Below are 46,599 nucleotides of genomic sequence, written 5' to 3' on the forward strand. Positions count from 1 at the left end.
CAATTTTGGTTATAAAATTTCTAAAATTTCTAAACTAAATCAAACAGAAATTGAAAAGTTTGTAGTTAAAATCCAAACAGAAAAAACGGTTAACAATCATGTTCTAAGTAGTTTTAAAATGGCAATGTTAAATTTTGACCAGCCACTTTTTGTAAAAACGTATAACGAATTACTTAGTCAGAAAACTTTTAGTGCTGTATTTTTTGAAACATTTATACCTCTATTAGAGGAAATAGGTGTTTTATGGACAACAAACACGATTACTCCAGCACACGAACATTTTATTTCTCATTTAATTAAACAAAAAATATTAATTGAAATTGAGAAATATCAAATTAAACAAAATAGCGTTTCAGATCAAACCTATATTTTATACTTACCATTTAATGAAATTCACGATTTAGGTCTTTTGTTTCTCCATCACGAAATCGTTACAAAAGGACATCATTCTGTATACTTAGGAAGAAGTTTACCAATTGAGAACTTATTGGAATTAAATAACCACTTTAAAAAAATAACGTACATCACCTACTTAACGGTAGAACCAAGCGAAGATGAAATTGAAAATTATATTCAAACTTTTAAGAATACGATATTAAAAAACAATGCTAATGACTTGTTAATATTAGGAAGAAAAGCTCAGACTTTAGACAATTCTAAACTACCTGAAAACATTAGGTCTATAGATAACTTAAAAGATTTCTTGTATACTCTTTAATATTACATTAAAATACTAATTACACATATATGCCAAAAACAATACATATTATAGGATCTGGATTTTCATCATTAGCTGCAGCTTGTTATCTAGCCAAAGAAGGTAATAATGTATCTGTATTTGAAAAAAACACCGGCTTAGGAGGTCGTGCACAACAATTTACTGCTAACGGATTTACATTTGACATGGGTCCATCATGGTATTGGATGCCCGATGTTTTTGAAAGTTTTTTTGCAGATTTCAATAAGAAACCTTCAGATTATTATAGTTTAGAAAAATTAAATCCAGGTTATAGAGTATTTTTTGAAAACGACACGCATTTTGACGTATCTGAGGATTTAAATACCATTATATCCGATTTTGAAAAAATAGAAAAAGGAAGCGGTAAAAAATTAAGCGAATTTATTGACAACGCTAAAAAAAATTACCAAATTGCTATCAAGGATTTAGTATACAGACCTGGCGAAAGCATTTTAGAATTAATTACACCACAAACTGCACTTAAAATCGACCAATTTTTTTCAAACATCAAAAGAGATGTTCGTAAAAAAATTAAAAACAAAAACTTACAACAAATTTTAGAATTTCCTGTATTGTTTTTAGGAGCAAAACCTTCAGACACACCATCATTTTATAGTTTTATGAATTATGCCGATTTTGGTTTAGGAACGTGGCAACCAAAAAATGGTTTTTTCGATGTCGTTCAGGCTATGGTTCAATTAGGAAAAGAATTGGGCGTAACGTATCACACTAATGCAGCTATTTCTAAAATTATTGTAGAAAACAATACTGCTACAGGTATTGAAATAAATAATAAAATTTTAAAAGCAGATGTAGTGCTTTCAGGAGCAGACTACCATCATACTGAAACGTTATTACCAATTAATAATAGACAATATTCTGAAGCCTATTGGGATAAAAAAACATTTGCGCCTTCTTCCCTATTATTTTATGTTGGTTTTGATAAGAAATTAGAAAATGTGTGTCATCATAATTTATTTTTTGATTCGGATTTTGAGAAACATGCTGTTGAAATTTACGACAATCCAGAATGGCCTTCAGAACCCTTATTTTATGCTAATTTTACTTCATTAACAAATAAGGAAACCGCTCCAGAGGGCTGCGAAAATGGTTTTTTTCTAATACCAATTGCACCAGACTTAGAAGATACTGAAGAAGTAAGAGAAATCTATTTTGAAAAAATAATAAGTCGATTTGAACACATTACGAAACAAAATGTTAGAAAAAACATTATCTTTAAAAAATCTTTTTGCGTAAACGACTTTAAATCAGAGTATAACTCCTACAAAGGGAATGCATACGGGATGGCTAATACATTATTACAAACCGCTGTTTTACGTCCGAAATTGAAAAGTAAAAAAGTTAAAAATTTATATTTTACGGGACAATTAACCGTACCTGGACCTGGTGTTCCACCAGCGTTAATATCAGGAAAGTTAGTTGCCCAATTAATAAAAAAATACCAATAATATGAAGGCATTATTTGATACCGTTTCTTTCGCATGTAGCGTTAAAGTTACCAAAGCATACAGTACTTCTTTTTCATCTGCAGTGAAAATGCTTGCACCATCAATTAGACAAGATATTTATAACATTTATGGTTTTGTTCGTTTTGCCGATGAAATAGTGGATAGTTTTCATGACTATAACAAAGAAGTTTTGTTTGAAAAATTTGAAAACGAATTAGAAGATGCTATTCAGAATAAAATTAGTTTAAATCCTATTTTAAACTCGTTTCAACATACTGTAAATAAACACAATATTAGTCAAGATTTGATTGATGCGTTTATGAAAAGTATGAAACTTGATTTAGTAAAACAAGAATACAAAACCACTGAAGAATATCACGAATATATTTATGGAAGTGCCGATGTAGTTGGATTAATGTGTTTAATGGTTTTTGTAAATGGTGATGAAAAAAAATACGAAGAACTAAAAGCATCAGCCATGAAATTAGGTTCTGCTTTTCAGAAAGTAAATTTCTTGAGAGATTTAAAAGCTGATTTCGAAGGTTTAAATCGTACTTATTTTCCAAATACCGATTTAAATAAGCTAACAGAAACTTCAAAAAAAGAAATTATTGAAGACATTGAAGCTGATTTTAAAATGGCATACGAAGGAATTTTACGTTTACCTATTGAAGCTAAATTTGGTGTATACACCGCGTACAGATATTACAAACGATTATTGAAAAGATTGAAAACGACACCTTCAACAGAAATAAAAAACACACGGATTAGAGTTCCTGATTATGAAAAAGCCGAACTTTTAGCGCGTTGTTACGTAAAATATCGATTAAATTTACTTTAATCATTAAAAATTTAAATACATTTTTAAACATTAAAACTTTAAATTAAAAAATTATGTGGTTGTATATAGTAGTGTTTCTTATAACATTTTTTATGATGGAATTTATGGCGTGGTTTACTCATAAATTTATTATGCATGGATTCCTTTGGAGTTTACATGCCGACCATCACAAAAAAGACCACGATTCGTGGTTTGAAAGAAATGATGCTTTTTTTATCTTTTATGCTGTGGTAAGTATGACATTTTTCTTCTTATGGCAAAATGGAATATTAGAAATCGGATTAGCGATAGGACTTGGGATTTTTGCCTACGGCTTAACGTATTTCCTAGTTCATGATATTTTTATTCACCAACGATTTAAATTATTCAGAAACGCAAATAACAAATATGCTCGTGCACTAAGACGTGCACACAAAATGCACCATAAACATATTGGAAAACACCAAGGAGAATGTTTTGGAATGTTATTATTTCCGTTTAAACATTATAAAAACGCATAAAAAAAGCTCCTTTTGGAGCTTTTTTTTATATAAATAATATATCTCTATTTTTCAATTTCTTTTAAGCTTTCCATTTTCTTGTAGGCCAAGAATCCTTTGATATCTTCAAAATGTTCTTTAACACGTTTATTTCCAAATTCGAACACTTTTGTTGCCAAACCATCTAAAAAGTCACGGTCGTGTGATACTAAAATTAATGTACCATCAAAATCGCGTAAAGCATCTTTAATAATATCTTTAGTTTTCATATCCAAATGATTGGTTGGCTCATCGAGAATTAAAACATTCACAGGTTCTAATAATAATTTTATCATCGCCAAACGTGTTTTTTCTCCACCAGAAAGCACTTTTACTTTCTTTTGAATATCATCACCTTTAAACATAAAAGCACCTAATAAATCTTTAATTTTCGTACGAACATCACCAATTGCAATTTGGTCTATTGTTTCAAAAATTGTCATTTCACCATCTAATAATGAGGCTTGATTTTGCGCAAAATAACCAATCTGAGAATTATGTCCTACTTCTAACTTACCTTCAAACTCAATTTCCTTCATAATGGCTTTTATCATGGTAGATTTCCCTTCTCCATTTTTTCCAACAAAAGCTACTTTCTGTCCTCTTTCAATAACCATATTGGCATCTTTAAACACAACATGGTCACCATATTTTTTTGATAATTCTTCTACAACAACCGGATATTGCCCAGAACGTGGCGATGGTGGGAATTTCAATTTCAATGCCGAGGTATCCACCTCATCCACTTCAATGGGTACAATTTTTTCTAACATTCTAACACGAGATTGAACTGCGTCTGTTTTAGAAAATGTACCACGAAAACGATCTATAAACGCTTGATTGTCAGCAATGAATTTTTGTTGTTCATCAAAGGCTTTTTGTTGGTGAATTCTTCTGTCTTTTCGCAATTCTAAATATTCAGAATATACGGCTTTGTAATCGTAAATTTTACCCATTGTAACTTCAATAGTACGATTAGTAATATTGTCTACAAATGTTTTATCGTGAGAAATTACCATTACAGCTTTTGCCGAATTAATTAAAAAATCTTCCAACCACTGTATACTTTCGATATCCATATGATTGGTTGGCTCATCTAACAAAATTAAATCTGGTTTTTTTAATAAAATTTTAGCTAATTCAATTCGCATTCTCCAACCTCCTGAAAATTCTTTAGTTAATCGAGTAAAATCTTCTCTTTCAAAACCTAATCCTTTTAGTACTTTCTCTACCTCTGCTTCATAATTGACTTCTTCAATAGCATAAAATTTTTCTGAAAGTTCAGAAACACGCTCAATTAATTTCATATACGCATCACTTTCATAATCCGTTCTAACTGTTAATTGCTCATTTATATCGTCAATTTCTTTTTTCATATTTAGTACCTCAGCAAAAGCTTTAGAAGCTTCTTCCATTACCGTACAATTGTCTGAAGTTAATAAATGCTGAGGCAAATAAGCTATTACAGCATCACTTGGAGCAGAAATACTTCCACGTGTGGCTTTGCTTTCGCCTGCAACTATTTTCAAAAGGGTTGATTTTCCTGCGCCATTTTTACCCATAAGGGCAATTTTATCATTTTCATTAATGGCAAAAGTTACTTCGCTAAAAAGAGTGGTTCCGCCAAATTCTACGGCGATATCATTAACTGTAATCATTTTATTTTAAGGTAAAAGGTTTTGGGTAATGTGTTAAAGGATTTGTAAATTATATCAAACTTTTCACTATTTACTAATCACTACAATTACATATTCATTTTAAAATCTTCAATTACATCTCTCACTTTCATAAAATCATTTTCTTCTATAAACAATTCAATTATTGCTACATCTCCTGAATTTTGTTTGTTTTCTCGTTGTGTCACTTTTACATTTTCGGCTTCAACTGCAGCTTGTAATTTTATAGCAATTGATTCTTTTCCAGAAAAAATTTTAATAAGTCCCATGTTTATGTATTTGGATTTTTGAGGTGCAAATATAGTCTATTTCAATAATTTTAGGCAAAATTGAAAGATTAATAAATTATTGTGTTACAATTTATTATAAATTATAAGTAAAACCAGATTTGAATAGGTTGAACTTCAATAAAAGAAGTTATATTTACAAAACAAATAATGCGAAGTAATTAGAAATTTCAAAAAATTATGGCTAAAAGTCAAGACGCAAAAAAAGGACAAAAAAAAGAACCTTTAAAAACTCAAAAAGAGAAAAAAGAAGAAAAACGAGATAAAAAAAACAATCCTAAAAGAGATTAATGAAATAAGTCCTGAATTAGTAATAATTGAGGATTTTTTTATTCGTAACTTTTAGTACTTTTACAAAAAAAATGCATGAGCTATTCTGAACAAATAAATGCTATATACGACCACCTAAAAACCAGTTTATCTAATGGGACTTTTGCAAAGTTAACCTTAGGAAAAACCATTGGAAAAACGGAATTAACAAATGTATATTTTCGTACGATTGTAGATAATGATACTTTAAAATTCAATGTAACTTTTAGATATTTATCCGAAGAAATTATAGAAATAAAACCTATTGAAGATGTAATACTGCTTTTAAATCAATACCTAAACAATCCGTTTTTAACCGTAATTTTATTTACAACAGAAAAAGATATTTTAATAAAACTTAACAAAAAACGAAATGCCACCATTACTGAAATGGACAATACGTTTAAAAACGCAGATCCTGTTTTGTTAGAATACTTGAAAAAATAAACTTTTACAACTCATCAGGGAAAATTTTCCCAGGATTTAATATATTATTTGGATCAAAAACAGCTTTTATTCTTTCCATTAGTTCTAAATGACCTTTATTAAAAGCAATATCCATATAGTTTTTTTGTACCAAACCAATACCGTGTTCTCCAGATAAAGTTCCTTTTAGAGAAACTGTTAATTCAAAAATTTCACGAATTCCTTTTGGTACTTCTATTTTCCAATTGGTGTCAGACATAGTGCCTTTGATAATGTTTACGTGTAAATTTCCATCACCAGCGTGTCCATAACACACCGATTGAAATCCGTATTTTGAACCAATTTCCTTAATACCTTTAAGTAATTTTGGTAGTTCATATCTTGGAACAACCGTGTCTTCTTCTTTATAAATAGAATTTGCTTTTACGGCTTCAGCTACACCTCTTCGCATTTTCCAAAGGGCATTTTTCTGATCTTCTGTGTCTGCAAATAACACTTCATCGATTTCAAATTGTTCTACCACTTCCAATATTTTTTCCGCTTCTTGCATTAAAATTTCTGGGTAATTACCATCTACTTCAATTAATAAATGGGCTTGATGTTCTAGTTTAACCTCTACAGAAATGCCGTCTAAATGGGTAACTGACCAATCTATGGCATCTCGTTCCATAAATTCTAATGCACTCGGAACTATTCCGGCTCTGAATATTGCAGAAACCGCTTCACAAGCTTGTTCAGCCTTATAAAATGGAACCAACAGCAATACATTATGTGTGTTTTTCGGAATTAGTTTTAAAACAATTTTGGTTACAATCCCTAAAGTACCTTCGCTTCCTACCATCAATTGGGTTAGGTTGTAACCTGTAGAATTTTTTAACGTATTGGCACCTGTCCAAATAATAGCACCCGTAGGCAAAACCACTTCTAAATTCAATACATAATCTTTAGTTACCCCGTATTTTACAGCACGTGCTCCACCAGCATTTTCGGCAACATTACCTCCTATCCAACAACTACCCATACTACTTGGATCAACAGGGTAAAACAATCCTTTTTCAGCTACTGCTTCACGTAATACTTGAGTAATTACAGCTGGTTCAGTAGTGACTTGCAAATTATTTTCGTCTATTTCAATAATTTTATTTAATCGCTCTAACGACAAACCAATGCCCCCAAAAATAGATAAGGCACCACCACTTAATCCGGTTCTTGCACCTATTGGCGTAGTTGGAATTTTATATTGATTGGCTATTTTTAAAATTTCGGAAATTTCTTGTGCATTGGCTGGTTTAAGAACTACTTGCGGTGGAAAAGATAAATCTTCCGTTTCGTCATGACCAAAATGCGATAATGTTTCAGCATCTGTAAAAATATAATTTTCGCCTACAATAGTGGTTAATTTTTGAAAAGCTTCAGTATTGAAATTCATAATTTTATATTTTATTACTACAAAATTTCGAAAGTATCGAAAAGTAAATAGTTTTTTGTTTTTGCGATTAATTTGGCTTCTTTTGAAAACGAATGCCTTAGCCCTGATAGGAGCGGTATCCTTTTTATTTAAGTTTCCTGAGGCACTCGAAGGAAACTTAAATAAAAAGATTTAGCGGATAGCAGGAATGGCTTCATTTAAAAAAAATTATTACTTTTACACAAAGCAATTTTAATTGAGTAAAAATAATAAAATATCTGCACTTTCCGAAAAAGACGGAATAATTAAACCTGAAATAGTAAGTTCTCAGGTAGCAAAGCACATTCAAGCGTTTAGAAAGCAAGAAGTTAGTGCGGCTGAGTTGATTGAAAAAATTATTTTAGGGGATAAAGTAGCTTTAAGTAGAGCTATTACCTTAATTGAAAGCACCAACCCACTCCATTTTGAAAAAGCCAATGAAGTCATAAATGGTTGTTTGCCTTATGCTAATAAATCGGTTCGAATTGGAATAACAGGTGTACCTGGTGTAGGAAAAAGTACATTTATAGAAGCATTTGGAAAACACCTAACCGGCATTGGAAAAAAAGTAGCAGTTTTAGCTATTGATCCAAGTAGCACGTTGAGTCACGGAAGTATTTTGGGAGATAAAACCCGAATGGAAGAATTGGTAAAAGATGAATATGCTTTTATTCGACCAAGTGCATCTGGTGAAAGTTTAGGCGGTGTCGCCAGAAAAACTAGAGAAGCAATTATTTTATGTGAAGCCTGTGGTTTTGATACTATTATTATTGAAACCGTTGGTGTTGGACAAAGTGAAACCGTAGTACACAGTATGGTAGATTTCTTTTTGCTATTAAAAATATCGGGCGCCGGCGATGAGCTACAAGGTATTAAGCGAGGTATTATGGAAATGGCCGATGCAGTAGTAATAAACAAAGCTGATGGCGACAACATACAAAAGGCAAAAATGGCGCAAATAGAATTCAATAGAGCGTTGCATTTGTTTCCAATGAAAGATTCAGGATGGCAACCTAATGTAACCACTTGCAGTTCGCTGACTTCGGATGGTATTACAGAAGTGTATGCGATTATTCTAGCTTATATTTCTCAAACCACTGATTCTGGTTATTTTAATGCTAACCGAGAAGCGCAAAACCAATATTGGATGATGGAAACTATAAATGAACAACTGAAAAACAGCTTTTATCAGCATCCAGAAATAATAAAACAATTAGTATCCGTAAAAAAACAAGTAGTACAACACGAAATATCTCCTTTTGTAGGCGCCAAATATTTATTAGAGCTTTTCAAGAAATAATAGTATAAATTTTTATACCTTATTCATTAATTCACAAAACAAACTTTAACATTTTTATATGCAAAATATTGAAACCGTATTACAATTAGAAGACGAAATAGCTATTATTGAAGCCGTTGGGACTCATATTTGGGATAAAAAACAAAAAACAGATTTAAACCACGCCGAAAAAACATTCGTTCTAATAGATATTTTTGAAGCTGCAATGAATGAAGGCGGTTTGCAGTATTTCTTCAATAATGAAAGTGGCGATTTTGCTAAAGAAATTATCCAAGCATATAAAGAAATTGAAGCGCCTAAAACAGCTACATTACTGACAAAAGCTTTTCAATTATTTACAGTTAAATATACCGAAAATACAGCAAAAAGACAAGAAGTTATAGCCAAACTTGATGAAAAAATTATCTCAGGTTGGGAAGACTTAGATGAAATTTTCTTTACAGAAGAAGAGGAAGATGTTGTAGCATTAATTGTTGCTTTTATTCGTAAAAATAAATCGAAATTTCTTAATGAATTCGTGTAACACGATACCGTTTCTGTCGTCTTACATATAAATTAAATATGTAAACCTATTGGAAACTATATTAAAAATTAGCAATCTTCATAAAAAATACGGCAAAGTTCACGCGGTAAACAACGTTTCTATTGAAATAAAAAAAGGAAATGTATATGGAATTTTAGGACCTAATGGATCTGGAAAATCAACTACTTTGGGCATTGTTTTAAACGTAGTAAATAAAACATCCGGTGAATTTCAATGGTTTGATGGAGCACACTCTACACACGAAGCCCTAAAAAAAGTGGGTGCCATTATTGAACGTCCCAATTTTTACCCCTATATGTCAGCGGAAGACAATTTGAAATTAGTCTGCAAAATAAAAAACATTACTTTTACAAAAGTCTCCGAAAAATTAGAATTAGTAGGTCTTTTAGAAAGAAAAGACAGCAAATTTAAAACGTTTTCATTAGGAATGAAGCAACGTTTGGCTATTGCCTCTGCCCTATTAAACGATCCTGAAATTTTAATTTTAGATGAACCTACAAATGGTTTAGATCCACAAGGAATTAGACAAATTAGAGATTTAATCCGAATTATTGCCAATCAAGGCACAACAATTCTTTTAGCGTCTCACTTATTAGACGAAGTTGAAAAAGTATGCTCACACGTAATTGTAATAAGAAATGGCGTTACTTTATACCAAGGATCAGTTGACGGAATTACAGCAAATGAAGGATTTTTTGAGTTAGAATCAGATAATTTAGCACAATTAAAAACGGCGATACAATCGTTTCCACAAATTGAAAAAATAGAAGAAGAGGATTCGAAAGTATTGGTGTATTTAAATGCTAATTTAGATGCAGCAGAATTAAATTCGCACTTATTTAAACAAAATATTACGCTTTCACATTTAGTGAAACGCAAAAACAGTTTAGAAGAGCAATTTTTAGAATTAACGAAACATTAATTTTGTTGCCTGAGGTTCTCGAAGGCAACAAAATTAATTCAACAATTGCCTTCGAGAGCCTCAGGCAACTTTCAAACTAAATAAACTAAAAAAATGAAAAGACTACTCTCTATAGAATTACAAAAAATTTGGCAAAACAAAGCCAGCAGAATACTAACCATAGTTTATTTTTTATCGCTTTCGTTATTAGCTACGGTAGCCTTAATTGAATTCGATTTTGGTGTGTTTAAATTTGAAGCTGCAAAAAGTGGCTTTTTCAATTTTCCATATATTTGGCATTTTACCACGTTTATTGCTTCTTGGTTAAAAATATTTTTGGCTGTAATTATTGTTTCAATGATTGCTAATGAATATAGTTACGGCACATTAAAACAAAACTTAATTGATGGAATGTCTAAAAAAGAGTTCTTACTGTCAAAAGTGTATACCATATTAGTATTCTCATTAGTTTCTACCACTTTAGTTTTTGTAATTAGTTTAATTTTAGGTTTAAAATATTCTTCTTTTACAGAGATAGGCATCATTTTTTCGGATTTAGAATATTTGTTTGCTTACTTTTTAAAACACGTTGCGTTTTTCTCTTTCTGTTTATTTCTTGCCTTGTTAATTAAACGATCTGCTTTTACATTAGGATTTATTTTTGTTTGGTTTTTAGGGGAAAATATTGGTCACGCCATTTTAAAATATCAAATTTTAGGCTATACGCACTTAGATAAAGACACTACTCCAATTGATTTTCTAAAAAAATTATTTCCTTTAGAATCAATGTCAAATTTAATTGTAGAGCCTTTTACGAGATTAAATTTTGTAAAATCGGTTACCACTACAGTGGGTGCAACTATTGAAAAAAATTATGCTGTAGAACCTATTAGCATTGCCATCGTATTATTTTGGACCTGCTTGTTCTTATTTTTATCTTTTTACCTCCTTAAAAAACGAGATTTATAGTATCTTTGCTGATGCTATGAAAAAAATAATATTAATATTTTTTGGCGTTTTATTTAACGTTAGCGTTTCGCAAAACATAACTGTAAATCAAACCTTTACAGCACAACAATTAATTGAAAACATTTTAGTTAACAGTGGTTGTGTATCTGTAAGTAATTTTTCTGCATCAGGTGGAAATTTTAGTGCAGGTGAAATGAGTTTTGGATATTTCAATGCTAATGGTTCTGTATTTCCCTTTCAAGAAGGTATTGTTTTAAGTACTGGAAAATTAAGTTCCGTAATTGGACCTAATACTAATTTTTCAGATTCAGGCATTGGAATGGGTTGGAATGGTGACTCCGATTTGAATACTGCATTAAGTTTAACTAACACATTTAACGCTACTGTATTAGAATTCGATTTTATACCGAATGCGAATACTATCAGCTTTGATTATATTTTTGCATCAGAACAATATCTTTTGAATCCTACTGCAAACCAGTGCAATTATACTGATGGTTTTGCTTTTTTACTTAAAGAAGCTACAGCCACATCGTATCAAAATTTAGCTTTAGTTCCTGGTACAACTATACCTGTTCGAGTGAATACGGTTCGAGGAAGCGGCACAATTTGTCCTGCTGCAAATCAAACGTATTTTGATGCGTTTAATACAGGGACCTATCCTACAACTTATGATGGTCAAACCAAAATTTTAACAGCACAAGCAGCGGTAATACCTGGAACATTATATCATATTAAATTAGTTATTGCTGACGAAGGAAATGCACGTTTTGATTCTGGAATTTTCTTAAAAGCCGGAAGTTTTGTGTCAGAAAAAGACTTAGGACCTAATCGATTACTTGCCACAGGAAATTCTTTGTGCCCAAACGAAACGTTAATATTAAACGCAACACAATCTGGTGCTACAAGTTACCAATGGTTTAAAAATGGTAATCCTGTCGGGACAAATAGTGCCACTTATGATGTAATATCAGCAGGAACTTATACGGTAGAAATAAATGTTAATACTACTTGCGTTATTACAGGCTCAATTGAAATAGAATATGCGCCTAATATAACAACATCAACTACCAGCTTTACAGCTTGTGATACGAATTCAGATGGATTTGCTGTATTTGACTTAAACGCCATTAAAACGCAAATATTTAATAACTTACCAAGTAATTACAGTGTAGCATTGTTTGAATCTACCACTGGAACAACTGCTTTACCAGCCAACTTTACCAATACTACACCAAATCAACAGATTATTTATGCAAGAATCGTTACGCTTGAAAATTGCTATGCTAACATTCCAATTACGCTAAACGTAATTTCATCTGGCGGTATTTTACCATCCGAAATAATAAATATTTGCAATAATTCAGTAACAACAATTAGTGCTCCAAGTGGTTTTTCTAATTATAGTTGGAATACTTTACCTGTTCAGAATTCGCAATCCATATCTATTTCAAGCTCAGGAAATTATATCGTTACGCTAACAAATGCAAATGGCTGTACAAATACAAAAACATTTACTGCAATTGAATCTGAAATTGCTACAATCACGAATATTGATGTAAATGATTTTGAGGAAAATTTAACGGCTTTAATTTCTATTTCTGGGAATGGTAATTACACCTACTCAATTGATGGTATAAATTTTCAAAATACACCCCTTTTTAATTTGCCTGAACCTGGAGAATATCGAATTTATGTTAAAGAAGAAAATTGCGGAACAGTTTCTGATACCTTTTTTGCACTAACCTATCCAAAATTTTTCACTCCAAATGGAGATTCATTTAACGATGTATGGCAAATTAAAAATTTAGATAAAAAAGGATTAGAAAACAGTAAAATTTATATTTTTGATAGATTTGGAAAACTTATAAAGGAGTTAAATAAAATCAACTCCAGTTGGGACGGCACTTTCGATAATCAAATGCTTCCCTCAACAGATTATTGGTTTATTATAGAAGTTTCAAACGGCAAAAAAATAAAAGGACATTTTAGTTTAAAACGATGATAAAAAACATATTTTTAGTACTCCTTGGTGGCGGAATTGGAAGCGTAGCCAGATATTTACTAAGTTATTTTCTAACTAAAAATAACACAACACAGTTTCCTTGGGCAACTTTCATTGCAAATGGCTTAGGCTGTTTGCTAATTGGATTACTTTTTGGATATATTCAGAAAAATAATTTGCAAAATGAAACGTTAAAACTTTTACTAATTACCGGATTTTGTGGTGGATTTACTACTTTTTCAACATTTAGTTTAGAAAACATTCAATTTATTCAAAATCAAAATTATAACTTTGCCATTCTATATACAATAACTTCCCTAGCAGTAGGTTTTTTGGGTATTATAATAGGTTTTAAACTATTCAATTAATGACACATTTAAACGAAACTCAAATTAAAGAATTGCAACTACTCTTAGCAACTCCTAAAAAGATTGCTATCATTCCGCATAGAAATGTGGATGGCGATGCTATGGGTTCTACGCTTGGGTTATATCATATATTAAAACAATTAAATCATCAAATTACTGTTGTTGTACCTAATGAAATCCCTGATTATTTGCAATGGATTCCAGGTACAAATGACGCAACACTAATTTTTGAAGGTGCACATACAGATAAAGCAACTTCTGTTTTAAAAGAAGCTGAACTAATTTTTACATTAGATTTCAATGCATTTCATCGTACTGGCGAACAAATGGAAACGGTTTTAAAAACACTTTCAACAACATTTGTAATGATTGACCACCACGAGAAACCTGATACCTATGCAAAATATATGTTTTCGGATATTGAGTATAGTTCTACTTGCCAAATGGTGTATGAATTCATACAAAAATTAGAACTTGGTGACTACATAAATGTAGATGCAGCCACGTGTTTATACACCGGTATTGCAACAGATTCTGGTGGATTTCGTTTTCCAAGAACTACCGGAAACTTGCATCGTATTGTGGCAAATTTAATTGATATAGGCGTGAATAATTCGCAAATTCACGTAAATTTATACGATAATGGCGATTATAATAAACTTCAGATTTTAGGAAAAGCGCTATCTAATATGAAAGTGTTACCAGAATACAAAACGAGCTATATTACACTTTCGCAACAAGAACAAAATGAATTACAAGTTAAAAAAGGCGATACAGAAGGTATTGTAAATTATGGCTTAACCATTAAGGATATCGATTTTACAGCGTTTTTCACCGAAGTTTCAGAAGAAAAAATAGTTAAAATTTCGTTCCGTTCACAAGGTGATTTTGATGTAAACCAGTTTGCTAGAAATCATTTTAATGGTGGCGGACACAAAAATGCCGCTGGTGGAAAATCTTTTGATAGTTTAGACGACACAATAACTAAATTTATTGCTATTTTAGCAATCGAAAAAAAATAAATTAACTAAAATGAATTCATTCAAACTTATTTTACTTGTTGCTGTAAGCATTTTCATTACTTCGTGTTCTGAAAAACAAGCGCGTCAACCCATTTCTCACTCATCAGGAACTTTTATGAAAGAATCCATTGATAGAAATAAAAAGTTGAATGAACAAGAAAAAATAGCCATCAATAAAATCATTCAAAAAGATACCGCATTTATTTATAATCGTTCAGAAAAAGGTTTTTGGTATGCCTATGAAAGTAAAAGTACTGAAAACGTATTTCCTGTTAAAGGTGATGTAGTGAATTTTGATTATGAAATTACCGATTTATACGGAAATACTATTTATTCTGCGGAAGAATTAAAACCTCAAACCTATTATGTAGACAAACAAAATATTATGAGTGGTTTAAGAAACGGTATCAAATTAATGCATAAAGGCGACAAAGTGAAATTTATTTTTCCTTCACAATCTGCTTACGGATATCACGGTGATGATAAAAAAATCGGAACCAATCAGCCAATTATTTGTCACGTAACGTTAAATGAAATAAAAACAGAAACCCCTGAATAATTAAAAAATGAAAAAGATACTACTAACATTCCTTTTTTTTAGCACACTATTTATTTCTTGCACAGGTAAAGTTGAAAATGGTAATTTATCAGATGGTTTATATGCTTTAATTGAAACGTCTAAAGGTGATATTACTATAAAATTAGAATTCGAAAAAGCGCCTTTTACCGTAGCAAACTTTGTTACATTAGCTGAAGGAAAAAACAATTATGTCAACTCAAAATATAAAGGCATTCACTTCTATGACGGATTGACTTTTCACAGAGTTGAAGCAAATCCGCCTATGATTCAAGGTGGCGATCCTTTAGGTTCAGGACAAGGCGGACCTGGATACAAATTCAAAGATGAATTCCATCCAGAATTAAATCACGGAAAAGCTGGAATTTTATCTATGGCAAATTCAGGACCTAACACAAATGGTTCGCAATTTTTCATAACAACAGATCAAACCCCTTATTTAGACAGAAAACACAGTGTTTTTGGTGAAGTAGTAGAAGGATTAGATATTGTGAGTACAATTGTGGTTGGCGACAAAATAAATACTGTAAAAATCATCAGAATTGGTGATGCAGCGAAAAAATTCGATGCGCTTAAAGTATTTAAAGAATATTTTGATAAACAAGTCGAATTACAAAAAGTACTTGAGCAAGTAAAAATTAAAAAAGTAGCACAAATTGAGGATATTAAAGCAACCGGGACCAAAACCAAAACTGGATTAATTTATAAATTAATTTCTTCAGGAAAAGGAAAAAAACCAGTTTATAGCCAAGAAGTATTTGTACACTATGCCGGCTTTTTTGTAGATGGCACGCTGTTCGACACAAGTTATGCAAATGTAGCCGAAGAAAATGGCGTATTAGATGTAGCCAGAAAAGAAGCTAACGGATATGCACCATTTCCATTTACTTACGGCAGTAAAACTGGCTTAATTCCTGGATTTATTGAAGGATTAGAAAATATGAAATTTGGCGATAAAATGGCCTTATTAATACCTGCGCATTTAGGGTATGGGGAACAAGGTTATGGCACCATTCCGCCTAATGCCACATTATTATTTGAAGTAGAATTATTAGAAAAACTAAATTAATTAAAAATGAAAAAGTTAGTAGTATTATTGTGTGCATTAACTGCCACTGTTTCTTTAGCACAAACTAAAAATGCGAAACCAAAACCAGTAGTTTTGGAAGGTATATTTGCAGAAATTTATACCAACAAAGGTAAAATTGCCTTACAATTAGAGTTTCAAAAAACACCCATTACTGTAGCGAATTTTATTACGTTAGCAGAAGGTAAAAATGAATTTGTAACCAACGACAGAAAAGGAAAACCTTATTATGATGGTTTAAAATTTCATAGAGTTATTGCTAATTTTATGATTCAAGGTGGTTGTCCATTAGGAACTGGAGCGGGAGATCCTGGATATAAATTTAAAGACGAATTTGATCCAAGCTTAAAACATAACAAACCTGGAATTTTATCTATGGCAAATTCAGGTCCTGCAACAAATGGGTCTCAATTTTTTATCACACACAAAGACACACCCTGGTTAGACAACAAACATAGTGTTTTCGGTCACGTTATTGAAGGGCAAAAAGTAGTAGATGCTATTGCTCAAGATGATGTAATTGAAAAAGTAGTAATTGTTAGAAAAGGAAAATTAGCTAAAAATTTCAATGCAGAAAAAGTATTTTCAGAATATATGAAAATAAAACCTGAATTAGATAAAAAAGAAGCAGAAGAAAACAGAATTAAAGCAGAAGCTGCAGCAAAATTAGAAGCAGAAAAAAGACAAAAAGAAGCGGAAGCAAAAGCCATTGCTGATAAAGAAATGAAAGAAAAATTAGGTCCGCTTTTAGCTGCTAAAGTTGCTGAATTAGCTGCTTTAAAAGCAAAATCTACAACTACGCCTTCTGGTTTACAATATAGTATCTTACAAAAAGGAACAGGTGTAAAACCAACAGAAGGAAAAGATATTTATGTGCATTATGCAGGATATTTAGAAGATGGGACTCTTTTTGATAGTAGCTACGAAGCCATTAACAAAATGTACGGTAAATTTGACCAAAACAGAGCCAACCAAAACGGATACCAACCTTTTCCATTTAAATATGGAAGTAAAGGAGGCTTAATCCCTGGATTTTTAGAAGGAATTAACAATATGAATTTCAACGATAAAGCAATTTTCTTTATTCCAGCTAATTTAGGTTATGGCGAAAGAGGTGCAGGAAATGTAATCCCACCAAATAGTAATATCATTTTTGAAGTGGAAATTTTAGAAAGTTTACCCGCTGCAAAAAAATAAATACTGAACAATTAATTTTAAAATCTCATCTTGAGTTATCAAGGTGAGATTTTTTATTTGTACAAATTCATACATTTACATTGGGTTTTACTTACTTTTGTACTTAAATTAATGAAATGGCACGAATTTTATCTATAGATTACGGACTAAAACGAACTGGAATTGCAGTTACAGACGACTTTAAAATTATTGCAAGCGGACTTACCACAATTCCATCTACAGATATAATTGCTTTTTTAAAAACGTATTTTTCGAAAGAAAATGTAGAAACTGTACTCATCGGAGAACCAAAACAAATGAACGGGTTACCAAGTGAAAGTTCGGAAATGATTGAAAAATTCATTTCGCAATTTCATACCGAATTTCCAAATATGAAAATGGAACGTGTTGATGAACGTTTTACTTCAAAAATGGCATTTCAAACTATGATTGATAGCGGTTTAAAGAAAAAACAACGCCAAAACAAAGCTTTAATTGACGAAATAGCCGCAACAATACTATTGCAAGATTATTTGAATTACAAGAAATAAAACGTAAATTTGAATGTAAGATATACGAGTTTAGATTTACAAAACCTGAAACAAAAAAAACAACATAATGAATTTAGAAAGTCCAAAAACAAACGTAGAAAAATCTGCTGAATACATTTTTAATGCCTTATCAGATATTAAAAATTTCGAAAAGTTAATGCCTGAAAATATGGCAAAATTTGAAGTTATTGATGAAAATTGCTTTGAATTTGGTTTAAAAGGTATGCCAGAAATTAAATTGGTAAAAAAAGCTAGCACACCAAATTCAGAAATAATCTTAGGAGCCGCTTCTAGTAAATTACCGTTTACTTTAACTGCAAAAATAGATGCCACTTCAGAAAACACTACAGATATACAATTGTTCTTTGAAGGTGAATTCAATGCAATGATGGCGATGATGGTTAAAGGACCAATTACCAAGTTTATTGAAACATTGGCTAGCAACATGAATAAATTATAGTTATGAAGAAACTATTTTTTTTATTTTTTATTGCAATAGCATTAAATTCATTTTCTCAAAATGGCAGAATGAATCAACAAGTATCTGGAGTTGAATTTTATTTTGGAAAAAAGGAATATGTACCTGCAACGGTTCAACTAACTAATGGAAAAACATTAATGGGTGAAGTTCAAGATTTTGATTCTCCAAACATAATTGAGATTAGAGATTTTGGTTTTAAACCTAGTGATCTTGAAAACGACATTAATTATAATAGAAAAAAAATTAGATTTAGAAAAAATGCTGAAGATACTTCAATTCAAATATCAGCAGATTCAATAAATTATATCACCCACTTTGATATCGAAACAAAAGAAATTAAAGAATTTAAACGATTAAAAATTTTAAGAACAAAAAATAACGGTGAGATTGAAGAAACTGACCGTATTGTATTTCTGCCTTTAATTAAAAAAGATTCTATAAATTTCTATGGTTATAATATGATTGCGCAAGGTAAATATGTTAGAACCGTTTTTTATTTAAATAATTCAAAAGATAATTTAGCTATTAATCCTTTAGATTTTAGCATAATGGATTTATTCAAAAATCAAAATGAAATTGGGAAAGAAGTAGTAAATGCAATTAAACACGTTACTAATGATTGTCCAGAGTTTCAGAAAATACTCGATCAAAAGATGGATGTTTCAGAAGAAATGAAAAAAGATGCTATTCAAAAATATCAGAAAATGCAAAGTGACGTAAACGAAGGAAAGAAAAACTTAAAAACTAAAAAAGAAAAACGAGAATTTGAAAGTACCGTTTTTGCAAATTATTATTTAGAACCCTTTATAAAACTTACTGAGAGTTATAAAACTATGTGTAAATAAAAAAGAGCGACAATTATTTGTCGCTCTTTTTTTGATGAAATTTTAAGATAGATTACATAAATTCCCAATTACGTTCCTTTACATAAACTAACTTCCCATTATTAATTTCTAAAGGGCAATCAAAATTATTAGTATACAAACCACCGGTTCCTAATCCTTGTGGCATTTTATTATTTAACGTGTAGGTAAATTGTGCAATCGCATTTAAACCTACATTACTTTCTAAAGCTGAAGTAATCCACCAACCAATATTTCGTTTTTCGGCTAATTCTATCCATTCTAAGCTACCTTTTATTCCGCCAATAAAACTTGGCTTCAAAATAATATATTGTGGCTGTATGACGTCCAAAAGCATTGCTTTATCTTCATAATTAAATACACCAATTAATTCTTCATCTAATGCTATTGGAATTGGTGTGGTTTTGCATAGCTCTGACATCCTGTCAGTGTTGTTTTTTTGAATAGGTTGCTCAATGCTATGTAATTCAAATTCAGATAATTGATTTAATTTTATTAAAGCTTCATTTGAAGTAAAAGCGCCGTTAGCATCTACACGTATTTCAATAGTTTTTGCATCAAAATTTTGACGAATAAATCGCAATAATCCCAATTCTTTTTCAAAATCTATAGCCCCAATTTTTAATTTTATACAGGTAAAACCTTCCGCTAATTTTTCTTCAATTTGTTGTTTCATAAAGCCTTCCTCACCCATCCAAACCAATCCATTAATTAAAATTGAATCTTTCGATTGGGTAAAATCAGAAGGAAATAATTCAAATGGAGAAACAGCTTGTAAAGATAAAAATGCCATTTCTACACCAAATTGAATGGAAGGAAATTCAAGAAGCGCCTCCCATAATTTATCCTTTCCCAAATGAATGTTTTCACACACCCATTTTAATTTTTCTTCATAATCTGGTCGGTCATCAATAGACAAACCTCGCAACAATCCACACTCTCCTATTCCAATTTTACCATTTTCTTCTAATAGTAAAAACCAGGTTTCTTTTTCCGTCATCACACCACGCGAGGTGCCACTTGGACGTTTAAAGTTAAGGATGTATTTTTTATAGGTTGCTTTCATATTCTTAATTAGACAATGAGTCAATTTTCAATGTGACAATTATTGAAACTTATTCAAGGATTCTTAGTATTTTTTTAAAATTATCGGTTGAAAATCCTCTTTTCTCGAAATCTTCAAGATCATATTTGGTTTGTGCTATCCAACTTTTATTTGCCGAAATATTATTGTCTTTATATAATTTATGAATATCTTTTGCTTCGCCAACTTTATTAGAAAACATAAAAACGTGCGCTAATTTTAATTTGTATCCTAATTCCGAAGCGTTTCTATCAATTGCTTTTTTATATTGTTCTTCAGCATTTACAAATTGCTTGTTGAATAAATAAATATCTCCTAAAGCACTATAATCATTGTCTTTGGCATATTTTTTTTCGATAATTTCCTTCTGAATTAATGCGATTGCATCATCTGATTTTCCTTTCTTAAACAAATCGAAAGAAGCGCTTCTAATTTTATCTAAATAATTTTGTAATTCTCCTGATTGCGTTAAACTTTCGGTAGCAATACTTTGCATTATATTCGCTTTTTCAATTGCAAGTAATTGTTTGTATTCACTGTACTTATATTTAGCTGCGAAAACTTTTATAAACGTAGCTAAATAATTATTTTTGTTTGCCACCATTTTAACAGTTGCTAATTTTTCAGCTTCTGTTAAAATTTCTTTTTTTGTTTCTAAATTCCAACCTCTACTAGCTGAATAATCTATCCAAGAAACCACTTCCAATACAATTTTGGTGCTTAATACCCAGTTTTTATTTTCAAAACCAAACCAAATAGAGGGTGCGTTTTCAAAACAGTTGGTATTTTTAATAGAAATCACTTTACTGTCTTTATTTACAGGTTCTTTTTTAAAATAACAAGCCGTTTCTAACTTTCCGTCTTTTAAAAACTGATTTCCAGCCTTTTCAGACGTGTAAATCCCATAGACACAAGTATCATCACCTGAAAGTGAATTAGTTAATACAATAGCGCCTGCTGTGCCCTGACTAATACCTGTAGGATCTGGAATGGCTTTTAGTATAGATGCTAAACTTGTAGTGATTTTTCCATTTTCATCAATTAATAAAATTCGGAATACAAATTCAGAGGCACCCTCGGGTAAATCGTCAATTTTTACTAACGTTCGGTTACCCGATGAAAGTTTAATTTCTTTAGTAAACGCGCGCTCTTTATCCCAAAAACCATCCTTCTGAGCGAAAGAAATTTGAGCAATAAGAAGGAATAAGAATATTTTTTTCATGAAATAGTTTTTCTATTGTTAAGCAATTTTGATACCAAAGTCTATAAGTCGATGCTTTGTCCAATTTCTAACAGCATTAAATCTTTTCCTTTTTGGAAGAATTTACGTTTGGCTTCTTCGTGATTAATTTCGATATAACCGAACGTATCGTAATGATAGCCTAATATTTTATCGCATTCTATAAAGTCTGAAGCGATAATGGCATCTTCCACATCCATTGTAAAATTACTTCCGATAGGCAAAATAGCCAAATCTAATTTGGTTCGCATCGGAATCAATTTCATATCCATTGATAGAGCCGTATCGCCTGCAATGTATATGTTTTTATGTTCGCCTTCAATTACAAATCCACCTGGTTGCCCACCATAACTTCCATCAGGAAAAGAGGAAGTGTGAATAGCATTTACATATTTGACATTCCCAAATTCGAAATCCCAACTTCCGCCGTGATTCATCGGATGATAATGAAACCCTTTATTTCCATAATGTGAAGCAATTTCATAATTAGATACAATTACTGCATCGGTTCGTTTGGCAATGGTTTCTACATCTAAAATATGGTCTTGATGTGCGTGCGTTAACAATATATAATCGGCTTCAATTTCGTCTATAGAAATATGAGATGCTTTTGCATTTCCTGTAATAAAAGGGTCTACCAAAATATGAATGTCATTGATTTGAATGCCCAAGCACGCGTGTCCGTAAAATGTTATTTTCATAGTTACTATTTTAGTGATGAGTAATTAGTTTAGAAAGACAAGAGTTAACCAAAATAAAAAACTTAATGCAAAGGTGCTTAACGCCACTTTTTTAAGTTCTGGGTCAAAATCTTCATAATTATCTGATTTTTTAACTTTTCCCATATGAGAAATAATAGGAATATTAATAATTAAAATGGGAATAAGAGAAGATTTAATTAGTAAAGAAAATATCATAAAACAAATCATTCCAATAACTAAAATAATTTCATGATATTTTTTAGCCCATTTCAATCCAAATTTTACCACTAATGTATTTTTATTTGCGATTCTATCATTCTCAATATCGCGCATATTATTTAAGTTTAATACAGCGGTGCTTAACATTCCTATCGCCGTAGCGGGAAGGAATAATTTAATATCGATACTTTGCGAGTATAAGAAATTACTTCCAACAACAGCAACCAATCCGAAAAAGATAAAAACAAAAACATCGCCAAAACCACTATATCCATAAGCGTTATTTCCAACGGTGTATTTTATGGCTGCGGCAATTGATGCTATTCCTAACACCAAAAAAGTAAACGAATACACAAAATTTTCTTGTCCGAAAGCGAAATAAATTAAAGCTACAGCTAAAACAAAGGCTATAACCGAGTTGATGATAATTGCCATTTTCATTTGGGCAGAAGTAATTTCACCAGAAGCTACTAAGCGTTTTTCACCAATTCTATTGGCATCTGTTCCTTTTATGCCATCGCCATAATCATTAGCAAAATTGGATAGTACTTGAAAAGACAATGTGGTGCATAATGCCAACACAAAAATAATCCATTCAAATGTATGTTGGTAATACGCATACGCACTTCCTACCAAAATTCCAGAAATAGAAAGAGGTAACGTTCGTAAGCGCGCCGCTTGAATCCAGGGTTGTATTGTGCTTTTCATTAAACTAAGAAAACGATTATTATTGTGATTACATTTAATGCCAAACTAAAATATGGAATCAAATTATTTTTGTTTTTGAATATTGTGTAGGTATTTAGTATTGGTAAAACAATAAAGAATATCATCATAGGCAGCCAAAGAATTTCATAAAGCACACCTAAAATAGCAATCTGATATACATCAATTGTTTTGTTAAGTAACCAATACAAAAGCATTGAAATACTTATAGTTAAAAGAATTTTTTTATTTGTAAACACTTTTTATTTTTCCTTTTTACTTATACCCTTAACCTAACACCTTTTACCCTACACCCACCTATGGAATGTACTTTTTCTCAAAATTTGGTTTGCGTTTTTCTAAGAAGGCGTTTCTACCTTCTACAGCTTCTTCACTCATGTAAGCCAATCGTGTAGCTTCACCAGCAAAAACTTGTTGTCCAACCATACCATCATCAGTTAAATTCATTGCGAATTTTAACATTCTGATAGACATTGGCGATTTTCCTAATATTTCTTGTGCCCAGTCGTAAGCGGTAGATTCTAATTCAGCGTGCGGAATTACAGCATTTACCATACCCATTTCGTAAGCTTCTTGTGCCGAGTAATTTCTTCCTAAAAAGAAAATCTCTCTTGCTTTTTTCTGTCCTACCATTTTAGCTAAATATGCCGAACCATAACCGCCATCAAAACTGGTTACATCAGCATCGGTTTGTTTAAAAATGGCGTGTTCTTTACTTGCTAAAGTTAAATCGCACACTACGTGCAAACTATGTCCGCCACCAACTGCCCAACCCGGCACCACAGCAATTACTGCTTTTGGCATAAAACGAATTAAACGTTGTACTTCTAATATATTCAATCGGTGATAGCCGTCTTCGCCTACATACCCTTGTTTGCCTCTTGCTTTTTGATCGCCTCCACTGCAAAAACTCCATATTCCGTCTTTTGAAGAAGGTCCTTCTGCAGATAATAAAACTACTCCAATAGAAGTGTCTTCATGCGCATCTTTAAAAGCATCTAATAATTCGGCAGTTGTTTTTGGACGGAATGCATTTCGCACCTCAGGTCTGTTGAAGGCAATACGCGCCACACCATCACATTTTTTATACGTGATATCTTCGTATTCTTTTACGATTTTCCAATTGATAGTTGACATTTTTAATAATTTTTTATCAAAAATACTTCAAAAATACTTTAATTTGCAAAAGCAGATGACATTTTTATAAAATCGTACTTAATTAATATTTTAAGAATGGTATTTGTCCTAAAAAAACAGCAAAACAATAGATGAAATACAAATCGGACTTTAGTAAAATTAATTTCTTTATACCCCTATTTCCTGCAGTACTCGTATCGCTAATTGCTTTTTTATCTGGAGATTCTATTGAAATGGTTTTGGCGCCTATTGGAATTCTAATTTTGTTTTTAAGTGTGTTAATTACAGTTACATTTTTCACTACGTATTACGAAATTCAAGAAAACCTATTGATTGTTTCTATGTTTTTTTACAAAACAAAAATTAAAATTTCAGAAATTAAAACCATAAAATATTCCAATTCAATAATCAAAACAAATTTTTACAAACCAGGCTTTCATCACAGAGGCATTGAGATTGTTTATCACAAATACGACGACATATTTATATCGCCAAATAATAGAGACCAATTTATTGAGCAGTTAATCGAACAAAATCCAACTATAGAAATCAGAAAATAATGAGAATACGCCTTTCCCTTTTATGCCTTACTTTATTCATACTATCTTGTAACAATAAATCATCCGAATTTTCAAAAAATAATGGAACACAAGATGATAAAAGCGACTTTTTTGTAGCATTCAACGAGTTAGATCCCGCGTATTGCGAGAAACAGAAAAACGAAATTAGTTACCAGTACAATAAATTAATTAACAAAGGTGATTTTTACGGTCAGTTTTTAGTAGCCAAAAACGGGAAAATCTTATTTGAAGATTACGAAGGATTTGCCTACAAAGAGAAAGACGATAAAAACGGAAAAAACAAGCCGTTACATATTGCCTCAGTTAGTAAAGTACTGACGGCAGCGGTAATTTTAAGAATGGTTGACCAAGAGAAAATCAGATTAGACGATAAAGTAACGAAATATCTTGACGGGTTTTATCACAAAGATATTACAGTAAGAATGCTTTTAAATCACCGAAGCGGCTTGCGTCATTACGGTTATTTTATTGAGCGTGATGTAAAATGGGACCGCTCTAATAGAATTACCAATCAAGACATTTTAAAACTTATAAATTCTGGGAAAATTCATTTAGAAAGCAAACCTGGAACGCGATTTGCGTATTGCAACACCAACTATTCGTTATTGGCGTTAATTATTGAAAAAGTATCTGGAATGCGTTATCATGAAGCCATGAATGAACTTCTTTTTAAACCACTAGGGATGAAAAATACGTTTGTTTTTGACTACGAAAAACACCACGACACCGTAAGTCAAACCTATAAATCAAATCGATTACGCTTGGCTTTTGACCATTTGGATTTGGTATATGGCGATAAAAACATTTATTCTACGGCACGCGATTTATTAAAATTTGACTTAGCCACCTATTCGGATAACTTTTTTAGCGAAAAACTAAAGAAAGAAATATTTAAAGGCTACAGCTACGAATCGAAAGGCGAAAAAAATTACGGATTGGGTATTCGTTTACGTGAATGGAAAGAAGCACCTACTCTGACCTATCATAACGGTTGGTGGCACGGCAATACCTCATCGTATATTACTCAAAAAACAGATACGGTAACCATTATTGCGTTGTCAAATAAAATGACTTACAATACCTATAAAACCAAGAAGTTTATTGCATTATTTAATCCTAAATATCCTATAAAATTAGATAATAGCGATGTTGGTGGTGCTAACGAATAATATTTACTTTTTTTATAAGAAAATTTGCTAATTTTGCAAAAAAAAGAAACCATGATTTTACCTATATACGGATATGGCGAAGCTGTTTTAAGAAAAGTTTGCGAAGACATTACACCAGAATATCCAAACTTAACCGAAACACTAAGCAACATGTATGAAACCATGTACAATGCTTATGGTGTGGGTTTAGCTGCGCCTCAAGTGGGCTTACCTATTCGCTTGTTTGTAATTGACACTACACCTTTTGCAGATAGCGATGATATTTCTAAAACAGAAGCAGAAGCATTAAAAGATTTTAAACAAACCTTTATTAATGCTAAAATATTAAAAGAAGAAGGTGAAATTTGGGGTTTCAACGAAGGCTGTTTGAGTATTCCAGATGTGCGTGAAGATGTTTTTAGACATGAAACCATTACTATTGAATATTTTGACGAAAATTTTGTAAAAAAGACCGAAACGTATAGCGGTTTAATCGCACGCGTTATTCAGCATGAATACGACCATATTGAAGGTATTTTATTTACTGACCACCTTTCTATGTTAAAGAAAAAATTGGTAGGAAAAAAACTGCAAAACATTATGGAAGGCAAAGCCAAGCCAGATTACAGAATGAAATTTGCCAATCTAAAAATCAAATAAATCCGACCTAAAAATTTTATGTTTTATTTTAGATTTTCAAATTGGAAAATCATTTTTTAAAATATATATTTGCTCACATTTAAATTATAACCCATGAGTTTTCAAAAAATATTAGCCATTTCTGGGAAACCAGGACTTTACGAATTAAAAGTACAAACCCGTTCTGGATTTGTGGCAGAATCTTTATTAGATGGTAAAAAAATTACTGTAGGACTAAGAAGTAATGTTAGTTTATTAACTGAAATTGCCGTGTTTACTTACAATGAAGAAGTAAAATTAATAGATATTTTTAAATCAATAGCTACCAAAGAAAACGGAGAAGCTACTATTTCGCACAAAGAAGCAGACGACAAATTAAAAAGTTATTTCCGTGAAATTTTACCAGAATATGACGAAGACCGTGTATACACTTCGGATATTAAAAAAATATTTAACTGGTATAATATTTTACAACCTAAAGGATATGTTACTTTAGACGCTTTAAATACAGATGTAAAAAAAGAAACCGCTGAATAAGCTTTTTCAATCAAAAAAACATAGTATATCCCATTCTTAATTTAGTTTGGGATATTTTTTTTAACTTTGACACAGGGGTTTTGGGTATTGGGTATAGGGTGAAAGGAAAAAGCTAAAAAGCTAATCGCTGAAAGCCATTAAATTTTGAACAACCAACAACGAATTTTGAATTTTGAAATAAAAGAATGAACACAAGAGCACAACAACTACAAGCCTTTGAAAGATTACTGGACATCATGGACGATTTACGTGAGAAATGTCCGTGGGATAAAAAGCAATCGTTAGAAAGTTTACGTCATCTTACCATTGAGGAAACGTATGAATTGGGTGATGCTATTTTAGACCACGATTTACCAGAAATTAAAAAAGAACTGGGCGATTTGTTACTACATATTGTGTTTTATGCCAAAATAGGTTCGGAAACAAATGATTTTGACATTGCCGATGTGGCGAATAGCATTTGCGAGAAGCTAATAGACCGTCATCCGCATATTTATGGCGATGTGGTGGTAGAAAACGAAGAACAAGTAAAACAAAATTGGGAAAAGCTGAAATTAAAAGAAGGCAGAACCTCTGTTTTAGAAGGTGTTCCGAAAAGCTTACCCGCTTTAGTAAAAGCCAGCAGAATACAAGACAAAGTAAAAGCCGTAGGATTCGATTGGGAAGAAACCCATCAAGTTTGGGAAAAAGTACAAGAAGAAATTGCCGAATTACAAGCGGAAATAGCGGCTAACAATCAAGATAAAATAGAAGCCGAATTTGGCGATGTGTTATTCTCTATGATTAATTACGCCCGTTTTTTAAACATCAACCCAGAAGACGCCTTAGAGCGCACCAACAAAAAATTCATCCACCGCTTTAAATATCTAGAAAGTAAAGCCACCGAATTAGGCAAATCGTTATCGGATATGACCTTAGCCGAAATGGATGTGTTTTGGGAGGAAGCGAAGAAGGTTTAGGGTTAAAGGTGAAGGGTGTTAGGTATGAGTGAAAATGATATAATTAATTAAACCTTTCCCAATTCTGAAAGTCTAAACTTAAATTTATTTACAGTTAGCAATCAAAAAAAAATATAGTATGAGAAACAAAATCCTTCTAATTAGCTTTATATGTTTTTTTATTTCTTGTAGTGATAGCGACGAAAATCCTGCTTCAAATTCAACTCCTATACCACCCGAAGAAGCAATGTATTTTCCCCCAAATACAGGTACTTGGGAAACCAAAACACCTGAAAGTTTGGGATGGAATACGGCAAACATTGCGGCTCTTGACGCCTACTTAATTGAAAAAAACTCAAAAAGTTTCATTGTATTACACAACGGAAAAATAGTTTTAGAAAAGTATTATAACGGGCATACTGCTACTACCCCATGGTATTGGGCAAGTGCTGGAAAAACATTAACCGCTACCGTTACAGGAATAGCGGCACAAGAAGGATTTTTAAACATTAACAACAAAGTATCTGATTATTTAGGAACGGGTTGGACAAGTGCCCCAATAGCTAAGGAAAACCTAATTACTTGCAAGAATTTATTAAGTATGAATTCTGGGTTAAACGATGCTTTGGGCGATACGGTTACACCCAATAATTTACAATACGTAGCCGATGCAGGTACCCGATGGGCGTATCATAATGTATATGTAAAATTACAAGATGTAGTAGCCACTGCCACCAACCAAACGTGGGACAACTATTTTAACAACAAATTACGCAACCCAATTGGGATGACAGGCGCTTGGGTAACCGATCCAACGGCATTAAGTGTCTATTGGAGCAACAGCCGAAGTATGGCGCGTTTTGGGTTACTGGCTTTAGCCAATGGCAATTGGAACGGGCAAACCATAATTAACCAACCATATCATACCTCAGCTACAAACACCTCGCAAAACATCAATATGGCATACGGCTATTTGTGGTGGTTAAACGGAAAAAGTAGCTTTCATCTTCCGCAAAGCCAATTGCAATTTAATGGTAGTATCATCACTACCGCTCCGGCAGATATGTATTGCGCATTAGGTAAAAACGACCAAAAAATTTACGTGGTGCCAAGTCGTAAATTAGTCATCATTCGAATGGGCGAAGCCGCAGACAGCAGTAACTTGGCCTTATCTAATTTTGATGAAGTGCTTTGGCAGAAGATTAATGCGGTGGTGAATTAGATTTTTTTAGTGGCTGAGTTTCTGAGTGGCAAAGTTTCAGAGTATCAGAGTGGCAAAGTATCAGAGTTGCAGAGTTGCAGAGTATAAACTTACACCTTATACCCTTCACCATTCACCATTCACCATTCACCCAACACCCTTCACCCAACACCCTTCACCCAACACCCTTAATCAACGAAAGTTATTAACAACTTAACCTCTCATTCCTTTATTTATAAAGGTTAAGACCTTTTGTAGAATAACTTCTACACAATAAATAGAACTTATTATTTTATCTTTGTAATGCAGGTCAGGATAGTGTTCCAGAGCATTTCCAAGAGGCAAAAATTTATTATTAATTTAATACAGTAAAATTATGAGTATTAAATTTAAGATTCTTCCGAAGAAGAATCCTCAGGACATAACAGCGCCTGAAAAGTATTATGCAACGTCGATTGCAAATGGTGAAACCACTTTAGAGTCGTTAGCCGAAATGATTGCGTATCAGTGTACCTTAACAGACACGGATTGTTACGCTGTTTTACGTTCATTAGAACGCAACATGCTAATGGAACTTAGCCAAGGCCGAATTGTAAAATTAGGGCACGTAGGTACGTTTCAAGTAAGCGTTAGCGCTAGCGGACAAGATTTTGAAGAAGATGTTACGGCAACGGACATTAAGAAAAGTCGCATCTTGTTTCGTCCAGCTAAAAAGCTGAAACAAATGTTAGGTACACTAAGTTACCAAAAAGCGAGCTAGTTACTCGTATTTGAGACTAAGTCTCTTTTGAAAGCCTCGATCGTTACCGCGTTCGGGGCTTTTTTTTGCGAAATATTTAGCTAAAATTGCACCGGTCGAGTGTTGTAACTCGACCTGACGAGTTGAAAAACTCGACTTGTTAAGTTGAAAAAAAGACCCAAACAAAATAAAAAGAGGAAAAACCGCTAAATTGAATAGAAATTCAGCGAAAAAACGCACCAAAAAGCGACTTGTTTTTGACAAAAAAGCATAAAAAAAGCTCAAAAAAATGGAGCTAGTTACCCGATTTTGAGCTAAATTTCTTTCGAAAGCCTCGAATAGTTACCGCTATTCGTATCGAAATTATGAGGTAAAATTACTACTAAAATAATTTATTACCAATAAAAAACATCAAAAATTTTTTTAGTAAAATGGAAAACCAAAAACTACAAACTGAAATTTCAGGTTATCAATTAATTCAAGTCATGAAATAAAAAAACAACACTACTCTAAAAGAGAGTACTACCAATTAAGATATTTCTTAAAATATTGATTGGCAAAGTTTGGTTTTTTTTGTAAGTTTGAACCACTTAAAAACCCCAACCTTAATGACCATTCAACAATACCTCGACAAAATAAACACCTTATACAAAACAGGAAACGCTCGTGAGCACTCTTACCGTGGCGACCTTCAAAACCTCATCATGGCTATATTGCCAGACGTTCTGGTAACCAATGAACCCGCTCGTGTGGATTGTGGTGCGCCCGATTATGTACTTACTCGTAAAGATGTTCCTATTGGTTACATCGAAGCTAAAGATATTGGGGTTGACTTAGCAAGTAAAACATTGAAAGAACAGTTTGACCGCTACAAGTCGGGTTTAACGAACTTAATCTTTACTGATTACATGGACTTCCACTTCTACAAAGAAGGGGAGTTTGTAACTAAAATAGCTATTGCAAAAATCGAAAACGGTGCGATTGTTCCTATGGTTGAAAATTTTGAAACCTTTACCAATTTAATAAAAAACTTTTCACTTACCGTTTCTCAAACCATTAAATCGCCTACAAAGTTGGCACAGATGATGGCGGGAAAAGCGAAGTTGATGGCGGACGTTATTGAAAAGTCTTTGAACTACGATGACCAAGCCGAAAACCGCTCACCGCTAAAGAACCAAATGCTGTCTTTTCAAAGTATGTTAATACACGATATAGATAACAAAGCATTTTCTGATATATACTCTCAAACGATAGCTTACGGAATGTTTGCGGCTCGATACCATGACCCAACTTTGCCCACTTTTTCAAGGCTTGAAGCGGCTGAGTTAATCCCAAAATCAAATCCGTTCTTGCGTAAGTTGTTTCAAGATATTGCGGGCTTCGATTTGGATAACCGTCTAGTTTGGATTGTTGACGAGTTGGTCAATATTTTCTTAGCCTCAGATGTGGCTCAGATCATGAAGAACTTTGGTAAAAGCACCAAACAGGAAGACCCTGTGGTACATTTTTACGAAACCTTTTTAGGGGAATACAATCCCGCATTGCGAAAAGCTCGTGGCGTTTGGTATACCCCGCAACCTGTGGTGAACTTCATTGTGCGTGCCGTTGACGATATTTTGAAAACCGAGTTTAATTTACCCCAAGGACTTGCCGACACAAGCAAAACCAAAGTAAAGGTTGACTACTATGGCAAAAAGATTGAAAAGGAAGTACACAAGGTGCAAATACTAGACCCCGCAACAGGAACAGGAACATTTCTTGCCGAGGTAGTGAAGCACATTTACAAGAAGTTTGAAGGACAACAAGGTATTTGGAGCAAGTATGTGACCAACGACCTTATCCCTCGCTTAAACGGCTTTGAATTGCTTATGGCGAGTTATGCCATGGCACACCTTAAAATGGATATGTTGCTCACCGAAACAGGTTACAAACCCACCGACGACCAACGTTTTAAAATATTTTTGACCAACTCGTTAGAAGAAGCCCACCAAGATAGCGGGACACTATTCAGTTCTTGGCTTTCAGACGAAAGTAACCAAGCCAACGAAATAAAACGAGATACACCTGTAATGGTTATTATTGGTAATCCTCCATATAGTGGTGAAAGTGCCAACAAAGGGCAATGGATAATGAACCTAATGGAAGACTATAAAAAAGAACCAGGAGGTAAAGAGAAGTTAAAGGAACGAAATCCAAAATGGATAAATGATGACTATGTTAAGTTCTTACGTTTTGGTCAACATTTCATCGAGAAAAATGGTGAAGGTGTTTTAGCTTTTATAAACCCTCATGGTTTTTTAGACAACCCAACTTTTAGAGGAATGCGTTGGCATTTATTGAAAACGTATGATAAAATTTATACCATAGATTTACACGGAAACAGTAAGAAAAAGGAAACTGCACCAGACGGAAGTGCAGACATCAATGTTTTCGATATTATGCAAGGCGTTTCAATTAACGTATTCGTAAAAACAGGTAAGAAAAAGAAAGACGAATTAGGTAATGTTTTTCATTATGATTTATTTGGAAAAAGAGATTTTAAATATGAATTTCTTTCTGAAAATTCTTTGAAAACGATTTTATTCAAAGAAATACCAAATATTGCTCCAAATTATTTTATGGTGCAAAAAGATTTTAATGCCAAAAGTGAATATGATAAAGGGTTTTCGGTAAATGAGTTGTTTATTATAAATGGTGTTGGATTAACTACGGCACACGATGAATTTGTTATTAATGAAAAAAATAATGATTTATTAGAATTTTATAAAAGATTCCAGTCTGCTCCAAGAGATGAAGAGTATTTGCATAAAGAATTTAATGTAAAGAAAAAAGAAGGATGGAATATTTTGCAAGGTTATGATAATATAAAAAATGAAACCGATTTATCAAAATTTATCAAACCAATTTCTTACAGACCTTTTGACAATCGTTTTGTTTTTTATGAAGATAAATTAGTTTGGCGTACTGTACGAAAAGTCATGCAACATTTTTTAAAAGGTGAAAATGTTGGGTTTGCAGGTATAAGGCACAACAAGGAGAAAGAGGAAATTGGTTATACTAGTGTATTTATTACAAAAAATATTGCAGAAGCTAGACTATCTGATAGATTTATTACAAATATTTTCCCCCTCTACCTTTACCCTGATGACAAAAACAAAGATTTGTTTGAAACTGGTCAAGAACGAACGCCTAATTTAAACATGGAAATCGTTAACCAAATGGCGGAGGGATTGGGTTTACAATTTGTACCTGAAAAAGACCTGTCAGGTCTCGAAAACTTGTCAGTTCTGCCTAAAATTTTTGCTCCAATAGACATTTTAGATTACATCTACGCCGTATTGCACAGCCCTAATTACAGAGAAAAATACAAAGAGTTTTTAAAAATAGATTTTCCTAGAGTGCCTTATCCTAAAGATAAAGAAACGTTTTGGCAATTGGTAAAATTAGGTGGAGAATTACGCCAAATACATTTATTAGAAAGCCCAACTGTAGAGAAGTACATTACGGGTTATCCCGAAGATGGTGACAACATGGTGAAAAAACCAACGTATAAAAACGGTCATGTATACATCAACGATACCCAATACTTTTCAAATTTACCCGAAGTAGCTTGGAACTTTTACATTGGCGGTTACCAACCCGCTCAAAAATGGCTAAAAGACCGCAAAGACCGTGAATTGAGTACCGAAGATATTTTTCATTACCAAAAAATCATCGTGGCACTAACGGAAACGGACAGGTTGATGAAGGAAATAGATTTGATTGAAATATAAATACTAAATACTGTCTCAAGCGAAGTGAGTTCATTTGTGGTAGATAGGTGGCTTCGAGAGCCTCAGCCACCTTATTGTTACCTGAGGCACTCGAAGGCAACAATTATAGAACTTCAAATCTAAACTTTAAGTTTTTTTTATAATTTTATATTTTGGCTACTCCTAAATTTTTAGTTTATTTGTTCATAGTAGTTGCTTCAGTGTTACAACTTTAGCAATTAAATTTAAAGGAATACGTATAAAAACTAAAATTTACAATATGAAACATCTGAAAAAAATCTTGTTTACCTTGTTTATAGTAGCGGTTGTGGTGAGTAGCGTAGTGGTTGCCAAAAACGATAATAAAAAGGAACCAACTAAAAAAGCATTGCAAAAACCACTTACGGCTGAAGAAATGAAAGCAGCACGTAAAAAATGGGAAGCTAGCCCAGATGGGATAGCATACAAAAAATGGGTAAACTCTCCAGAAGGTAAAAAAATAGATGCCAGTTACGAAAAAGTAAAAAAGCACTTTAAGGCGTTTAGTGATATGGAAGCAGTGGTTAAATCTGTTACGTTTCAACGTGAAAATGCACCATCTGATAGTCCAAAATGGCTTATCGTAGAAATTGAGGGCGAAACCTATATGATGCAATTTATTCCAAAGGAATTTGAGCTACTTAAAAGCTTAAAAGTAAACGATAAGTTACTAGTAAGAAGTCATAGCGCAGGATTTTCAAACAATCATCCGTATTTAATACTTTCTAGCGACTATATTGCAAAAGACAATAAAGTACTTTTTAAACGTGCAGTTAATAAAAATAACCGTTGTTAAATAGTTAAATAATGGCACAAATAAATCCCTACATCAACTTTAACGGAAACGCTGAAGAAGCATTTCTATTTTATAAATCTGTATTTGGTGGTGAATTTAGACAAGTAACTCGTTTCAAAGAAATGGAAAGTGCTGAATTTCCGATTCCAGAAAGCGAAGCAAACAAAATTATGCACATTACCCTTCCTATTGGGCAAAATGTGTTAATGGGAAATGATGTTCCTGAATTTATGGGAAAAGTAAATGAAAATGAAAACCGAAGTAAAATTGCCGTTAGTACAGAAAGCAAAGAAGAAGCCGACAAAATATTCAACGGACTTTCAGCTGGTGGTACTATAGAATTCCCTATTAGTGATAGTCCATGGGGTTCCTACTTTGGGATGTTTAGAGATAAATATGGTATTGAATGGTCGGTAGATTATGATACAAAGCATAATATATAAGCATAAAAAAAGGGTTTTCATCTAGTTTGAAAACCCTTTTTCTTTATCCTAATATCTGACTGGCGTGTACTTTGTTTTTAGTCAGAAGATTATAACGTGTTTAAATAATCTACCAGTTTTATTAAACTTAATTCATCACTGAAAGAAATCTTATTTTCTTTAATATATGTTTCTAGTATTTCTTTTTGAGTAGGAAAAAGTTTTACAAATTCATTTTTCTTAGTTGGAAACTCAGATATACCCTCTTTATTTCCCAAGAAAAACTTGCTTTTCTCGATGGCGTATTTTGCAGGTTTAGGTTCTCCATAATTTGAATTAGGAACATATTCTGGAACAAAAATCACTTTTTCTTTTTTGTATAAAGAGTATTTTGGGTTAGTCGATTTGGTAAGCAATACTAAATATCCATTAGTAATATCCTTCTCTTTATATGAAACATATTTATAAAATTTATTTGATAAAATAATTACACAAGAATCTATTTTATTTGCATAATACATTTTACCATCTTTCATGAATTCCATTTCATCACGGTAAGCATTGTATCGGATTGGAGGAGTAACTTCATCAACACAAGTAAATTGTGAAGGAAAAAATTTATCATCAATATACTGTGAACCTTCTACATTTGATTTAGAATTATCAGCAAAAGTAGCGTTAATCAATAATCGACCTGTATAACCTATTGCAAAACTTTTATTTTGGCTCCATAAATTGGTTGATACTACTAATAAAAATAAAAATGTGAATTTATTTGACATTGTTTTAGAAATTTAATTTAATCAAATATATTAAAAAATTTTAATTGTCCAATTAATTCCATGAAAACCCTTTTTCTTTATCCTAATATCTGACTGGCGTGTGCTTTGGTTTTCACATCTGTAATAACATCTGTAATAGTCCCGTTTTCGTCTATTACAAACGTAGTTCTATGGATACCATCGTACTCTTTACCCATAAACTTTTTTGGTCCCCAAACGCCAAAGGCTTCAATCACAGATTTGTCTTCATCTGCCAACAAGGCAAATGGGAAGCTGTATTTTTCTTCAAATTTCTTTTGTGCTTTGGCACTATCGGCACTCACGCCTAACAATTCGTAATTATTGGCTTGAAAGCGTTCGTAATTGTCTCGTAAATCACAAGCTTCGGCGGTACAACCCGGCGTATTGGCTTTCGGATAAAAGAAAACCACTAGTTTTTTTCCTTTATAATCGGCTAAAGTATGTTGTTTGCCGTTTTGGTCGGTTCCTGAGAAACTTGGTGCGCTATCGCCTACTTTTAAATGTGTCATGTTTTTGGGTTTGTTGTTTTTGGTTTTTGGTTTATTGTTTGTTGTTTATTGTTTGTTGTTTGGGGAATTTGGGTTTTGGAATTTGTTATTGATTTTGTTATTGATTTTGTTATTGATTTTGCTATTGCTTATTGTTATTGATTTTTGATATTGTTATTGCATTGATTAACTTTACCACATCAAATATACAAAAATGACTAAAAAAGAGCGTGCAACATTTGTTATAAATACGTTAAACGATTTGTATCCTGAAATTCCGATTCCTTTAGACCATAAGGATCCATATACCTTACTGATTGCTGTTTTACTATCGGCGCAATGTACCGATGTTCGTGTCAATCAGATTACACCCTTGTTATTTGCCAAAGCAGATAATCCATACGATATGATAAAAATGAGTGTGGAAGAAATTAAGGAAATCATTCGTCCTTGCGGATTATCGCCTATGAAATCGAAAGGCATTCACGGTTTATCGCACATCTTAATAGAAAAATACAACGGCGAAGTACCTCAAAGTTTTGAAGCATTAGAAGCCTTACCGGCAGTAGGACATAAAACCGCTAGCGTAGTGATGAGTCAGGCATTTGGAGTACCCGCATTTCCTGTAGATACACATATTCACCGATTATTATACCGTTGGAATTTAACGTCAGGTAAAAATGTAGTGCAAACAGAAAAAGATGCCAAAGCCATTTTCCCAAAAGAAACTTGGAACGAGTTGCATTTGCAAATTATTTGGTACGGCAGAGAATATTCCCCTGCAAGAGGTTGGGATTTAGAAAAAGATATCATTACTAAAACTATTGGACGAAAAACGGTTTTAAATGATTACCATAAAAAAAATGCTTCGAAATAGTTTCCGAAGCATTTTTAATCAATTTGCTATGCTCTCAAAAGTAAGATTTCCTACTTTAACCATTTTCATAGCCTGCGAATAACTCAATATTAAACTAACTACATTTTTACTGGGTTTCATTTCTTTAATTGATTGTCTTTTTTTAGCGTAAAGTTTTCCCATATACGAACTTAATTTTTTATTTATAGGATAACGCAAAACACAACACAATTATTGTATGAATTGTTTAATTCGTTAAAATAATATTATTTTTTTCTACGATTTTTCTCATGTTAATTACAGCATAACGCATTCTACCCAAGGCAGTATTGATGCTCACACCTGTAATTTCAGAAATTTCTTTAAAACTTAAATCTTCGTAAAAACGCATTTTTATCACTTCTTTCTGATCTTCAGGTAGTTGTTCTAAGATTTTTCTAACATCTAATTCTACTTGGTTTTCAATAAGTTGGTTTTCAATTGTCAAACTAGAATCGGTCATAAAATCAAAAATACTATATTCATCCGTTTCACGCTGATATGGCATTTTTTTATTATGTCTGAAATAGTCAATAACTAAATTAGAGGCAATACGCATTACCCAAGGCAGAAACTTACCTTCTTCATTATAGCCTTTGGTACGTAAGGTTTTAATTACTTTAATAAAGGTATCTTGAAAAATATCATCGCAAACCGAACGATCTGGAATTTTAGAATAAATAAATCCAAAGATTTTAGACTGGTGTCTTTCTATTAAAACTTGTAAAGCTGTTTCGTCTCCACTAATGTAGTTTTGCAATAAAATTGCGTCAGGAGTTTGTACTCTATTTGCCATAAATATACTTTTTAGATTTGGAACTAAAATTTTAAAAAAGTATTTTTATATTATAAGCAAATTGGTTTTAGGGGTTAATTAGTAGCAAATATAATGTTAAATATTTCTAAATACCAAATATAATTTAAAAATTTAACATTTTTAATGTACTAAAGTGAAAAAAGATGCGTTTAAAAAAGTGATAAACTACTGAGTTTATTGATATACTTTAATATAATCTAAAATGAATTTTTGTGGTAAAATAGAAGCATCAATTGTTGGACCGCCGAAATTTCCACCTATTGCCACATTAATAATAAAATAAAAAGGTTGGTTATATGGCCACGTATTTTCATCTTTTACTTCAGGTTGAAAGGTATATACTAACGCATCATCAACAAAAAAGGCTATTTTATCTTTCGTCCAATCAATGGCATACGTATGAAAACCTTCTTCTATAGTTGGGATTGTTGTTTTCTTTGTATTAATTGTATTTCCATGACTGGCTTGTGTATGTAATGATGTGAATACAATATCAGGTTGTTTACCTACATATTCTAAAATATCAATTTCGCCACATTTAGGCCAACCCACAGTAGAAATATTTTGACCCAACATCCAAAAAGCCGGCCATAATCCAGTACCAACTGGTAATTTTGCACGCGTTTCAATGCGTCCGTATTGAAATACTTTTTTATTTTGAGTAGTAATTCTTGTAGAAGTGTAGCTTTCGCCTTCTTTTGTTGCTTCAATAATTAAAAAACCATCTTTTAGTTCGTGATTTTTATTTGTATAGATTTGGGCTTCATTATTTCCCCAACCACATAAATTTGGGCAACCATTACCCAATTCGAAATTCCAAGTAGTTTCATCGAGTGTAGTGGTATTAAAATTTTCTTCCCACACCAATTTTCTTTTATCGTCTTGCGAAAATGAAAAATGACTAACTAAAAATAAAACAAGAAATAATCGCATGTTAATTGGTTTTTATAAATTCAAAATTAGCCTCAATTGTTTTGTCTGAGCTTCCTCCTACAAATACTTTGAAATCTCCTGCTTCAGTTTCCCATTTGTTGTTAGCCGTATAAAAGGCAAGCATTTCTTCTGTAATTGTAAAAGTAATAGTTTTGGTTTCGTTAGGCTGTAAGGCTACCATTTCGAATCCTTTTAATTCTTTAACTGGTCGAGTGGTACTACCAATAATATCTCTAATATACAATTGTACTACTTCTTTTCCTGCTACTGCACTATTGTTTTTTAATGATACTGTAACGTTTATATTTCCTCCTTGAGCTAATGTAGTAGTGCTTAATTTTAAATCTGAATACTCAAATTTAGAATAACTTAAACCGTGCCCAAAAGCAAAAAGTGGTGTATTTTTTTCATCTGAATAATGCGACCAAAATACACTTTCTGGTTCGTTCATTGTAGGGCGTCCAGTATTTTTATAATTATAATAAATTGGCACTTGCGCTACATTTCTTGGAAACGTCATAGGTAATTTTCCGCTTGGGTTGTAATCGCCATACAACACTTGAGCGATAGCATTTCCACTTTCTGTACCCAAATGCCAAGCTTCAACAATAGCAGGAATGTTTTCTGCAGCCCACGGAATAGCTAATGGACGACCGTTATTTAAAACCAAAACAATGTTTTTATTTACTTTATAAATGGCTTCTAATAATTCTTGTTGTACACCCGGTAAACCTAAGTCTGTTCTACTTCTACCTTCACCAGTTTGCAACCCGTGTTCTCCTAAAACCATTACTACAACATCTGCTTTTTTAGCTACATCAATAGCTTCTGCAAAACCTGATGTGTCAGTTGTATTTATGTGCGTTTCCCATACAAACTGAGTTCTCCCTTTTGTAAGATCGGCTCCTTTTACATAAGTAAGTTGGTTGTTTTTATATTGCTGCATACCTTCTAATACAGAAACAGCTGTATTGTCTTGTGCTGCGATACGCCAACTACCTAAAGGACTTGTTTTGTCTGTAGCTAAAGCACCAATTAAAGCAACTTTTTTACCCGATTGCGCTAATGGCAATAAGTTGTTTTCGTTCTTTAATAAAACAATTGATTTTTTCGCTACATCTAATACCGCATCATGAAATTCTTGTTTTCCTACCGTAGCTTTTTCATGCGCTTCATCGCAATATTTATATGGATTGTCAAATAAACCCAATTCGAATTTTACTTTAAGAATTCTTCTTGCGGCATCATTAATTAGATTTTCACTTACCTTTCCTTCTTTTACTAAAGCACTTAAATGTTCTACATACGCATACGATTCCATATCCATATCTGAACCAGCTTGAATAGCAATTTCTGCAGCATGTTTACTGTTTTTAGCATAACCATGAGGAATCATTTCAATAATAGAACCCCAATCAGATACTACAAATCCGTCAAAATTCCAGTTCTTTTTTAAGATATCTCTTTGAAGTAATTTGCTACCTGTTGCGGGAACACCATTTAGTTCATTGAAAGAATTCATAAACGTTTTTACACCTGCATCTACCGACGCTTTAAAAGGAGGTAAAATCACATTATGAAGTACCTCATCACTAACCATTACGGTATTGTAATCTCTACCGGCTTCTGCAAAAGCATAACCTGCAAAGTGTTTGGCACAAGCCAAAATGTTTTTATTTGTAGATAAATCACCTTGAAATCCGTTTACTCGGGCAGCAGCTATTTTACTACCTAAATACGTATCTTCTCCGGCACCTTCCATAACTCTACCCCATCTGGCATCTCTTGAAATATCAACCATTGGAGCAAATGTCCAGTTTATTCCTTCAGCAGCAGCTTCCTCTGCCCCTACTTGCGCTGATTTTTTAATGGCATCTAAATCCCAACTTGCGGCTTCCGCTAATGGAATAGGACTTATTGTTTTGTGACCATGAATGACATCGAAACCAAATAATAACGGAATGCCTAAACGGGTTTGTTCTACGGCAATTTTTTGTATCGCATAGACATCTTTTACCCCTTTTACATTTAACATAGAACCTACTAAACCATTTTTTAAATCGTTGTATTTTTTGGCAGCTTGTCCGTCTTTTGGAGCGGGTCCTGTAATTTCCCAAAAACCATTATACTGATTTAATTGTCCAATTTTTTCATCCAACGTCATGATACTCAAAAGTGAATCTACTTTTTGATCTAACGTTTTTGTTTTAGCAGAAAAGCTACCTTTCTTAGGAGTAGCACAACTGACAACCAATACACTGGCAATTAGGTAATATTTTATTGACTTAAAATCCATTGTTAAATTTAATGAGATAAAAAATGAATAACAAGAAGACATAAACACGTCTTCTTGTTATTACATAGTTTTATAAATATTATTGATATACTCTAACGTAATCTACTTCCATTGCTGATTGTGAAAACGCTGGGTCTATTGTACCACCAAAAGTACCTCCCATAGCTACGTTAAGTATCAAGAAGAAGTTTGCATTAAATGGTAAAGAACCTGAATTTGCTACCGTATGGAACAATACATTATCTACATATATTTTTATAGAATTAGGCGACCATACTGCTTTATAAACATGAAATTGAGTAGAAGCACCTGTAATCATGGTTGTATTTGTATTGGCATTTCCACCAAAGTTTCCAGGGTAATGTAATGAACCATGAATTTTATTTGGCTCATTTCCTTTGTGTTCCATAATATCAATTTCTCCACAAGCTGGCCAAGTATTGGTTGCATAATTTTCACCTAACATCCAAATAGCAGGCCATGTTCCACCACCTACTGGAAGTTTTGCTCTTACCTCAACTTTTCCGTATTTAAATTCGAATTTATTTTCAGATTTTAAACGTGCTGAAGTATAGTTAGAACCACTTAAATTTTGAGCTTTAGCAGTAATTTTTAAGCTACCACCTTGAACAATTACGTTATTTGAACTATTTGTGTAGTATTGTGCTTCGCCATTACCCCATCCGCCAGCGCCAATATCATATCCCCATTTGGCAGTATCAGGCGCACCGTCTGTATTAAACTCATCTGACCATACTAAGTTTGTATAATCTGTAATTGGATCTTGAACCGGTTGAATCGTAGTAAACGTATGGTACCAAGCTAAAGCTGGATTTCCACCCATTACCGCTCTTACAACCATTCTGTTATTAGTAATAGACATAATTTCATAAGAACTTTGTCCGATATAGTACCCCATAAATCCACCATCCGAGATATTTAACATCGTACCACGTGTTTGATTTGGAACATTATTTCCAACTACTAATGATTCAGATGGCGATAACGTAACTGTTTTTAAACCCGAAGTATCGTAAGAATAACATCCATCACTTGACGAAGTTGCACCTACTACACTATTGAAATCTTTGTTAAAGAATGTGCTTCCACCATTATCTAAAAGGAATTTTAATTGACCACCTACTAATGAGAAATGCAATACATTTTCATATAGACAGCTACTATCTGGACTTCCTGCTTTTTCCCAAGGGGCAGCTTGATACCAATGTGGGTAATAATTTTGAGTAGCATCAGTGCTATTAGGACCTACACCCAAGTGTCCTGGCTCTGAAGCAGACCAATACCAACTTTTTTGAGAACCTCCAGTTAAAAACTGAACCGCTTCTGCATCAGTAAAATCACTTCTAACTTGTAACGTTAAAGTAGTTGTAGTACTGACACCACCTTTACCTGAAGCAGTTACCGTAATAGTATACTCATTGGTTCCTGGCTGTGTAAAACGTTTCTGTAATTGTCCAGAAGGCGCATTTGCAGTAGTTCCATCACTAAATACATATTTATACGAAATGGCATTTGTAGCTGTAGCCACAAAATTAACCACACCTGAACCATCTCCATTTGGATTAACAGTGCTTGCACCCACAACAGTTGCTTGAACCGTTAAATTTGTTGGGGCTGATAAATCACCAAACACATTATCTTCTTCCTGACAGCTAAAAACTAAAAGTAGTGATAGCGCAACTAATATATTATTTACAATTGTTTTCATGTTTGATTATTTTTAGTTAGATAATTTAATGTCATCGAAATAATAAGTAGCTCCGTTTCCGGCATTACCGAAATCGAAAAACACTACTACTCTTTGATAATTATTAGCATTATTTATACCTGTGAAATTATAAGTTAATTCTTCCCAACCATTTGCTACTGTCGTAGTCGCATCTAATTCGGTATTAATTCCTGTTCCGTTTGCTAAGTTTTCTAATTTTAATTTTACTACAGCACCCGCTTGTGGCGACCATACTTTCATTTTAATTTTTTGCATTGTAGCAAAATTAATTGGACTACTTAATTCTATAAATGAACCTCCCCAAGTTTGGGCACCAGTCGCTTTTACAAATTTACCTACTTTAGTAGATGTATTAATACCAGAAACGTTTGGATTAGTAACAACTTCTGCAGATGCACCGCCAAAGTTTGTAAATGAATACGTTAAAGTAGTAGACTGGAACGTTAATGGTAATACTAAACTTTCTGCACCTGTAGTAAGTTCCACGTCGTCAAAATAATAATTTAGTCCCGTACCTGCGTTTCCAAAATTGAAAAACAATACTACTCTTTGGTAGTTATTCGCGTTATTTATACCTGTGAAATCAAAAACTAAATCTTCCCAAGCATTAGCAGTTGTGTTAATAACATCTACTTCTGTATTAATATTTGGATTGGCTAAATTTTCTAACTTCATTTTAACCGTAATACCAGATTGTGGCGACCATGCTTTGATTTTAATTTTTTGCATAGTAGCAAAATTAATTGGACTACCTAATTCTATAAATGAACCAGCCCATACTTCAGAACCAGTATTTTTTGTAAGTTTAGCTACTTTTGCACTTCCATTTACTCCATTAACATTTGGATTATTTACTACAGTAGTATTAGCACCACCAAAGTTGGTAAATGCATAATTTAATGTAGCCGATTCAAAGTTAATTGGCATTAAAACAGGATTACTAATCGTTACGTTTTGTTGGTACTCAGTTGTTGCAGCACCACCACTTAACGCTACTACTCTTACTGTAAAAGTTCCAACTGATGCGTACGTATGCGTTACAGTTTGACCTTCCATAAAGTCTTGCGGTACTTGATTTGGATTTTCACCCCAATACACTTGAAAGAACGTTTCTAAATTTGCAGTTGCTTGAGCTGTTATAGCCATATTATTACCAACAACTGGACTAATTGTAACATTTAAATTTGTAGGTGCTAAAAAAGACACCGTAAGTGATTGTGTAACTTCTGTTTTTTGTCCGTCTATAGCCATTGCTACAATTCGTACAGGAAAAACACCTTCTGTATACACATGATCAACTGAACTTCCTGGGCTTACAAAAGCAGGAGCAGTAGTTCCATCACCAAAATAAATTTCATATTGCGTGACACCTTCACCTTTTGGAATGATAGTTACTTTACCTGAATTATCTTGTTTAATTGTCATTAAAGCAGAAATATTAGTTGGCGCTTTCACACCTTCTAAATCTGTGCTGCTCTCATCAATTGTACAACCAAAAATGGTTAATACAAATAAGCTTAATACTAATTTTATATTTTTCATATCTATTGAATTTTAGTAGTTAGGGTTTTGTTGCCAATTTCCGTTTGAGAATTGAATTTCTTCTAATGGAATTGGAAATAAATCGTGTTTTCCAGGTACAAAACCAGTAATTGAAGTTGCTGCTTTATTAGTTCTTACTAAATCAAAGAAACGGTGTCCTTCACCCATTAGTTCTAATTTTCTTTCTGCCCAAATGAAATCTGTTAAAGCTGCTCCAGAAGCTGAAATATCGTGATTGTTATCTCCAAACGCTCTTCTTCTTACTAAATTTAAGTAGGTTCTTGCTTTAATGTCATTTCCACTTCTATTAAAAGCCTCAGCCGCCATTAACAACACATCAGCATAACGAATCGCTCTATAGTTGTTTGGATTGGTTAAGTTTTGGTCTCCAATATTTGTATCACCTTTACGTGCTAAATATTTTCTATTAAAAAATCCTGTATGTTTATATCCTTCACCATAAGAAGCGTTGTTTGCTGCCGCCCAAGTAACTATATTTAAAATGGCTACATCACGTCTGTTATCTCCAACTTCATAAGCATCATAAGACGCTTGAGTAGGAACATTAAAACTATACCCTCCATCAAAAAATGGTCCGCTATAATTTCTAATTCCGTTGAAACCTACCGCTACATTTCCTTTACTACATTGTAAACAATCAAAACTAGCACCTTGAGCATCCGTATATTGAATTTCAAAAACAGATTCTGAATTGTTTTCGTTGTTATTTTCGAAAATAGTATTGTAGTTACTTACCAAAGAATATGAATTACTTGTAATTACTTGATCTAATACTGTAGCGGCTTGTGAAAATTTATTTTGAAATAAATACGTTTTTCCTAAAAGCGCTTGTGCCGCTCCTTTAGTAACTCTTCCAACTTGAGGAGCTATTGGACTTAAATTATCAATTGCGAAAAGTAAATCTGCTTCAATAGCAGCATAAGAATCTGCAATAGAAGAACGTGGAATTGTTTTCTCATCATCTAATTCGAATCTTTTATCTCCTTTTAAAGGAATACCACCAAAGAACTTAACCAATTCAAATCGGAAATAAGCACGTAAGAAACGAGTTTCTGCAATGATTTGATTTTTTCCAGTAAAATCAATTTTATCTTTAAATTCTAAGATATAATTACAACGTTGTACACCAGCTGATGTCCAGTTCCACACATCTTTTAAGTTTCCATTAACAGGTGTATGAGTCATTTCATCAATTTGTTGAATTCCTAACACATCAGTAGCACTTTCACCTCCAGAAAGCGTATTATCTGAAGCGATTTCACCTAACATTACATTAATGTATGTAGAATTTAACATTTCGTATGCACCAATTAATGCATTATTATAATCTTGTTCTGAATTGAAATAATTTTCGGAATCAATAGTGTAAGGAGGATTTTCGTTAATAAAATCTTCTGAACATGAAACCGTAATGGCTGCAATTCCTGACAAGAATAAAACGGGTAATAAAATATATTTTTTCATTTTAATAATTTTAAAAATTAACATTAAATCCAAATGAATATGTTCTTGGAGTTGGATAAAAACCATAATCAATTCCACCTGATATAGGATTACCTGTATTTGCAGCTGGATCAAATCCTCTGTATTTTGAAAAAG

At 32.6% G+C, this 46,599-nt stretch carries 45 protein-coding genes; 29 read left to right on the forward strand and 16 right to left on the reverse strand.

Annotated elements, in window-relative coordinates; translation table 11 throughout:
* The 4 genes from ACIQZ1_RS04665 to ACIQZ1_RS04680 form a co-directional block, all read left to right on the forward strand.
* On the forward strand, positions 1-718 hold a 718-nt coding region (locus tag ACIQZ1_RS04665; RefSeq protein ID WP_396159506.1), incomplete at its 5' end, for a B12-binding domain-containing protein.
* A gap of 29 nt (positions 719-747) precedes the next feature.
* The gene (locus ACIQZ1_RS04670) at positions 748-2,208 is read left to right on the forward strand and encodes a phytoene desaturase family protein (RefSeq protein WP_396159508.1); all 1,461 of its coding nucleotides are present in this window, start codon (positions 748-750) and stop codon (positions 2,206-2,208) included.
* Between the two features lies 1 nt (position 2,209).
* Entirely contained in the window at positions 2,210-3,049 is an 840-nt protein-coding gene (locus ACIQZ1_RS04675) for a phytoene/squalene synthase family protein (RefSeq protein WP_396159510.1), read from the forward strand.
* Between the two features lie 53 nt (positions 3,050-3,102).
* The gene (locus ACIQZ1_RS04680) at positions 3,103-3,549 is read left to right on the forward strand and encodes a sterol desaturase family protein (protein WP_396159512.1); all 447 of its coding nucleotides are present in this window, start codon (positions 3,103-3,105) and stop codon (positions 3,547-3,549) included.
* A 44-nt stretch (positions 3,550-3,593) separates the two neighbouring features.
* On the opposite strand, the gene ACIQZ1_RS04685 is transcribed toward ACIQZ1_RS04680, so the two are convergent.
* Together ACIQZ1_RS04685 and ACIQZ1_RS04690 are read right to left on the reverse strand one after the other, a co-directional pair.
* Positions 3,594-5,225 carry an ABC-F family ATP-binding cassette domain-containing protein gene (locus tag ACIQZ1_RS04685; RefSeq protein ID WP_396159515.1) on the reverse strand — a complete coding sequence of 544 codons (1,632 nt, stop codon included), beginning with the start codon at positions 5,223-5,225 and terminating at the stop codon, positions 3,594-3,596.
* A gap of 86 nt (positions 5,226-5,311) precedes the next feature.
* A complete protein-coding gene (locus ACIQZ1_RS04690) occupies positions 5,312-5,512 on the reverse strand; it encodes a DUF2007 domain-containing protein (protein WP_396159517.1) in 201 nt (66 codons plus the stop codon).
* 384 nt (positions 5,513-5,896) lie between these two features.
* Here ACIQZ1_RS04690 and ACIQZ1_RS04695 point away from each other — a divergent pair, with 384 nt between their 5' ends.
* A complete protein-coding gene (locus ACIQZ1_RS04695) occupies positions 5,897-6,286 on the forward strand; it encodes a hypothetical protein (RefSeq protein ID WP_396159519.1) in 390 nt (129 codons plus the stop codon).
* A gap of 4 nt (positions 6,287-6,290) precedes the next feature.
* Here the strand turns inward: ACIQZ1_RS04695 and ACIQZ1_RS04700 are convergent, their stop codons facing one another.
* The gene (locus ACIQZ1_RS04700; RefSeq protein WP_396159521.1) at positions 6,291-7,694 is read right to left on the reverse strand and encodes an FAD-binding oxidoreductase; all 1,404 of its coding nucleotides are present in this window, start codon (positions 7,692-7,694) and stop codon (positions 6,291-6,293) included.
* Between the two features lie 235 nt (positions 7,695-7,929).
* Between ACIQZ1_RS04700 and meaB the strand changes: the two genes are divergently transcribed.
* The 13 genes from meaB to ACIQZ1_RS04765 all read left to right on the forward strand — a co-directional run bounded on the left by meaB (position 7,930) and on the right by ACIQZ1_RS04765 (position 19,538).
* Positions 7,930-9,012 (forward strand): methylmalonyl Co-A mutase-associated GTPase MeaB, encoded by a 1,083-nt coding sequence (gene meaB, locus ACIQZ1_RS04705; protein WP_396159523.1) that lies wholly within the window; start codon positions 7,930-7,932, stop codon positions 9,010-9,012.
* A gap of 58 nt (positions 9,013-9,070) precedes the next feature.
* The gene (locus ACIQZ1_RS04710) at positions 9,071-9,535 is read left to right on the forward strand and encodes a DUF4375 domain-containing protein (protein ID WP_396159525.1); all 465 of its coding nucleotides are present in this window, start codon (positions 9,071-9,073) and stop codon (positions 9,533-9,535) included.
* A 49-nt stretch (positions 9,536-9,584) separates the two neighbouring features.
* On the forward strand, positions 9,585-10,478 hold the full coding sequence (locus ACIQZ1_RS04715; protein WP_396159527.1) for an ABC transporter ATP-binding protein: 894 nt from the start codon (positions 9,585-9,587) through the stop codon (positions 10,476-10,478).
* A gap of 93 nt (positions 10,479-10,571) precedes the next feature.
* A complete protein-coding gene (locus tag ACIQZ1_RS04720; RefSeq protein ID WP_396159529.1) occupies positions 10,572-11,426 on the forward strand; it encodes an ABC transporter permease in 855 nt (284 codons plus the stop codon).
* A gap of 16 nt (positions 11,427-11,442) precedes the next feature.
* The gene (locus tag ACIQZ1_RS04725) at positions 11,443-13,431 is read left to right on the forward strand and encodes a choice-of-anchor L domain-containing protein (RefSeq protein ID WP_396159531.1); all 1,989 of its coding nucleotides are present in this window, start codon (positions 11,443-11,445) and stop codon (positions 13,429-13,431) included.
* A complete protein-coding gene (crcB, locus tag ACIQZ1_RS04730; RefSeq protein WP_396159533.1) occupies positions 13,428-13,799 on the forward strand; it encodes a fluoride efflux transporter CrcB in 372 nt (123 codons plus the stop codon). The genes ACIQZ1_RS04725 and crcB overlap by 4 nt, the downstream gene beginning before the upstream one ends.
* Positions 13,799-14,821, forward strand: a complete 1,023-nt coding sequence (locus ACIQZ1_RS04735; RefSeq protein WP_396159535.1) for a bifunctional oligoribonuclease/PAP phosphatase NrnA — start codon at positions 13,799-13,801, stop codon at positions 14,819-14,821. The genes crcB and ACIQZ1_RS04735 overlap by 1 nt, the downstream gene beginning before the upstream one ends.
* Before the next feature lie 10 nt (positions 14,822-14,831).
* Entirely contained in the window at positions 14,832-15,380 is a 549-nt protein-coding gene (gene gldI / locus ACIQZ1_RS04740) for a gliding motility-associated peptidyl-prolyl isomerase GldI (protein ID WP_396159537.1), read from the forward strand.
* Between the two features lie 7 nt (positions 15,381-15,387).
* Positions 15,388-16,467, forward strand: coding sequence for a peptidylprolyl isomerase (locus tag ACIQZ1_RS04745; RefSeq protein WP_396159539.1), 1,080 nt, complete (start codon positions 15,388-15,390; stop codon positions 16,465-16,467).
* Between the two features lie 6 nt (positions 16,468-16,473).
* On the forward strand, positions 16,474-17,682 hold the full coding sequence (locus ACIQZ1_RS04750) for a peptidylprolyl isomerase (protein ID WP_396159540.1): 1,209 nt from the start codon (positions 16,474-16,476) through the stop codon (positions 17,680-17,682).
* Positions 17,683-17,798: 116 nt separating this feature from the next.
* Positions 17,799-18,212 (forward strand): Holliday junction resolvase RuvX, encoded by a 414-nt coding sequence (ruvX, locus tag ACIQZ1_RS04755; protein WP_396159542.1) that lies wholly within the window; start codon positions 17,799-17,801, stop codon positions 18,210-18,212.
* Positions 18,213-18,279: 67 nt separating this feature from the next.
* On the forward strand, positions 18,280-18,672 hold the full coding sequence (locus ACIQZ1_RS04760) for an SRPBCC family protein (protein ID WP_396159543.1): 393 nt from the start codon (positions 18,280-18,282) through the stop codon (positions 18,670-18,672).
* Positions 18,673-18,674: 2 nt separating this feature from the next.
* Positions 18,675-19,538: a hypothetical protein gene (locus ACIQZ1_RS04765; RefSeq protein ID WP_396159545.1), complete on the forward strand. Its 864-nt coding sequence runs from the start codon at positions 18,675-18,677 to the stop codon at positions 19,536-19,538.
* 52 nt (positions 19,539-19,590) lie between these two features.
* Here the strand turns inward: ACIQZ1_RS04765 and ACIQZ1_RS04770 are convergent, their stop codons facing one another.
* The 5 genes from ACIQZ1_RS04770 to ACIQZ1_RS04790 form a co-directional block, all read right to left on the reverse strand.
* Entirely contained in the window at positions 19,591-20,622 is a 1,032-nt protein-coding gene (locus ACIQZ1_RS04770) for an o-succinylbenzoate synthase (protein WP_396159547.1), read from the reverse strand.
* Between the two features lie 49 nt (positions 20,623-20,671).
* Positions 20,672-21,862: a hypothetical protein gene (locus ACIQZ1_RS04775; protein WP_396159549.1), complete on the reverse strand. Its 1,191-nt coding sequence runs from the start codon at positions 21,860-21,862 to the stop codon at positions 20,672-20,674.
* Between the two features lie 41 nt (positions 21,863-21,903).
* Positions 21,904-22,581 (reverse strand): metal-dependent hydrolase, encoded by a 678-nt coding sequence (locus ACIQZ1_RS04780; protein WP_396159552.1) that lies wholly within the window; start codon positions 22,579-22,581, stop codon positions 21,904-21,906.
* Positions 22,582-22,605: 24 nt separating this feature from the next.
* Complete coding sequence (menA, locus tag ACIQZ1_RS04785; RefSeq protein WP_396159554.1) at positions 22,606-23,508, reverse strand: 1,4-dihydroxy-2-naphthoate octaprenyltransferase; 903 nt, start codon at positions 23,506-23,508, stop codon at positions 22,606-22,608.
* Positions 23,509-23,823: 315 nt separating this feature from the next.
* A complete protein-coding gene (locus ACIQZ1_RS04790) occupies positions 23,824-24,663 on the reverse strand; it encodes a 1,4-dihydroxy-2-naphthoyl-CoA synthase (RefSeq protein ID WP_396159556.1) in 840 nt (279 codons plus the stop codon).
* A gap of 131 nt (positions 24,664-24,794) precedes the next feature.
* Here ACIQZ1_RS04790 and ACIQZ1_RS04795 point away from each other — a divergent pair, with 131 nt between their 5' ends.
* The 10 genes from ACIQZ1_RS04795 to ACIQZ1_RS04840 all read left to right on the forward strand — a co-directional run bounded on the left by ACIQZ1_RS04795 (position 24,795) and on the right by ACIQZ1_RS04840 (position 35,476).
* On the forward strand, positions 24,795-25,223 hold the full coding sequence (locus ACIQZ1_RS04795) for a PH domain-containing protein (protein ID WP_396159558.1): 429 nt from the start codon (positions 24,795-24,797) through the stop codon (positions 25,221-25,223).
* A complete protein-coding gene (locus ACIQZ1_RS04800; RefSeq protein ID WP_396159560.1) occupies positions 25,223-26,413 on the forward strand; it encodes a serine hydrolase domain-containing protein in 1,191 nt (396 codons plus the stop codon). The genes ACIQZ1_RS04795 and ACIQZ1_RS04800 overlap by 1 nt, the downstream gene beginning before the upstream one ends.
* Before the next feature lie 51 nt (positions 26,414-26,464).
* A complete protein-coding gene (gene def / locus ACIQZ1_RS04805) occupies positions 26,465-27,052 on the forward strand; it encodes a peptide deformylase (RefSeq protein ID WP_396159562.1) in 588 nt (195 codons plus the stop codon).
* Between the two features lie 93 nt (positions 27,053-27,145).
* Complete coding sequence (locus ACIQZ1_RS04810) at positions 27,146-27,568, forward strand: DUF5606 domain-containing protein (protein ID WP_396159564.1); 423 nt, start codon at positions 27,146-27,148, stop codon at positions 27,566-27,568.
* 185 nt (positions 27,569-27,753) lie between these two features.
* On the forward strand, positions 27,754-28,527 hold the full coding sequence (gene mazG / locus ACIQZ1_RS04815) for a nucleoside triphosphate pyrophosphohydrolase (protein WP_396159566.1): 774 nt from the start codon (positions 27,754-27,756) through the stop codon (positions 28,525-28,527).
* A gap of 118 nt (positions 28,528-28,645) precedes the next feature.
* Entirely contained in the window at positions 28,646-29,728 is a 1,083-nt protein-coding gene (locus ACIQZ1_RS04820) for a serine hydrolase domain-containing protein (protein ID WP_396159568.1), read from the forward strand.
* Positions 29,729-30,083: 355 nt separating this feature from the next.
* Entirely contained in the window at positions 30,084-30,467 is a 384-nt protein-coding gene (locus tag ACIQZ1_RS04825; protein WP_396150118.1) for an HU family DNA-binding protein, read from the forward strand.
* A gap of 587 nt (positions 30,468-31,054) precedes the next feature.
* A complete protein-coding gene (locus ACIQZ1_RS04830; RefSeq protein ID WP_396159570.1) occupies positions 31,055-34,219 on the forward strand; it encodes a type ISP restriction/modification enzyme in 3,165 nt (1,054 codons plus the stop codon).
* 259 nt (positions 34,220-34,478) lie between these two features.
* Complete coding sequence (locus tag ACIQZ1_RS04835; RefSeq protein ID WP_396159572.1) at positions 34,479-35,033, forward strand: hypothetical protein; 555 nt, start codon at positions 34,479-34,481, stop codon at positions 35,031-35,033.
* 11 nt (positions 35,034-35,044) lie between these two features.
* Positions 35,045-35,476 (forward strand): VOC family protein, encoded by a 432-nt coding sequence (locus ACIQZ1_RS04840; protein WP_396159574.1) that lies wholly within the window; start codon positions 35,045-35,047, stop codon positions 35,474-35,476.
* 89 nt (positions 35,477-35,565) lie between these two features.
* On the opposite strand, the gene ACIQZ1_RS04845 is transcribed toward ACIQZ1_RS04840, so the two are convergent.
* Positions 35,566-36,237: a hypothetical protein gene (locus ACIQZ1_RS04845; RefSeq protein WP_396159576.1), complete on the reverse strand. Its 672-nt coding sequence runs from the start codon at positions 36,235-36,237 to the stop codon at positions 35,566-35,568.
* Positions 36,238-36,314: 77 nt separating this feature from the next.
* Complete coding sequence (gene bcp / locus ACIQZ1_RS04850) at positions 36,315-36,767, reverse strand: thioredoxin-dependent thiol peroxidase (RefSeq protein ID WP_396159578.1); 453 nt, start codon at positions 36,765-36,767, stop codon at positions 36,315-36,317.
* A 193-nt stretch (positions 36,768-36,960) separates the two neighbouring features.
* On the opposite strand from bcp, the gene nth reads away from it, so the two are divergent.
* Positions 36,961-37,623 carry an endonuclease III domain-containing protein gene (gene nth, locus ACIQZ1_RS04855; RefSeq protein ID WP_396159580.1) on the forward strand — a complete coding sequence of 221 codons (663 nt, stop codon included), beginning with the start codon at positions 36,961-36,963 and terminating at the stop codon, positions 37,621-37,623.
* Positions 37,624-37,849: 226 nt separating this feature from the next.
* On the opposite strand, the gene ACIQZ1_RS04860 is transcribed toward nth, so the two are convergent.
* The 6 genes from ACIQZ1_RS04860 to ACIQZ1_RS04885 all read right to left on the reverse strand — a co-directional run bounded on the left by ACIQZ1_RS04860 (position 37,850) and on the right by ACIQZ1_RS04885 (position 46,464).
* On the reverse strand, positions 37,850-38,437 hold the full coding sequence (locus ACIQZ1_RS04860) for an RNA polymerase sigma factor (RefSeq protein WP_396159582.1): 588 nt from the start codon (positions 38,435-38,437) through the stop codon (positions 37,850-37,852).
* A gap of 195 nt (positions 38,438-38,632) precedes the next feature.
* Positions 38,633-39,391 carry a family 16 glycosylhydrolase gene (locus ACIQZ1_RS04865; protein ID WP_396159585.1) on the reverse strand — a complete coding sequence of 253 codons (759 nt, stop codon included), beginning with the start codon at positions 39,389-39,391 and terminating at the stop codon, positions 38,633-38,635.
* A 1-nt stretch (position 39,392) separates the two neighbouring features.
* On the reverse strand, positions 39,393-41,687 hold the full coding sequence (gene bglX / locus ACIQZ1_RS04870; protein WP_396159587.1) for a beta-glucosidase BglX: 2,295 nt from the start codon (positions 41,685-41,687) through the stop codon (positions 39,393-39,395).
* Between the two features lie 79 nt (positions 41,688-41,766).
* Positions 41,767-43,416 carry a family 16 glycosylhydrolase gene (locus ACIQZ1_RS04875; protein WP_396159589.1) on the reverse strand — a complete coding sequence of 550 codons (1,650 nt, stop codon included), beginning with the start codon at positions 43,414-43,416 and terminating at the stop codon, positions 41,767-41,769.
* 12 nt (positions 43,417-43,428) lie between these two features.
* Entirely contained in the window at positions 43,429-44,979 is a 1,551-nt protein-coding gene (locus tag ACIQZ1_RS04880; protein WP_396159591.1) for a hypothetical protein, read from the reverse strand.
* Between the two features lie 12 nt (positions 44,980-44,991).
* Positions 44,992-46,464 (reverse strand): RagB/SusD family nutrient uptake outer membrane protein, encoded by a 1,473-nt coding sequence (locus tag ACIQZ1_RS04885; protein WP_396159593.1) that lies wholly within the window; start codon positions 46,462-46,464, stop codon positions 44,992-44,994.
* Positions 46,465-46,599 lie beyond the last annotated feature (135 nt).

The sequence above is a fragment of the Flavobacterium sp. genome, from assembly GCF_044341185.1.
Classification (GTDB): Bacteria; Bacteroidota; Bacteroidia; order Flavobacteriales; family Flavobacteriaceae; genus Flavobacterium.

Coding starts and splice junctions, on each gene's coding strand:
- ACIQZ1_RS04735 (WP_396159535.1), top strand. CDS start 13,799: ATGACACATTTAAACGAAACTCAAATTAAAGAATTGCAACTACTCTTA.
- ACIQZ1_RS04780 (WP_396159552.1), bottom strand. CDS start 22,581: ATGAAAATAACATTTTACGGACACGCGTGCTTGGGCATTCAAATCAAT.
- ACIQZ1_RS04845 (WP_396159576.1), bottom strand. CDS start 36,237: ATGTCAAATAAATTCACATTTTTATTTTTATTAGTAGTATCAACCAAT.
- ACIQZ1_RS04680 (WP_396159512.1), top strand. CDS start 3,103: ATGTGGTTGTATATAGTAGTGTTTCTTATAACATTTTTTATGATGGAA.
- ACIQZ1_RS04745 (WP_396159539.1), top strand. CDS start 15,388: ATGAAAAAGATACTACTAACATTCCTTTTTTTTAGCACACTATTTATT.
- bglX (WP_396159587.1), bottom strand. CDS start 41,687: ATGGATTTTAAGTCAATAAAATATTACCTAATTGCCAGTGTATTGGTT.
- ACIQZ1_RS04700 (WP_396159521.1), bottom strand. CDS start 7,694: ATGAATTTCAATACTGAAGCTTTTCAAAAATTAACCACTATTGTAGGC.
- ACIQZ1_RS04820 (WP_396159568.1), top strand. CDS start 28,646: ATGAGAAACAAAATCCTTCTAATTAGCTTTATATGTTTTTTTATTTCT.
- ACIQZ1_RS04675 (WP_396159510.1), top strand. CDS start 2,210: ATGAAGGCATTATTTGATACCGTTTCTTTCGCATGTAGCGTTAAAGTT.
- ACIQZ1_RS04865 (WP_396159585.1), bottom strand. CDS start 39,391: ATGCGATTATTTCTTGTTTTATTTTTAGTTAGTCATTTTTCATTTTCG.
- gldI (WP_396159537.1), top strand. CDS start 14,832: ATGAATTCATTCAAACTTATTTTACTTGTTGCTGTAAGCATTTTCATT.
- ACIQZ1_RS04875 (WP_396159589.1), bottom strand. CDS start 43,416: ATGAAAACAATTGTAAATAATATATTAGTTGCGCTATCACTACTTTTA.
- ACIQZ1_RS04760 (WP_396159543.1), top strand. CDS start 18,280: ATGAATTTAGAAAGTCCAAAAACAAACGTAGAAAAATCTGCTGAATAC.
- ACIQZ1_RS04825 (WP_396150118.1), top strand. CDS start 30,084: ATGAGTATTAAATTTAAGATTCTTCCGAAGAAGAATCCTCAGGACATA.
- ACIQZ1_RS04720 (WP_396159529.1), top strand. CDS start 10,572: ATGAAAAGACTACTCTCTATAGAATTACAAAAAATTTGGCAAAACAAA.
- ACIQZ1_RS04770 (WP_396159547.1), bottom strand. CDS start 20,622: ATGAAAGCAACCTATAAAAAATACATCCTTAACTTTAAACGTCCAAGT.
- ACIQZ1_RS04690 (WP_396159517.1), bottom strand. CDS start 5,512: ATGGGACTTATTAAAATTTTTTCTGGAAAAGAATCAATTGCTATAAAA.
- ACIQZ1_RS04795 (WP_396159558.1), top strand. CDS start 24,795: ATGAAATACAAATCGGACTTTAGTAAAATTAATTTCTTTATACCCCTA.
- ACIQZ1_RS04725 (WP_396159531.1), top strand. CDS start 11,443: ATGAAAAAAATAATATTAATATTTTTTGGCGTTTTATTTAACGTTAGC.
- ACIQZ1_RS04830 (WP_396159570.1), top strand. CDS start 31,055: ATGACCATTCAACAATACCTCGACAAAATAAACACCTTATACAAAACA.
- ACIQZ1_RS04685 (WP_396159515.1), bottom strand. CDS start 5,225: ATGATTACAGTTAATGATATCGCCGTAGAATTTGGCGGAACCACTCTT.
- ruvX (WP_396159542.1), top strand. CDS start 17,799: ATGGCACGAATTTTATCTATAGATTACGGACTAAAACGAACTGGAATT.
- ACIQZ1_RS04695 (WP_396159519.1), top strand. CDS start 5,897: ATGAGCTATTCTGAACAAATAAATGCTATATACGACCACCTAAAAACC.
- bcp (WP_396159578.1), bottom strand. CDS start 36,767: ATGACACATTTAAAAGTAGGCGATAGCGCACCAAGTTTCTCAGGAACC.
- ACIQZ1_RS04790 (WP_396159556.1), bottom strand. CDS start 24,663: ATGTCAACTATCAATTGGAAAATCGTAAAAGAATACGAAGATATCACG.
- menA (WP_396159554.1), bottom strand. CDS start 23,508: ATGAAAAGCACAATACAACCCTGGATTCAAGCGGCGCGCTTACGAACG.
- nth (WP_396159580.1), top strand. CDS start 36,961: ATGACTAAAAAAGAGCGTGCAACATTTGTTATAAATACGTTAAACGAT.
- ACIQZ1_RS04835 (WP_396159572.1), top strand. CDS start 34,479: ATGAAACATCTGAAAAAAATCTTGTTTACCTTGTTTATAGTAGCGGTT.
- mazG (WP_396159566.1), top strand. CDS start 27,754: ATGAACACAAGAGCACAACAACTACAAGCCTTTGAAAGATTACTGGAC.
- crcB (WP_396159533.1), top strand. CDS start 13,428: ATGATAAAAAACATATTTTTAGTACTCCTTGGTGGCGGAATTGGAAGC.
- ACIQZ1_RS04810 (WP_396159564.1), top strand. CDS start 27,146: ATGAGTTTTCAAAAAATATTAGCCATTTCTGGGAAACCAGGACTTTAC.
- ACIQZ1_RS04860 (WP_396159582.1), bottom strand. CDS start 38,437: ATGGCAAATAGAGTACAAACTCCTGACGCAATTTTATTGCAAAACTAC.
- ACIQZ1_RS04800 (WP_396159560.1), top strand. CDS start 25,223: ATGAGAATACGCCTTTCCCTTTTATGCCTTACTTTATTCATACTATCT.
- ACIQZ1_RS04750 (WP_396159540.1), top strand. CDS start 16,474: ATGAAAAAGTTAGTAGTATTATTGTGTGCATTAACTGCCACTGTTTCT.
- ACIQZ1_RS04880 (WP_396159591.1), bottom strand. CDS start 44,979: ATGAAAAATATAAAATTAGTATTAAGCTTATTTGTATTAACCATTTTT.
- def (WP_396159562.1), top strand. CDS start 26,465: ATGATTTTACCTATATACGGATATGGCGAAGCTGTTTTAAGAAAAGTT.
- ACIQZ1_RS04840 (WP_396159574.1), top strand. CDS start 35,045: ATGGCACAAATAAATCCCTACATCAACTTTAACGGAAACGCTGAAGAA.
- ACIQZ1_RS04885 (WP_396159593.1), bottom strand. CDS start 46,464: ATGAAAAAATATATTTTATTACCCGTTTTATTCTTGTCAGGAATTGCA.
- ACIQZ1_RS04775 (WP_396159549.1), bottom strand. CDS start 21,862: ATGAAAAAAATATTCTTATTCCTTCTTATTGCTCAAATTTCTTTCGCT.
- ACIQZ1_RS04710 (WP_396159525.1), top strand. CDS start 9,071: ATGCAAAATATTGAAACCGTATTACAATTAGAAGACGAAATAGCTATT.
- ACIQZ1_RS04670 (WP_396159508.1), top strand. CDS start 748: ATGCCAAAAACAATACATATTATAGGATCTGGATTTTCATCATTAGCT.
- ACIQZ1_RS04765 (WP_396159545.1), top strand. CDS start 18,675: ATGAAGAAACTATTTTTTTTATTTTTTATTGCAATAGCATTAAATTCA.